A 55,075-nucleotide genomic window follows, 5' to 3' on the forward strand; every position below is an offset into this window, starting at 1 on the left:
GGCGCGCCGTACTTCCGGGGAGCGGGTGTCGAGCACGACGTCGTCAACGCCAACGACTACGAGTTCACCTTCGTCGAGGTCGAGCTCAAGCGCTGAGCGACCTGCGTCGTGACGCTCGGGTGAACGCGGCTCACCCGGACCCCTCCCGGTCCTCGGCCCGTAGCTCCGCTTCCGCGGCCCTGAGCGCCGCCTTCTGCTCGGCGGTGACGGTCGGGTAGCGCGGGTCGATCTCGCGCAGCTTGTCTCCGATGATGCCGGCGACGGCGATCCGCGCGAACCACTTGTGGTCGGAGGGGACGACGTGCCACGGCGCCCACGTCGTGCTCGTGCGGGTGATCGCGTCCTCGTAGGCGCGCATGTAGTCGTCCCAGAACGCGCGCTCACGGACGTCTGCCGCCTGGAACTTCCAGTTCTTGTCGGGCTCCTCGATGCGATCGAGGAACCGCTTCCGCTGCTCGTCCTTCGAGACGTGGAGGAAGATCTTCACGAGGTGGTGGCCGTTGTCGACGAGGTAGCGCTCGAAGTCGCTGATCTCGCGGAAACGTCGCTCCCAGATGCCCGCGTCCTTGAGCCGCGCCGGCAGCGTGCGCCCGTCGAGGATCTCCGGGTGCACCCGGACGACGAGCACCTCCTCGTAGTACGAGCGGTTGAAGATCCCGATCATTCCCCGCTCCGGAAGGGCCAGCACGTGGCGCCAGAGGTAGTCGTGGTCGAGCTCGACGCCGGCCGGGGCCTTGAAGCTCGTGACGCGCACGCCCTGCGGGTTGACGCCGGACATCACGTGCGCGATCGCGCCGTCCTTCCCCGCGGCGTCCATCGCCTGGAGGACGACGAGCAGGGAGTCCGCGTCCTGGGCGGCGAGCCGCCGCTGGTACTCGGCGAGCACCTCGGTCGTCTCGCGCAGCAGCCTCTTCGCGTCCGGCGGCTTCGCGAGGCCGAACGTGTCGCCCGTGTCGCGGTCGGCCAGACGAGCGTCGGTGCCGGGCTCGACGAGGTAGCGGCGGCTGAGGACGGCAGCGTCCTTCGTGCTCAGTCGCTTCACGAAAGGAGCCTACCGCCGTCGGCCAGTGACCGACACGCTCCCTGGCTCTGCGCCGGCGGGTACGCCGACACGTGCGGTTCGAGCTGGCCGAGCGGCGGCGGCGCATGCAGGATGCGAAGACGGGCACCGTGACATGACGACCTCCCGGGACACGTCGACGAGCGCGGGCCGGCCCTCGCCGGCCGAACGGCGAGCGCACGGGAAGGCGCTGCGCAAGGCCGTCCCGCGGTCGAGCCACGCCGACTGGGCGCCCGCTCCCGACCGCTTCGACCCGGTCGCGCTGATCGAGCGCCAGGACGAGGACCGCCTCGCCTGGCTCGTCCCGGTCCGGCACGGCCGGATGGCCGAGTCGCCGTTCGCCTTCTTCCGCGGGGCGGCGCAGTTCATGGCGGCCGACCTCGCTCCGACGCCCGTCAGCGGCCTCGCCGTCCAGCTCTGCGGCGACGCGCACCTCGCGAACTTCGGCGTCTACGGGTCGCCCGAGCGGCACCTCGTGTTCGACCTCAACGACTTCGACGAGACCCTGCCCGGGCCGTGGGAATGGGACGTCAAGCGGCTCGCCACGAGCTTCACGATCGCCTCGCAGCACCGGGGGTTCGACGACGCGACCGGTCGCCGGCTCACGGCCGCGGCCGTCGGCCACTACCGGGAGGCGATGGCCGACTTCGCCGGCAGGCGGACGCTCGACGTCTGGTACGCGAGCCTCCCGATCGAGGAGCTGCTCGATGCCGCGCGGCCGAGGATGACGAAGGAGCAGCGGCGGTCGAGCGACCGCTTCGTGCGCCGGACGAGGTCGAAGGACAGCCTGCAGGCGCTCTCGAAGCTGGCCGAGAAGGTCGACGGCCGCTACCGGATCAAGAGCGACCCACCACTCCTCATCCCGATGCGCGATCTACCCTCCGACCACCGCGCCGGAGACCTCGAGGAGCAGCTCCGACAGAGCTTCGACCGCTACCGGGCATCGCTGCCCGACGCGCGGCGCCTCCTCCTCGACCGCTTCCAGCCCGTGGACATCGCGCTCAAGGTCGTCGGCGTCGGCAGCGTCGGCACGCGCTGCGGGATCCTCCTCCTCGAGGGCCGTGACGAGGACGACCCCCTCTTCCTGCAGCTCAAGGAGGCCGGCCCGTCGGTGCTCGAGGAGTTCCTGCCCACGAGCACATACGCCGAGCCGGGACAGCGCGTCGTCGAGGGCCAGCGGCTGATGCAGGCGGCGAGCGACATCTTCCTCGGCTGGATGCACGGCGGCGGGACGGCCCGCGACTACTACGTCCGGCAACTCCACGACATGAAGGGCTCGGCGGACGTCGAGGACGCCGATCTCGACCGCCTCCTCTTCTACGCACGACTGTGCGGCTGGACGCTCGCACGCGCGCATGCCCGGACGGGGGACCCGATCGCGATCGCCGGGTACCTCGGATCGGGCCCCGTGTTCGACGAGGGGCTGGCGGCGTTCGCGGAGCGCTACGCGGAGCAGAACCGTCGCGACTACGACGCCTTCGTCGCCGCGATCGACGCGGGCCGTCTCGCCCTCGAGCACGAGCGCTAGCCGGTGCGGGGACCGTCCCGCTCGATGCATCGGCCGGGCACCCCGTTTAGGGTGGCACGGACACCGACAACGGGAGGACTCGACTCATGACGTTCTACGGCACGCTCCGCACGTGGGCGCTCCTGCTCAGGGTGATCGGCGCGCTGGCGATCATCTCGGCGATCGTCGGCACCGTGATCGCCGCCTTCGAAGTCGACGGATTCCTCAAGGGCCTCGCCGTCTTCCTGATCGGCATCCCCGTCTCCGTGTTCCTCGCGACGCTGCCGATCGCCGTCGCCCAGATGATGACCGCGCTCGCCGACATGGGGGACGCCCTGCGCGGCGAGTAGTGCGTCGGCGGCGATCGCGTGTGTCGATCCGGTGACGGCCGGGCAACGACGCTGCGTCACTGCGACGAGCGGCCACCCGCCCGTGGTCGAATGAGGAGAGCAGGCGCCCGGGGTCGGGCCCCGGGCGCCACCCCGACCACTAGAGGGACACATGGCTGACGAGACCCCCGTCCTCGACCTGCTCGCGGCGATGACCGCGGACTCGATCGAGGCGTCGAGCCTCGGCGGCGACGAGCTGATGCTCGTCCGTCTCGCCGCGCTCGTCGCCTCCGATGCCCCGCCGGCGTCGTATCTCCTCAACCTCGGCGCCGCAGCCGACACGGGCCTCGACCTCGAGGACGTGCAGGGCGTGCTCGCCGCGGTCGCACCGATCGTCGGCACGGCGCGCGTCGTCAAGGCCACGGGCGCGATCGTGGAGGCGCTCGGCTTCGCGCTCGACGTCGCAGAGCTCGCGCTCGAGGACGCGGAGTAGTCCAAACGGCCGGCCCCTGGGGCTCGCCCGTGCACGGCGAGCCTCCGGGGCCCGCCGTCGTTCCGATCCCGGGCCGCGAGCGGCCTGCGTCTACACGGTGGCCACGTCGGGCCCGTCGTCCTCCTCCGTCTCCGCGGCGAGCGGGACGTTCGGGAGCCGACTGGTCAGGAACAGCGTGAGCAGGACGATCAGACTCAGCCCGACCATCCCGATGCTCAGCGCGCCGAGCTGCGCGCTCTCGTAGGAGTCCAGGATCGCCTCCTGCTCGGCGCTGGAGAGCTCGGTGGTCGCCAACGCCTCCTCGACCTGGGCGACGGAGACGAACTCCACCCCGCCGCTGAGCTCGATCGCAGCCTGCTGCTTGACCGCCGGCCCGACTTGGTCGGCCTGTTCGATGCCCTGGAGGAAGAGCGTCGAGAGGGCGCCGATCACGATCGCGCCGACGAGCGCCGTCCCCAGCGACGAGCCGAGGTTCTGCGCCGTGTACTGCAGCCCCCCGGCTTCTCCGCTCCGCTCAGCGGGTACCGAGGACACGATCACGTTCCCGAGCTGCGAGGCGAGCGCGCCCATGCCCAGCCCGAGCAGGATGAAGGGGACGGTCGTCACCGACGCCCCGGCCCCGGTCTCGAACCCGGCCGCGAGGAGCAGCGTCGCCGCGAGCATGAGGAACAGCCCCACCTGCACCACCCGCCGCGGGCCGGCCCGAGGGAAGAACTTGGGAACGGCCGGTGCAGCGACGACGAGCGCGAGCGAGAGGGGCAGCATGCGCAGGCCCGTCTGGAACGCGTCGAGGCCGAGGACGAGCGAGAGGAACAGGGGCATCGTGAAGAAGACGCCCATCATCACGAGGTACTGCATGAGCAGCACCGAGAGCCCTCCGGTCATCTCCCGGTACTGCCAGAGCGACGGGTCGACGAGCGGTTCGCCGCCACTCGAGGCGAGGTGCCGCTGCCAGGCGAGGAAGAGCCACAAGACGAAGAGGCCGCCGAGCGCGAGCCATGCCACGAGCGAGACGCCCGCGAGCTGCGGGGTCGCGTCCTCCCCGTCCGGTACGAGAGGCTTCACCCAGCCCCAACTGCTCGACTGGAGGACGGCGTAGACGAGCATGCCGAGTCCTGCGGCGGACAGCACCGCGCCGACGACGTCGATCCTGGGACGATCGCCGGCGGGCGCGTCGTTGATCGCACGCGACCCGACGAGGATCGCGCCCGCGATCAGCACCTCGGCCGCGAACACCCAGCGCCAGCTGAAGTACGCCGTGACGAACCCGCCGATGATCGGCCCGGCGGCGACGGCGACCGCCGCGGCCGCGGCGAGCACGCCGTAGGCGACGGCGCGCCGCCGTCCGACGAAGTTCCCGGCGATGAGCGCGACGACGGTCGGCATGATCAGCGCCGCGCCGAGGCCCTCGAGCACCGACCACCCGAGGAGCAGGACGATCACGTTCGGTGAGATCGCGGTGACGGCGGACCCGCAGGCGTAGACGACGAGCCCGACGCGCAGCGCACGTCGGCGCCCCAGGAGGTCGCCGACCTTCGCACCGGTGATCATGCTGGCGGCCATCACGAGCGTGTACGCCGTGATCACGCCCTGGATCGCGGTCACCGTCGTGTCGAGGTCCTCGACGAGCGCGCCGATCGAGACGTTCATCACCGTCGAGTCGACCGTCATCAGGAACTGCGTCAGCGCGAGCAGGCCGAGCACCGCCGTCCCGGCGTCCGCTACGGACGGGGCCTTGCCACGGCCGGTGTCGGCGCGGTCTTCCACCGGCGACTGACACTACTCAAGTGCGAGTCGCACCGCGAAACGCACGGGTGGCGCGGGGCCCTCGGCAGCGCTCGCGATATGGTCAGTCTCGTCGCGGGGATTGCGCGCGACGCACGTGCCCGACGAAAGGAGACCGAATGTTCTTCGGAGCCGACTATCCGTTCCTCGACATCATCTGGACGATGCTCGTGATCTTCGCCTGGGTGATCTGGTTCTGGCTGTTGATCACGGTGTTCGCCGACCTCTTCCGCCGCAAGGACACGTCGGGGTTCTCGAAGGTCCTGTGGGTGATCTTCGTGATCGTCCTGCCGTTCCTCGGCGTCCTCGTCTACCTGCTCGTGAACCACGACGGGATGGCCGACCGCAACATCCAGTCGGTGCAGGCGCAGAAGGCCGCCACGGACGACTACATCCGCTCGGTGAGCGGCGGCGCGGCCGGCGAGATCGAGAGGGCGAAGGCGCTGCTCGACTCCGGCGCGATCACGCAGGGGGAGTTCGACCAGATCAAGGCCAAGGCGCTCGGCAGCTAGCGGCGACCGGGGCCGAAAGGGGAGTCAATGGAAGAGATCGGACCCGTCGACTACGCGATCATCGCGTTCCCGGGGAATCAGTTCCGCGGCGAGATCGCCCCGGCACTCGCCGACCTCGTCGATGCGGGCACGATTCGCATCATCGACGCGGCGTTCGTCGGCAAGGACGCGGACGGCAACATCCTCGCCTTCGAGCTGACGGAGCTCGCCCCCGACGTGCAGGGGGCGCTCGACACGCTCGGCATCGAGGTCGAGGGCCTGTTCAACGAGGACGACATCATGGCGGCGGGCGAGGAGCTCGAGCCGAACTCGTCGGCCTGCCTCCTGATCTGGGAGAACGTCTGGGCCCGGAAGGCGGCGCAGGCGATGCGGGACGCCGGCGGCGTGCTCCTCGACTTCGACCGGCTGCCCCACGACGTCGTGCAGGCCGCGCGCGAGTACGTGCTCGCGGCCGCCGAGGAAGGTGGTGCGTGATGTTCGGACGCAGAGGGCCCGGCGTCGTCGGCATGGCGGCCAGGACCGCCGTCGTCGCCGGCACGGCGACGGCCGTCTCGGGGCGGGTGGCCCGAAAACAGCAGGCGAAGTACGCCGCGCAGGACGCCCAGCACGTGCAGCAGCAGGCGGCAGCGGTCGACCAGGGCGTCGAACCGGCCGCGGCCGAGCCCGACTACGCGGCGGAGCTCGAGAAGCTCGCGCAGCTGAAGGCGCAGGGCATCCTCACCGACGAGGAGTTCGAGGCGAAGAAGAAGCAGATCCTCGGGATCTGACCGCAGGGGCGTGCCCGGCACCCTTCCGGGTGCCGGGCACCGAGGCGGCGGAACGACGAGAATGGCGTCATGACGCGCCTCGACCCCACGACACCGGCCACCGGCCCGCTGGCCGGTATCCGCGTCGTCGACCTGACGTCGGTGGTCCTCGGGCCGTACGCGACGCAGATCCTCGGCGACTACGGGGCGGACGTGGTCAAGGTCGAGTCCCACGCCGGCGACAACATGCGCTACGCCGCCCCCTGGCGGCACGCGGGCATGGGGCACATCTTCATGCAGCTGAACCGCAACAAGCGGTCGCTCGTGCTCGACCTCAAGCACCCCGACGGGCACGCCGCACTGCTCCGACTCGTCGAGCGGGCGGACGTCCTCGTCCACAACCTCCGGCCGCAGGCGATGGCGCGGCTCGGCCTCTCGTACGAGGACGTCCGGGTCATGAACCCCGCGATCGTGTACGTCGGGGCCCACGGGTTCCGGACCGACGGGCCGTACGGCGAGCGGGCGGCGTACGACGACATCATCCAGGGGATGATCGCGCTGCCGTGGATCCTCGGCGAGACGTCCGGCGACCGGCCGCGGTACGTGCCCTCGACGATGTGCGACCGCGTGACCGGACTCAACGCGGTCAATGCCGTGCTCGCCGCGCTCCTCCACCGGGAGCGCACGGGCGCGGGCCAGCAGGTCGACGTGACGATGTTCGAGGCGCTGACGGAGTTCGTCCTCAGCGACCACCTCGGCGGTGAGACGTGGCTGCCGGCGACGGCGCCGATGGGCTACCCGCGGCTGCTCGCGCCCGATCGCAACCCGATGCGCACGAAGGACGGGTACCTCGCGATCCTCGTCTACAACGACCGGCAGTGGCGGAGCTTCCTCGAGGCGGTGGGGCACGCCGACCTGCCCCGGGAGCGTCCGGTGTTCGCGACCCTCGAGAGCCGTTCGCAGCACACCGCCGAGGTGTACGCCTGGCTCGCCGGTCAGATCGCCACGCGCACGACCGGGGAGTGGCTCGAGATCCTCGACGCCGCGGACGTCCCGGCGATGCCGATCAACTCGCTCGAGTCGCTGCTGCACGACCCCCACCTGGAGGCGACCGGCTTCTTCCGCGTCGTCGAGCACCCGACGGAGGGCACGATCCGGATGATGGAGGTCCCGAGCCGCTGGTCCGGGTCGTCGCCGTCGCTCCGGCGCCATGCGCCGCTGCTCGGCGAGCACAGCGCCGAGGTGCTCGGCGAGCTCGGCTACCCCCCGGAGGAGATCGAGCGCCTCCACGCGGACGGCGTGACGGCGGGGCCGACCGCGGCCGACTGAGACGGCGGCGGCGACACGGGCGCGGACGCGCCGTGCCCCGGCTCCGTCCCGCCCGCTCGGGCCCGACGTCGCGACGGTGTGGGGGCGGCTGCCGCCGCCCCCACACGGTCGAGCACGAGGCTCGCTAGACGCCGCCTTCGTCGGCGGTGACCGACAGCGCGTAGACGACGAGCATCGCGAGCGCGAGCGTCGCGGCCGCGAACCACGGCGCGATGCCGATGATGAGGAAGCTGTTCACGATCGCGAAGACGGCCCAGACGTACCCGAAGATACGACCGAAGGCGTTGTTGCTCGCGAGCGAGACGGCCGCGGCGAAGGCGAGCGCGCAGATCGCCAGGTCGAAGACGCCCCACCACGCGAGGCTGTCCCCGAACAGCCCGCCGGTGAGATCGTTCACCTTGTTCGAGTCCGACAGGTAGCTGATCCCCGAGATCAGCCGCAGGAAGCTGACCGCGAAGAGCGTGACGGTCGCGAACATCAGCCATCCGGTACGTGACGTCGACATGGTCCTCCTCTGGTCGGGGGCGCGACCATCTGACCCTACTCCGGGTGCCGGACCGACCTGCCCACCGGAGCATCGGCGGTCGCACCGCAGGCGTGCCCGCCGGCGGCGCACACGGACGCCCGTGCAGTCGATCGACTAGGGTCGGGCTGCGATGGCCCCGGGCGCGCGACCGCAGCTTCCGCCCGAACACGGCGGTGCTCGGACGCGTTCCCACCGAGACCGGGCGGGACGAGGACGTCCAGTACCGCGACATCGCACGGGAGCCGGGGCTGGAGACGGTTCCCGGCCCGTCATCTACCGCTTCGACCAGGAGATCTTCTTCGCCAACGCCTCGCTCTTCGAGCGCGAGGCCCTCCGCCTCGTCCGCGAGGCGGAGCCACCCCCCCGTGCGGTCCTCGTCGACGCAGCGGCGATCTCGCACATCGACACGACCGGGATGGCGATGATCGAGCGGCTCCACGGGAAGCTCGGCGACCTCGGCGTGACGCTGATGCTGGCCCGTCCACGCGGACCGCTGCGCGACATCCTCCACCGGTCGGGGCTGGACGAGCTGATCGGCCCCGCGAACGTGTTCCCGACGGTGCGCGCCGGCGTCGCCTCCTTCCTCCACCGTGCTCCGTGAAGGCGAAGATGTCCCTGTCCTGCAGGCACACGAGCTCCACATGACCGCCCCGCCCACCGATCCCTCGAGCCGCGACGAACACGTCGCGAGGGCGACTCGATGAGCACGTGGGCGCTCGCGCTCGGCGCGCTCGTCGTGCTCGTCTACGCGGCCGCGTCGGCACAGCTCACGGCCTGGAACGTCTCCGCCGCGATGTTCTTCGTGACCGCGGGCTTCGTCCTCGGGACGGACGGGCTCGGCTGGATCGGGCTGAGCACGACGGGGGCGGACGTCCGGCTCCTCGCCGAGGTCACGCTCGCGCTCGTCCTGTTCTCGGATGCGTCGCGCATCGATCTGAAGGTGCTGCGCCGCGAGTACGCGGCTCCCCTGCGCCTGCTCGCGATCGGCCTCCCGCTGACGATCGGCATCGGCGTGGTGGCCGCGATCGGGCTCGTGCCGGGACTGACCAATGCCGAGGCGCTCGTGCTCGCGGTCGTGCTCGCGCCGACCGACGCCGCGCTCGGCGCCGCCGTCGTCACCGACCCTCGGCTGCCGTCGCGCGTGCGCCAGGGCCTGAACGTGGAGAGCGGGCTCAACGACGGGCTCTGCGTGCCCCTCGTCGCGATCGCGATCGCGATCGCGGCGACGGAGGAGGGAGTGATCTCGAGCGCGGGCGCCGCGACGCTGCTCGTCGAGGAGATCGGGTTCGGCGTCGTCGCCGGCTGCATCGCCGGGCTCGCCGGCGCGTACCTCGTCCGCATCGGCCGCACCTACTCCCTGATCGCACCGACCTGGCTGCAGGCGGTCTCCCTGGGCTCCGCCGCGCTCGCGTACGGGATCGCCCTCCCCCTCGAGGGCAGCGGGTTCATCGCCGCCTTCGTGGGCGGGCTCGTCTTCGGCACGGTGTGCCCACGGGAGCGCGAGGTGACGATGTTCCTCGAGGAGGCGGGCGGGCTCCTCACCGGGCTCACGCTGCTCGTCTTCGGCGCGGTGCTCCTCGGCCCCCAGCTCGCGAACGTCACCTGGGAGATCGCCCTCTATGCGGTTCTCAGCCTGACCGTGATCCGCATGCTCCCGGTCACGATCTCCCTCATCGGGTCGGGCGCGCAGCGCCAGAGCGTCGGCTTCCTCGCCTGGTTCGGGCCGCGCGGCCTCGCGTCGCTCGTCTTCGCGTTCCTCCTCGTCGAGGAGGCCGACCTCGCGGGGATCGACACGATCCTCGCGACGGCCTCCCTGACGATCCTGCTCTCGATCTTCGCCCACGGGATCTCGGCCGGGCCGCTGACCCGGCACTACGTCCGCTGGTGGCAGGCGCATCCCGACTACCTGCGCCTGCCGATGGAGGGCGCGGAGGTGCCGTCGCAGCGGTGGCGCGCCCGCAGCCTCGTCGGCGGCGACCCGGACAGCCGCTAGCGCCACGCCCCGCCGCCCACGGGCGATACGCGCCGGTCGGCGCCGCCGTCGGCGAGACCGCCCGGGCCCTCTGCCCGACGGCACCGGCCGCACGCTCACGCACGGCCACGGCTCGTCGACGGCGCCGCAGGGTCGGCGCAGGAGCGCCTCGGTCCCGGCGCCGGGCGGAGTGGCCTCCTCTGCCGCCGCTACTGCTGCGCCATGATCATCTTGAGCGTCGCCTCGTCGTCCTCGATCAGGTCGCCGCCGACGTCGATCGTCACGGAGTGGATCGTGCCCGTGAACGCGTACGGCGACTGGTAGACGTCGGGGAGCACGGGGGCGAGCGCGTCGTAGCCGCACGAGAGCCCCTCGAGCTCGTAGGCCATCGGCGTCGTGCACGTCGCGCGCGAGTCGCGCGTCTCGAACCCGAGGACGTACTCGATCACGGTCGCCACGACCACAGGCCGCGGTCGGGGTGGGCGAGCAGGTGCGCACCGACTGCACGGGCCCGCTCCCGGGACGGCGGATCGAAGAACAGGGCGGGGCTCTTGCCGTCGGTGCGCGAGAGAACGAGGCACGCCGTGTGACCCGTGACCGAGGCCGCCTCCCCGGCGAAGCCGGCGCCCGCCTCCGCCTCGTACGCGGCGAGGAAGCCGTCGGCCAGCGCCTGCATCGCGTCCGCCACCCCCGGCCAGCGGATCGCAGAGAGCACGGGGAACGAGAGGAAGAACGCGACGTCGAAGACGGGATTGCCGGCGTGCGCGACCTCGAAGTCGAGGACGACGGGGACGCCGTCGCCGACGAGGATGTTCTTCATCGCGTAGTCCCCGTGCACGAGGCAGCGCGGCGCCCGCCGCAGCTCCGCGAGGTACGGGGCGACGGCCGGGGCGAGCGCCGGCTGCCGCTCCATCACCGTCTCGTGGAACGGGCGCAGGCGGAGCTGCTCGAACGCCTCGACGTCCGGGAAGCGTCCCGGCACGGTCGCGTCGGCGGCCGTCACCGCGTGCCAGCGGCCGAGCACGCTGCCGGCCCACGCGCCCACCTCCGGGTGTGGCCGTCCCTCACCGACCTCTGCCTGCCAGTTGGCGGCGCCCTCGACGAGCTCCATCGCGAGCACGTGGTGCGCCGGATCGACGGCGAGCACCCGCGGCACGACGCCGGGGGTGAGCTCGCCGCACAGCCGCATCGCCTCCGCCTCCGTCTCCGCACGCTCGGGCTTCGCGAGCCACTCGTCCGCGACGCGGAGTCGCGGCAGCGCCTGCTTGACGACGACGCCGACCCCGGGGCCGCGCACCGCGACGACGGTCGCCGACACGCCGCCCGGGAGCTCCTCCGCCTCGACCGACGCCCCGTGCGGGACGAGCCCGTGCTCCTGCAGCCAGGCGCTCACCGACGCCGTCGTGAGCTCGAAGTCCACGCCCGGACACTAGTGGGCACCCGGACGGCCCGACGCCGTCTGCGGGGGGGACGGGGCGACCCCGCCGTGGCGGCGGAGCGCCGGCCCGGCCGGCTGCTCAGGCGGGCGGCGCTACATCGGCGGGGGCGACGACGACGCTCTCCAGGACGACGCCGCTCGCGCGCGGGTCACCGAGGTCGTCGGCGAGTGTCGCCTCCACGTCTGCGCCCTCGGCGGGCGTCCCGCGGGACGCGTCGGCGAAGTGCTCCCGGAAGTGCGCGGGCGTGAAGTGGGAGAGCGCCCCCAGCCAGACGCGGATCCGCACCACGCGGCCTCCGCCCTCCGCCTCCGCGACGGCGAGGACCTTCGCCAGCAGGTCGTCGACGAGGGCCTTCTCGTGCATCAGGCCCCTCGCAGCTCCGCGAGGACGTTCGCCGTGAGCCCGTCGAGCGCGGCGGCCACGGCCGGGCTGAGGCCGTCTCCGAGCGCGAACCGGGCGCCCTCGACGCCGTGCACGACGACGCGCCGCGGCCTGCGGTCGAGCGCGCGTGCGAGCTCGAGCGTCTCGGTGATCCCGAACGCGTGCGTGGAGGCGAGCGCGAGATCGGGGGGCAACGGTCCGCCGTCGTCGATCTCGAGGCGAAGGAGCCCGCCGGGCTCGCCGCCGGAGCGGACGGCGTCGACGACGACGAGCAGGTCGAGCTCCCCGATCCGGTCGAGCAGGCGCGTCGGCTCCTCGCGGCAGTCGATGACGCTCACGCCCGCGGCGCGGAGGCGGGCGGCGACGATCGGCCCGACCGCGTCGTCGCCGCGGTCGGGATGTCCGAGGCACGTGACCGCCGCGCTCACGCCCGCTCGATCTCGAGCTTCAGGAAGTGGGTCGCGCAGGAGATGCACGGGTCGTAGTTGCGGATCGTCTGCTCACAGCGGTGCGCGAGCTCGTCGTCGGGGAGGCCGAGCGACTGCCGCACGACGCCGACGAGGTCCTCCTCGATCGTCTTCTGGTTCTGCGCCGTCGGCGGCACGATCTTCGCGTCGAGGATCGCGCCGGCGTCGTCGATCTCGTACCGGTGCCAGCAGATTCCGCGCGGCGCCTCGGTGCAGCCGTGCCCCGTCCCCGCCCGCGGCGGCACCTCGACCGCCGGAGGGTCGGGCGGCCCGTAGCGGGCGATCAGGCGCAGCGCCTCGTCCGCCGCGTACACGGTCTCGACCGCACGGACGACGATCGAGCGGAACGGGTTGCGGCAGACCTGCTCGAGGCCGACCTCGGCGGCCACGCCCTTCGCGAGCGGCGACAGGTGCTCACCGGACAGCGCGTAGCGGGCGAGCGGGCCGACGAGGTACGGGCCGACGCCGTCGAGCGTGGAGTGGAGCGCATTCGAGCGCTCGACGTGGGTCTCGGTGAAGTGCCGCTCGTACTCCGCGACGTCGATGTCGAGCCCCGTGCTCGCGACGATGCGCCCACGCTCGATCGCGTACTCGCCCGGCTGGCGCAGCCCGACGAAGACGTAGTCCTGCTCGAAGTCGGGGAAGTCGAACCCGGCGACCCAGCGTGTCAGCTCGACCGCCGCCTCGCGCGCCCACTCGAGCTCGGGGACGAGCGCCTCCAGCTCCCCCCTGCTCGGCGCCCGGTAGAAGCCGCCCACCCGCAGGTTGACGGGGTGCACCTCACGGCCGCCGATCACGCGCATCAGCTCGTTCCCCGCCTTCTTCAGCCGCAGCGCGAGCTCGACGAGGTCGCGCCGGTCGCGCGCGAGCTCGACCGCCCCGTCGTAGCCGAGGAAGTCGGGGGCGTGGAGCATCGCCGTGTGCAGGACGTGGCTCTCGATCCACTCGCCGCAGTACACGAGCCGCCGGAGCGCGCGCACCTCGTCGGGGGGATCGACCCCGCAGACGGCCTCCATCGCGTTGCAGGCGCTCGCGATGTAGGCGATCGGGCAGATGCCGCAGATCCGTGCGGTGATGTCGGGCGCCTCGGTGTACTGCCGCCCGCGGAGGAGCGCCTCGAAGAAGCGCGGCGGCTCGAAGATCCTGAACTGCACCTCCTCCAGCTCGCCCTCGCGCAGGCGGATCAGCATCGCGCCCTCGCCCTCGACGCGGGCGAGGTAGTCGGTGCGGATCTCCCGTGTCCCGTGCTCAGGATCGCTCATGGGCGAGGCTCGCCTCCCGGAAGGGCTCGGCGTCGGCGTTGAAGGTGCGGAGCGCCCGGACGAGGGCGTCGTCGTCGACGCCGAGCCTGCGCCACTGCCCGGCGAGCGCGGCGAGGTTCGGCGACTCCATCGGCCCGAAGCACCCGTAGCAGCCCCGGTCGTACGCCGGGCAGATCGCGCCGCACCCGGCCTGCGTGACCGGCCCGAGGCACGGCGTCCCCCTCGCGACCATCACGCACGGGACGCCGCGCGCCTTGCACTCGACGCACACGCTCGTCGAGGGAAGCCGCGGACGCCGGCCGTGGAGCAGGGCCGCGATCGTCTCCACGAGCTGCTGCTTCGAGACGGGGCACCCCCGCAGCTCGAGGTCGACGTCGACGTGCTCGGCGATCGGCGTCGAGGTGTCGAGCGTCGAGACCAGCTCGGGGCTGGCGTAGACGAGGGGGATCCAGTCGCGCACGTCCGCGAAGTTGCGCAGGGCCTGGATGCCCCCGGACGTCGCACACGCCCCGATCGTGACGAGCAGGGCCGACTGCGCGCGGATCGCGGCGATGCGCTCGACGTCGTGCGCCGTCGTCACCGACCCCTCGACGAGCGACACGTCGTACGGGCCCTCGACGACGGCGCTCGTCGCCTCGGGGAAGTAGGCGATCTCGATCCCGTCCGCGATCGCGAGGAGCTCGTCCTCGCAGTCGAGCAGCGACAGCTGGCAGCCGTCGCACGACGCGAACTTCCAGACGGCGAGCTTCGGCGTCGTCTTCGTCATAGCTCGCGCACCTTCAGCAGCCGCTCGACCTCGTCGTAGCGGAACACCGGGCCGTCGCGGCAGACGAGGGCCGGGCCGAGCTGGCAGTGGCCGCAGAGCCCGATCCCGCAGCGCATGTTCCGCTCGAGCGAGACGTAGATCCGGTCGTCGGGCAGCCCGCGGTCCCGCAGCGCCCGCGCCGAGAAGGACATCATCACCTCGGGTCCCACCACGAGGGCCGTCGCGCGCTCCGGGTCGAACGGGGCCCCGGGCACGAGCTTCGTGACGACGCCGACGCGCCCGCGCCAGCCTCCACGGGCGGCGTCGACCGTCACGTCGACCTCGAGGTCGAAGCGGCTGCGCCACTGCTCGAGCTCCCGGAGGAAGAGCAGCTCCTCCGGCGTCCGGGCACCCACGAGGAGGCACACGGCGCCGAAGGCATCGCGCCGGGCGAGCGCGTGGTAGACGACCGGCCGGAGCGGGGCGAGCCCGATGCCGCCCGCGACCACGACGAGGTCGCCGCCCTCCGCCTCGGCGAGCGGCCACGGGCGGCCGAACGGCCCGCGCACCCCGATCACGTCGCCGTGCGCGCTCGCGGCGAGCGCGCCGGTCACGGCGCCGACGTCCCGGATCGTGTGCGTGAGCGGCCCCGGGCGCGACGGGTCGCCGCTCGTCGAGATCGGGACCTCCCCGACGCCGAACGCGTAGAGCATCGCGAACTGCCCGGGCGCGAGCGGGACGTGCTCGTCGAGCGGCTCGAGCTCGAGCGTCGTCGTGTCGTGCGTCTCGGCCGTGCGGGAGGCGACCCGGTACGGCACCGGGGTCATCGCGCCGCGGGCGGCGGGATCAGCTGCGGTGGCCGCTGCCATAGATGTCGAGCAGCCGGCGCCGCGTGTGCTGGAGGCGGTCGATCATGACCTGCGCGAAGCGGCCGAGGAGGAGGTAGCCGAGCTCGTGGTCCTCGACGCACTTCCGCCGCAGGCACGCGCCGTCGAAGACGATCGCTCCGCAGTCCTCCGTCGCCACGGCGTCGAAGTGCCAGCGGTACGGCTCGTGCAGCCACGACCAGCCGAGGACGTCGCCCGACTCGATCGACTCGATCGCCACGTCACCGCGACCCGGGAGGTGCGTCGACAGCATCACCCGACCACGGCGGAGCAGGTAGAACGTCGCCGCGGGGTCGCCCTCGCGGAAGATCACGTCGCCCGCCTCGTACGTGACGTTGTGCCCGCACCCTGCGATGAGGGCGAGCTGTGCCGGGGACAGCCCGGCGAACACCGGGCTCTCGGTCAGGAGCTCGTCAAGCGTGTGCATGCGTCACCTCCCCGTCCGTCGCGCGGATCGCCGCCAGCTCCTCGGTGACGTCGATGCCGACAGGGCACCACGTGATGCACCGCCCGCAGCCGACGCAGCCCGAGGTGCCGAACTGCTCGACCCACGTGCCGAACTTGTGCGTGAGCCACTGGCGGTAGCGGGCGCGTGGGCTGCGCCGCACGCCGCCGCCGTGGATGGTGGAGTAGTCGATCGAGAAGCACGAGTCCCAGCTCCGCCAGCGCTCGGCGGAGCCGTCGACGAGGTCGTTGACGTCCTCGACGGCCGTGCAGAAGCAGGTGGGGCACGCGAGGGTGCAGTTCGCGCAGGTGAGGCAGCGGGCGGCGACGTCGTCGAACCGTGGGTGCTCGAGGTTCCGCGCGAGGAGCGACGGGAGGTCGGCCGCCTCGACCGTCCGCCCCATGCTCTCCGCCGCCGCAGCCGTCACCGCCGCGGCGGCCTCGGTGTCGGGGGGCGCGGCGCGCCGGGTGGGCAGCCGTGCCGCCACCTGTGCCCCCTCCTCGCTGCCGGCCTCGACGAGGAAGCGGTGCCCCCCGTCCAGGAGCTCGGTCAGCCCGAGGTCGTACCCGCCGTGGGCGCGTGGGCCGGTCCCCATCGACGAGCAGAAGCACGTCCCTCCCGGGACGCCGCAGTTGACGACGACGGTGAACGCCCGCTCGCGTCGGGCCGCGTAGTCCCGATCGGCGTATGCGCCGTCACGGAGCACCCGGTCCTGGATCGCGATCGCGTGGAGGTCGCAGGGACGCACGCCGAGGAGCGCGAGCGGGCGTTCGGGCGCCGGCTCCTCCTCCACGACCGGGACACCCGACGCGCCGCGCCGCGCGCGCCAGAGGCGGACGCGGGCCGGGAGCAGCTCGCTCTTCCACGAGTGGGGCCCGACGGCCCATCCGAAGGCCGCCCCGTCGGCGCGCGGCTCGAGACGGTAGTGCGCGGCGTCCTGCGTCGCGGTCGACCCCCAGGGCAGCTCGGCGGCCGATCGGAGCTCGTCGAGCACGATCGCGCCGTCGCGGACCGTCGGGCCGACGACGCGGTAGCCGCGCTCGCCGAGCACCGCGACGAGCGCTTGGAGCCCGTCCGGCTCGATCACGAGCGGTGCGGCGTCGGGGTGCTGGGCCTCGGTCAACGGTGGTCGTTCCCAGCCTCGCGCAGATCCGCCGTCGCGTCATCGGGAACGCGGCGCCGGTGCACTACGGGTTTCCCGCAGGGGATCCGCGCGGCTCACCGTTGCGACGTCGCGGCCACGGCGGCAGGCTGTTCGTATGGCCGGGACCGTGCAGGCCGGACGGCGCCGCGGCCACGTGCGCGGTGTCGTCCAGGGGGTCGGGTTCCGGCCCTTCGTCCACCGTCTGGCGACCGGCGCCGGCCTGTCCGGCTTCGTGCTCAACGACGGCGACGGCGTCGTCGTCGAGGTCGAGGGCGACGAGCGGTCGCTCGACGCCTTCGCCGCGGCGCTGCGCACGCACGCACCGCCGCTCGCCCGCATCGAGGCGACGACCTGGGAGCGCCTCGCGCCCGCGGGCGGCACCGGCTTCACGATCCGCGAGAGCGACGCGTCCGGCCGGACGGCGCTCGTGCCGCCCGACATCGCGACGTGCGACGACTGCCTGCGCGAGCTGTTCGACCCGGCCGACCGCCGCTACCGCTACCCGTTCGTCAACTGCACGAACTGCGGTCCCCGCTTCACGATCGTCGTCTCGGTGCCCTACGACCGTCCGCGCACGACGATGGCACGGTTCACGCTCTGCCCCGACTGCCGTCGGGAGTACGAGGACCCGGCCGACCGCCGCTTCCACGCCGAGCCGATCGCGTGCCCCGCGTGCGGCCCACGGCTGGCGATGCCGCTCGACGAGGCCGTCGGGGCCCTCACCGACGGGCTCGTCGTCGCCGTCAAGGGCCTCGGCGGATACCACCTCGCGTGCCGGGCCGACGACGAGGACGTCGTCGCCCGCCTGCGCGCGCGCAAGCGGCGCGAGGAGAAGCCGTTCGCCGTGATGACCACCGATCCGGCGGCGCTCGCCGAGCTGACGCCGGACGAGGCCGAGCTGCTCGCCTCGCCGGTGCGACCGATCGTCCTCGTGCGTCGCCGTGCCGGCGCACCCGTCGCCGACGCGGTCGCCCCCGGATCGCCCTGGCTCGGGCTCGTGCTCCCGTACACGCCGCTCCACCACCTGCTCTGCCACGACGTCGCCGTCCCGCTCGTGATGACGAGCGGGAACCTCACGGACGAGCCGATCGCGATCGACGACGGCGACGCACGGCGGCGGCTCGCCGACGTCGCCGACGTCGTGCTCGGACACGATCGCGTGATCCATCGGCGGTGCGAGGACTCCGTCGTCCGGGCCGGGCTCCCGCTGCGCCGCTCACGGGGCGAGACGCCGGTGCGGCTGCCGCTCCCGGTCGCCGCCCCGCGCCCGCTCGTCGCCGTCGGCGCCGAGCTCAAGAGCACGTTCTGCGTCGTCCGCGGAGCGGACGCGTTCCTCTCGCCGCACCTCGGCGACCTCGTCACCGCCGCGGCCCATCGGGCGTTCCGTGACGACCTCGAGCTCTACCTGGAGATGCTCGGCGTCGAGCCGGCGGCCGTCGCCTGCGACCTCCATCCCGACTACCTGTCGACCCGCTGGGCGCACGAGCAGGGGCTCGAGCTGGTCGAGGTGCAGCACCACCACGCACACGCCGCGGCCTGCCTCGCCGAGCACGGGCTGACGACCGAGGCGCTCGCCGTCGTGCTGGACGGAACGGGACTCGGGACGGACGGGACGCTCTGGGGCGGCGAGCTGCTGCGCTGCGACCTCACGGCGTTCGAGCGGGTCGCGCACCTCGAGCAGGTGCCGCTGCCCGGCGGCGAGGCCGCGATCCGCGAGCCCTGGCGCGTCGCCGCCGTCGTCCTCGAGCGTGCCGGGCGACCGGTGCCGTGGCCCGCGTGGGACGCCGTCCGTGAGAGCCTCCGCGTCAACGCGCCGCTCTCGTCCGGCGCGGGACGCCTCTTCGACGCGGCCGCCGCCGTGCTCGGCCTCCGCGACCGCGTGAGCTACGAGGGCCAGGCGGCGATCGAGCTCGAGCACCTGGCCGGCCCGGTCGCGGCCGCCGCCTACCCGTGCCGGGTCGACGGCGGGGTGATCGCCGGCCCCGAGCTCGTGGCCGCCGCCCACGACGACCTCGCCGCGGGCCGCGACCGCGCGGAGGTCGCAGCGGCGTTCCACGAGGGCCTCTCCGAGGCCTTCACCCGGGCGTGCGTTCAGGCCGACGGCCCACGCACCGTCGTGCTCACGGGCGGCTGCCTGCAGAACGTGCGCCTGCTCGGATCGCTGACACGGCGCCTCGAGGGGGCCGGCTTCCGCGTGCTGTCGCACCGGCGCGTGCCGCCCAACGACGGCGGCGTGAGCATTGGACAGGCGGCGGTCGCCGCCGGGAGGATGTCCGCATGTGCCTAGGGATCCCCGCGTGCGTCCTGGAGGTGGTCGACCGCGCCGGCGGCCTGGCGCGGGTCGACGTCTCGGGCGTGCGGCGGGAGGTCAGCGTCGCCCTGGTCGACACGCCCGACGCGCCGATCGCAGAGGGGGACTGGGTGCTCGTCCACGTCGGGTTCGCCCTGGCGCGCATCGACGAGGCCGACGCACGCGAGACGCTCGCGCTCCTGCTCCGGGCGGCCGACCTCGACGAGGAGCTGCGGCAGCTCCGGGAGGGAACGGTCGCATGACACCCGACCGCGCCGACTGCCCCACCTGCGCCGACGAGGCGGTGACCGCCCGCGTGCTCGCACTGCGCGACGGCGAGGCGGTCGTGGACGTCGGCGGCCTCCGTGACCGTGTCGCGGTCGACCTCGTCCCCGATGCCGCTCCCGGCGACCTGCTCCTCTGCCATGCCGGGATCGCGCTCGCCCGGGTGGAGCGTCCCGCACGATGAGGTTCGTCGACGATTACCGCGACCCCGCGCTCGCCCGCGCCCTCTCGGCCGAGATCCACGGTCTCGCGGCCGGCCGCGGGACCGTGCGGATCATGGAGGTCTGCGGCGGGCCCACCCACACGATCTACCGCCACGGGCTCGAGGACCTCCTGCCCCCGGAGGTCGAGCTCGTGCACGGCCCCGGCTGCCCCGTCTGCGTGATCCCGATGGGGCGCGTCGACGACGCGATCGCGATCGCCGAGCACGAGGGTGTCACGCTCGCCACGTTCGGCGACATGATGCGCGTCCCCGGCGGGCGCGGCACGCTGCTCGAGGCGAAGGCGCGCGGAGCCGACGTGCGCATGGTGTACTCGCCGCTCGACGCGCTCGCGCTCGCCCGGCGCGAGCCCGATCGCCACGTCTGCTTCTTCGCGATCGGCTTCGAGACGACGGCGCCCGCGACGGCCGTCACCCTGCGTCGCGCCCGCGACCTCGGGGTGCCGAACTTCTCGGTCTTCTGCAACCACGTGCTGATCGAGCCGCCGCTGCGGGCGATCCTCGAGACGCCGGGACTTCGGGTGGACGCGTTCATCGGGCCCGGGCACGTGTCGAGCGTGATCGGCAGCGACCGCTACCGCTTCATCCCGCAGCAGTTCGGCCGACCGATCGTCGTCTCCGCCTTCGAGCCGGTCGACCTCCTCCAGGCGATCGCGATGCTCCTGCGTCAGCGGAGCGAGGGCCGATGCGAGGTCGAGAACCAGTACACGCGCGTGGTGCTGCCGCAGGGGAACCCGCGTGCGCTGGAGGCGATCGCGGAGACGATGGAGGAGCGCGAGGACTTCGAGTGGCGCGGCCTCGGCACGCTGCCCCGGAGCGCGCTCCGCCTGCGCACGCCCTTCGTCGCTTGGGACGCGGAGACGCTGTTCGCCCTTCCGGGGGCCCGGATCGAGGATCCGCGGGCATGCCGCTGCGGCGAGGTGCTGACGGGTCAGCTCAAGCCGTGGGAGTGCGGCGTGTTCGGCACGGCCTGCACTCCGGAGCGGCCGCTCGGCACGTGCATGGTCTCGAGCGAGGGGGCGTGCGCCGCCTACTACGCCTACGGACGCGCGCGCCACGCACGCGCGGAGCTGCCGGCCCGTGCGTAGCCGTCCGAGGCACGACGTCGGCGGTCGCCGACGCGCCGTCGTCCGAGACGAGCTCGTGACGCTGTCCCACGGTGCCGGCGGCAAGGCGACGCGCGACCTCGTCGAGGCGCTGTTCGCCGCCGAGCTCCTGAACGAGGCGCTCGAGCCGCTGGGCGACAGCGCCGTGCTCGCGCGGGCCCATGGGCGCCTCGCGCTCACGACCGACGCCTACGTCGTGCGCCCGCTGTCCTTTCCCGGCGGCGACATCGGCGAGCTCGCCGTCAACGGGACGGTGAACGACCTCGCCGTCGCCGGGGCCAGGCCCCTCTGGCTGGCGGCGGGCTTCGTGCTCGAGGAGGGGTTCCCGATCGCGGAGCTCGAGCGGCTCGTGCGGTCGATGGCGACCGCCGCCCGGGCCGCCGGCGTCGTGGTCGCCGCAGGCGACACGAAGGTCGTCGAGCACGGGAAGGCAGACGGGATGTACGTGACGACCGCGGGCGTCGGCGTGCTCGAGCACGACCTGGAGCTCGTGCCGGAGGCCGTGCGCCCGGGCGACCGCGTGCTCCTGTCCGGGACACTCGCCGACCACGGGGTCGCCGTGATGGTGGCGCGCGGGGAGCTCGCGCTCGAGGCCGATCTCGCGAGCGACACCGCCCCCCTGCACGAGCTCGTCGCCTCGCTGCTGCCGCTCGGCCCAGCGCTGCGCTGGATGCGCGATCCGACGCGCGGCGGGCTCGCAACGGCGCTGAACGAGCTCGTCGGGTCGTGCGGGCTCACGGTGCGGATCGCCGAGGCGACGCTGCCGGTGCGCCCGACGGTGGCAGCCGCGTGCGAGATCCTCGGCATCGACCCCCTGTACGTCGCGAACGAGGGCAAGCTCGTCGCGGTGGTCGCGCCGGAGGCGGAGGAGCGCGCGCTCGCGGCCCTCCGCGCCCACGCCGTCGGGGCCGACGCGGTGGCGATCGGCACCGTCGAGGACGGCGACGACCGACCGTTCGTGCTGCTCGACACCGCACTCGGCGGCGAGCGGATCGTCGACCTGATGGTCGGAGACCCGTTGCCCCGCATCTGCTGACGTGGGCACCGCCGACGGGGAGACCGGGCTCCCCCGCGCCGAGCTCGGCTTCCCCGGGCCGCTCCGCGACCGGCTCGGGGCGGCCGTCCTCGCGGGACGGAAGACGGCGACCGCCGGGCTCCTCGAGGAGCACCGGCGACACGACGAGCGGCTGCCCACGGTCGGCGAGCCCTTCCCGCCCTGCCGCAGGGGGTGACGACGGCGCGCGGTCGCCGCGAAGACGACACCGATCCGGCGCGGTCTCGTCACGCGACACGGGATACGGTCGATCCGTGCGCAGCGTGTCCACTCCGTGGGGCAAGGCGACCGCGATCGAGGAGCTCGCGGTCGCCCAACGTGCCGGTGGACGGCGGTTCTCGTCCCTCGTGCAGCTGCTCGAGACGGAGCGCGGCGAGCGCCTCGTCCGCTTCGCGTACACCACGGGAGGAACGGCACGCCGCGGCCCCGTCACGCTGCGCGCACGCGACGTCGAGCGCCTCCACGCGGCGCTCGCGCGGACGCCCGCGCTTCGCGACGTCCTCCTCGGGCCGTCAGGGCGGCCGGTCGGGGATGACGACGGCTAGACGCCGACCGCGAGGCGCTCGCGCGCCGCCGTGACGAGACCCTGCAGGATCGGCATCCCGCCCGTCGGGCCCAGCAGCGGGTCGACGGCGTGCTCGGGGTGCGGCATGAGGCCCATCACGTTGCCCGCCTCGTTGACGACGCCGGCGACCCGGCCGCGGGCACCGTTGACGTCCTCCGCATAGCGGAAGACGACCTGGTGGCGCTCCTCGACCGCCGCGTACAGATCGTCGTCGGCGAACCAGTTCCCCTCGCCGTGCTTGATCGGGATCACGAGCTCGTCGCCGGCCGCGAGCTCCTGCGTGAAGGCCGTATCGGCACGATCGACGACGACGGTGACGTCGCGGCAGACGAACTCCAGCTGGCGGTTGAGCCGGAGCACCCCGGGAAGGAGCCGCGCCTCGCAGAGGATCTGGAAGCCGTTGCAGATGCCGAGCACGGGGCCGCCGTCGGCCGCGAAGGCGCCCACCGCGTCCATCACCGGAGCGACGCGGGCGATCGCGCCGCAGCGGAGGTAGTCACCGTAGGAGAACCCCCCAGGGAGCACGACGCCGCCGACCGCGGCGGGCAGGGCCGTCTCGGCGTGCCAGACGGGCACCGCCTCGGCCCCGAGCGCCTCGAGCGCCAGCGCCGCGTCCCCGTCGTCGTTCGAGCCGGGGAACGTGACGACGGCGATGCGCGGGCGATCACTCATGCCGGTTCACCGCTGCTCTCCGCGACCTCGATCTCGACGCTCTCGATCAGCGGGTTGGCGAGCAGCTCCTCGCACATGCGCTCCACGAGCGCCCGCGCCTCGGCCTCGTCGGTCGTCGCGAGGTCGAGGTCGACGAGCCGCCCCACGCGTGCCCCCTCGACGGGGAAGCCGAGCTTCCGCAGCGAGTCCTCGACCGCCTCGCCCTGGGGGTCGAGGATCCCCGTCTTCGGGCGTATCAGCACGATCGCTCTCACAGGACGCTCTCCGGGTCGTCGGCGTAGTCCTCGAAGCGTACGTCAGTGAGCCGCTCGAACGCCTCGACGTAGCGGGCACGCGTCCCCGCGACGACGTCCGCCGGGAGCTCGGGCCCGGGTGCGCTCTTGTCCCACCCCGACCGCTCGCACCAGTCCCGGACGAACTGCTTGTCGAACGAGGGCTGCGGCCCGCCCGGGGCGTATCCGTCGGCCGGCCAGAAGCGCGACGAGTCGGGGGTCAGGGCCTCGTCGCCGAGCGTGACGACGCCGTCCTCGTCGACCCCGAACTCGAACTTCGTGTCGGCGACGACGATCCCGCGTGGCTCCGCGTGGGCCCGCGCGAACGCGTACAGGGCGAGCGCCGCGGCCCGCGCCGCCTCGTAGGCGTCGGCCCCCGACAGGTCGACGGCCTCCGCCTCGGTGATATTCAGGTCGTGGCCCGACGTCGCCTTCGTCGCGGGCGTGACGATCGGCTCCGGCAGCTGCTCCGACTCGCGGAGACCCGCGGGAAGGCGATGGCCGCAGACCGACCCGGTGGTGACGTAGTCCTTCCACCCCGAGCCGGCGAGGTAGCCGCGGACGACGATCTCGACGGGGAGCATGCGCAGCCGGCGGCAGACGATCGACCGCCCGTCGCGCTCGAGCGACAGCAGGTGGTTCGGGGTGATGTGGCGCGTGCGCGCGAACCAGAAGGCCGACAGCCCGGTGAGCACGCGCCCCTTGTCCGGGATCGGCGTGCCGAGCACGACGTCGAACGTCGAGATCCGGTCCGAGGCGACGAGCCGAAGTCGACGCGCGTCGAGCTCGTAGATCTCCCGCACCTTGCCGGAGGCGATGTGCACCGCGTCAGGCAGGGCTCTCGACCCTCCGTCGCACGTCGAGCTCGTGGAGGCGCTCGAAGACCGTGTCGACGTGCCGCGTGTACGTCTCGGCGTCGAACACCGCGTCGAGGTCGACCTGCCCGGCCACCCCGGCGTCGGCCCGGACGAGCTCCCGGAAGTCGACCCCCTCGTCCCATGCCCGGAGGGCGGACCGCTGCACCAGCCGGTAGGCGTCGTCGCGGGCGACGCCCGCTTCGACGAGCGCGAGCAGCAGCCGCTGGCTGAAGTACACGGCGTTGCTCGCCTCGACGTTCTCGCGCATCCGCTCGGCGCGCACGACGAGCCCCTCGACGAGCCAGGCGAACCGGTCGAGCATGTAGTCGACGGCGGTGAACGAGTCCGGGAGGACGACGCGCTCCGCGGACGAGTGCGAGATGTCCCGCTCGTGCCAGAGGGCGACGTTCTCGAGGCCGACGAGGGCGTTCGCCCGCACGACGCGGGCGAGCCCGCAGATCCGCTCCGCGGTGATCGGGTTCCGCTTGTGCGGCATCGCGGACGATCCCTTCTGCCCGCGCCCGAACGGCTCCTCGACCTCACGTACCTCGGTTCGCGCGAGATGCCTGATCTCGGTGGCGAAGCGGTCGAGCGACGAGGCGAGGAGAGCGAGGGCGGTCAACACCTCGGCGTGACGGTCGCGCTGCAGGATCTGGGTGGAGACGGGCGCCGGCTCGAGGCCGAGCCGCCCGCAGGCGACCCGCTCGACCGCGGGATCGACGGCGGCGTACTGGCCGACCGCGCCCGAGAGCTTCCCGACGCGCATGCCGGCGAGTGCCTGCGCGAGCCGCCGGCGGTCGCGGTCGAGCGCGAATGCCCAGACCGCGAGCTTCAGCCCGAATGTCGTCGGCTCGGCGTGCACGCCGTGCGTTCGGCCCATGCAGAGCGTCCGTCGATGCTCCTCGGCCCGCGCGACGACGGCGCCGAGCGCCCGCTCGATCCCGGCCAGCACCAGCTCTCCGGCTTCCCCGATCGCGAGCGAGAGCGCCGTGTCGACGACGTCGGACGACGTGAGCCCGTAGTGCAGCCACCGTCCTTCCGCCCCGAGCCCCTCCTGCACGGCGTCGACGAAGGCGGCGACGTCGTGGCTCGTCTCGCGCTCGATCTCGGCGACGCGCTCCGGTGTGGGCACGCGCGCGTCCGCACGGATCGCGGCGACGACCTCCGCGGGGACGACACCGACCTCGGCCCAGCCGTCGAGGGCGGCGAGCTCCACGCGCAGCCATCGCTCGAGCTTCGCCTCCTCCGACCAGATCCTGGCCATCTCCGGTCGGGTGTAGCGAGCGATCACCGCCCGGCATTGTAGTCTTACGGTCTGCAGCGGCCGGCGGTCCAGATCGGATCGTGCCGGCCGCCGGAGTCCTGCCCGATTCACGACTCGTGAGCCGCCACCGCCGTTCGACACCACCCGGGGTCTTCATCTCCTCCGCCCGGCACCGCCGGGCACGGCGTCGTCGCGCGCGCATCGGGCTCCTCGTCGCGGCCCTGCTGGGCGCGCTCACCGCCGTCGCGCTCGGCAGCCTGTGGCTCGCCGAGCGCCAGGTCCTCCCGGCCCGTACGGAGGTCGCCGGTGTCGAGGTCGGAGGGCGAACGCTCACGGAGGCCAGGCTGCTCGTCACCACGGCCGCCCAGGAGCGACTGCGTGAGCCCGTGGTTCTCTCCTCGGACGACTACTCGGTCGAGGTCACGGGCGCCCAGGTGGGCGCGTCCCCGCTCGTCGACGAGGCGATCGCGGGCGCCGACGGAGTCGGGTTCTTCGGACGGCTCGCACGCCGAGTGGGGATCGGCGAGACGCGGGCCGTGCCACTTCGCTACACGCTTCCCAGGGCCCAGGTCAGGCGACTCGCCGCCGAGCTCGACCGGCAGCTCGCCGTCGAGCCACGCGACGCCCGACTCGTCATCAGGGGCACCACGGCGACCGTCCGTCCGTCCCGAGACGGCCAATCGGTCGCGATCGCACGGCTGACGACGCGTCTCCGGACACTGCCCGCGACGCTGGACGTGCCGCTGGCCACCGTCGAGCCGGAGGTCACCACGGCGACGGCGGAGCGCGCCCGACGCCTCGCGAACGAGCTGCTCGGCCAGCCACGGCGGGTCACGCTCGGCGACGTCTCCGTCGCCCTGCCACCGGCCCTCCTCGCGCGCGCGATCCGCACCGCACCGGGAGACGGGGGGTTCGGGCTGCGCCTCGAACCGGAGGTGCTCCGCACCCGGCTCGCCCCGACGTTCCGTGCCCTCGAGCGCGATCCGACGGATGCCGCCTTCCGGGTCGAGGGCACGCGCGTCCGCGTGGCGCCGGCCCGGCCGGGACGCCGGCTCGACGTGGATCGCATCGCACAGTCGCTGCTCGCGAACCTCGATTCGACCTCGCACCGCGCGCGCTTCGTCGCGATCCCTCCGGCTCTGACGACCGCGCAGGCGGAGAAGCTGAAGATCACGGAGCTCGTCTCCGAGTTCACGACGTACTACCCGTGCTGCGCCCCGCGCGTGACGAACATCCAGCGCGCCGCGACGCTCCTCGACGGCACGGTGCTCCCGCCGGGCGGGACGTTCTCGCTCAACGACGCGCTCGGCCGGCGCACCGTCGACAAGGGGTTCGTGGCCGCACCGCAGATCCGCGCTGGCAGGCTGGAGGACGCGGTCGGTGGCGGGATCAGCCAGGTGGCGACGACGCTCTACAACGCCGCGTTCTTCGCCGGCCTGCGCCTCGACGCGCACCAGCCCCACGAGTTCTACATCTCCCGCTACCCGATGGGCCGCGAGGCGACCGTCTCGTGGCGGAGCCCGGAGCTGATCTTCACGAACGACTGGCCCGCGGGGCTCCTGATCAAGGTCTCCGCGAGCGACACCGGGATCAGGGTTCGCTTCTACTCGACGATGCTGGGGCGCCGTATCGAGACGACGACGGGCGAGCCCTACGCGGCGACGGCTCCACGGACGTTCACGTCGAAGAACCCGTCGCTGAAGCCCGGGCAGAAGGAGGTCGTCCAGGAGCCGGGCGCAGGCGGCTTCAGCGTGCGCTACACGCGCAAGGTCTGGCGCAACGCGAAGCTGAAGCGGGACGAGGTGTTCACCGTCCGCTACAAGCCGCAGAACGGCTACGTCGAGGTGGGACCGCCGAAGAAGCCCGCCAAGAAGCCGAAGCCGGGCACGAGGGCGCCGAAGAAGCCGATCGCCCCCGGGGACGAGGGCACGATGGTCACGGACGGGACAACCGTCCCCGCGTAGCCGTCACGCGAGCGCCTGCGACGGCCGGGGCGGGCGGGTGCGCCCCGCCGGGCAGGGAAGGGCGCGGTGACGAGACCCGGGTCGGCTACCGGCCGGCGGCGGCGAGAGCGATGTCCTCGCGCCGGCGTGCCCCGTCGAACCGCACGAGGTCTGCGGCAGCGTACGCCCGCGCCCGCGCCTCCGCGAGGTCCGCGCCCGAGGCGGTGACGTTGAGCACGCGACCGCCGTTCGTGACGAGCCGTCCGCCCTGGAGCGCCGTGCCGGCATGGAAGACGAGCGCTCCGGCCGCCTCCGCCTCCGCGATTCCGTCGATCGGTGTGCCGCGATCTCCGGTCGCCGGGTAGTCGCGCGCGGCGAGGACGACCGTGACCGCTGCCCCGTCCGCCTCGGGGAAGGCGGTGCCACCCGCGAGCTCGCCGGCGGCGGCCGTCGCCAGCACCTCGAGCAGGTCGTGACCGACGAGCGGGAGGATCGACTGCGTCTCCGGGTCTCCGAACCGGCAGTTGAACTCGAGCACGCGCGGCCCGTCGTCGGTCAGCATCAGCCCGGCGAACAGCGTCCCGACGAACGGCGCCCCTCTCCGCGCAAGCTCCCGGAGCACGGGCCGGTGCACCGACTCGAGGAGCTCCTCGACCGCCGCCGCGTCGAGCCCGGGGACCGGAGCGTACGAGCCCATGCCTCCGGTGTTCGGCCCCTCGTCCCCGTCGAAGGCGCGCTTGAAGTCCTGTGCCGCCGGCAGGGCGACGACGTTCACGCCGTCGCAGATCCCGAACACCGAGACCTCGGGGCCCTCGAGGAGCTCCTCGATCACGACGCTGTCCCCGTAGGATCGGACGACCTCGAGACCGGCGGCGAGCTCCTCGTCGGTGCGACAGACGACGACGCCCTTGCCCGCGGCGAGCCCGTCGGCCTTCACGACACAGGGTGCGCGCGGATCCTCGAGGCGCCGCGCGGTGGGCACGCCGGCCGCCTCCATGACGTCCTTCGCGAACGACTTCGAGCCCTCGATCCGCGCCGCCTCGGCCCCCGGCCCGAACACCGGGACGCCGCTGTGACGCAGGAGGTCTCCGAGACCGGCGACGAGCGGCGCCTCGGGGCCGACGACGACGAGGTCGACGTCGAGCGCCCCGGCGAGCCCGAGCAGGCCCTCGAAGTCGTCGCTCGAGACCGGGTGGCAGGTCGCGAGCGCGGCGATGCCGGGGCTCCCCGGGGCGGCATGGAGCTCACGGAGCGCAGGTGAGCGGGCGATGCTCCACGCGAGGGCGTGCTCGCGACCACCCGATCCGATCAGCAGGACCCGCACAGCGGCAGAGTCTAGGGGCAGCGCCTGCCCGAGCCCTCAGACGCGCTGGCCGCCGAACGTGAGCACGGCCTCGCGGCCGGCGCCCGTGCCGACGAGGTCGACGGGGACGCCGAGGGCCTCGCCGACGAACTCGATGTAGTCCCGGGCCGCCGGCGGGAGCGTGTCCCCGCCGAGCTCGCACTCCCACCCCGGCAGCGTCTCGAAGACGGGCGAGCAGTGGTGGAAGTCGGACTGGTGCGACGGGAACTCGTCGGTCTCCGTCCCGTCCGGCAACCGGTAGCGGACGCACACCGGGATCTCGGGGAACGACGAGAGGACGTCCAGCTTCGTGAGCGCCAGGGACGTGATGCCGTTGACGCGGACGGCGAAGCGGAGCGCGACGAGATCGAGCCAGCCGCACCGCCGGTCACGACCCGTGACGGTCCCGAACTCGGCGCCGAGCTCGCGGACCCGGTCCTGCGCCGGGCCCTCGATCTCGCTCGGGAACGGCCCCTCCCCGACCCGCGTCACGTAGGCCTTGGCGACGCCGAGCACCTCGTCGATCCGGTTCGGCCCGATGCCGAAGCTGACGGCGGCGCCGGCGGCGATCGGGCTCGACGACGTCACGAAGGGGTACGTGCCGTGGTCGAGGTCGAGCAGCGTCCCCTGCGCCCCCTCGAACAGCACGCGCTTCCCCTCCCGGAGCGCATGGTCGACGAGCAGCGACGTGTCCGCGATGTACGGCGCGAGCCGCTCGGCATGGCCGAGGGTCGCGGCCACGACGGCTTCGCCCGCAAGCGGCTCGATGCCGTAGACGCGGTCGAGCCAGACGTTCTTCTCGGCGACGGCGAGCTCGATCTTCTGCTCCAGGATCTTCGGGTCGAGCAGGTCCTGGACGCGAATGCCGATCCGCGTCGCCTTGTCCGCGTAGGCGGGCCCGATCCCCCTCCTCGTCGTCCCGATCTGCAGCTTGCCGAGCCGCCGCTCTCGGGCGCCGTCGAGTGCGACGTGCCAGGGCATGATCAGGTGCGCGTTGCCCGAGAGGAAGACGAGCCCGGCGGTCTCGTGCCCGCGCCGCTCGAGGTCGTCGAGCTCCGCGATCACGACGGCCGGGTCGACGACGCAGCCGGCGCCGATCGCGCTCGCCTTGCCCTGGACGATCCCCGACGGGATCTGCCGGATCTTGTACGTCTCGTCGCCGACGACGATCGTGTGACCGGCGTTGGGACCGCCCTGGTAGCGGCAGACGAGATCGGAGCCGGCGGCGAGCAGGTCGACGATCTTCCCCTTCCCCTCGTCGCCCCACTGCGCCCCGACGATCACGGTCGCGGGCACGTGCAGCAGTGTTGCAGAACGCCCGGGGGACGAGGGTGGGGAGCGACCCTCCCCACGCCGATCGCCGGGCCACGGCCCGACACGGCGGGCCCGAGGCCTAGTCGGCGTCTCCGTGCGCCCGCCGGCGTTCGCGCTCCCGGAGCTCGATCCGGCGGATCTTGCCGGTGAGGGTCTTCGGCAGGTCCTCCACGAACTCGATCTCCCGGGGGTACGCGTACGCGGACAGGTGCTCGCGGACCGAGAGCTTGAGGTCGCGCTCGAGCTCGTCTCCCGGCGCCACGCCCGGGAGCAGCTTCACGAACGCCTTGACGATGTGCCCGCGGAGGTCGTCGGGCGCGGCGACGGCCGCGGCCTCCATCACCGCCGGGTGCGAGACGAGGGCGGACTCCACCTCGAACGGGCCGATGCGGTACCCCGCGGAGATGATCACGTCGTCGTTGCGGCCCTCGTACCAGACGTAGCCGTCCTCGTCCTGGCGCGCGACGTCCTTCGTGTGGAACCAGTCGCCGCCGAACACCTCCGCGGAGTCCTCGGGCCGGTTCCAGTAGCCGAGCGGATAGTGAGGATTGGAGCGCGCGGCGAGGCAGATCTCGCCGGTCTCGCCGGTCGGCACCGGCCGTTCGTCCTCGTCGAGGAGCGCCACCTGCCAGCCCGGCATCGGCTTGCCCATCGACCCCGGACGGACCTCCATCGTCGGGAAGTTCCCGCACAGCGGGTAGCTCTCGGAGAGGCCGTAGTAGTCGAACGGGACGATCCCGAACTGCGACTCGAACCACCGGATCACCTCCGGGTTGAGCGGCTCACCGGCACAGCACGCGATGCGCAGGTCGATCCCCGGGTACCTGCCGGAGACGTCCCCGAGCGCGGCCATCGCACGGAGCGCGGTCGGCGTCGCGAACAGGTTGCGGACGCGGTGCCTGTCGAGCAGCTCGAGCGTCTGCACGGGGTCGTACCCGCCCTTCCGCGCGAACACCGCGATCGGGGCGCCGAGGCGCCACGGCCCGAGGATCCCGGGGACGATGCCGGCGATCCACGCCCACTCGCCGGTTGCGTGGAACACCTCGTCCGCCCTCACGTCGTGGGAGAGCTCGAACTCGTTGTGACCGAGCAGGTAGCGGTGCGCGTGGACGATCCCCTTCGCGTTCCCGGTCGTGCCCGAGGTGTAGTAGATCTGCGCAGGGGTCTCGCTCGACGTCGCGAGCGTCGCGCAGGTCGCCGAGGACTGCTCGACGGAGCGCCCGAACTCCCCGTCGACGACGAGGACGTGGACGAGCCCCGGCAGCTCGCCGCGCACCGCGTCGATGCGGTGCCGGTTCGCGGAGTCCGTGACGACGACCTTCGCCGCACAGTCCCGGAGGCGGTGCGCGATCGCGTCGTCGCCGTAGAGGATCGACAGCGAGAGCAGGATCGCGCCGATCTTGTACGTCGCGAGGAAGCAGGCCGCCGCCTCCGGGAGGGGCGGCAGCATCACCGCCACGCGGTCGCCCTCCTCCACCCCGTACGAGCGCAGCGCGTTCGCCGTCCTCGCCGTCAGCGCCTGCATCTCCCCGAACGTCAGTCGGCGCTCGGCCCCCTGCCAGTCCTCCCAGAGCATGGCGAGGCCCTCGGGCGCGTGCTTGTCGAGCACGTCCGTGCAGATGTTGTAGCGCTCCGGGACCTCCCAGGCGAACTCGGCGCACATCTGGTCGTACGGGGCGGGCGTGTGACGACGGAAGGCGCTCACGAGGCACGAAGCATACGGCGAGCACGACGGCCCGTACCGTGTCGGTGACCGCGGCGGCGCAGCGCTGCCGTCATCGGCCGTCGTTGGGGCCTCGATGTCGTGGGTGACTCGACGGCGCCGCGAGCGACGGCCGGACGGGCATCCCTGCCGCCTGGCCCGACCCGCGGTGTGGCGTGCCGACGCTGCCGCGAACGGTGGGGAATGGGCCGGGTGTCGCCGTACTACACGTCGAGCGCGGCGACCTCGAACCGCTCGACCGTGGGCGCCCCCGCCGCCATCTCGTCGGTGGCCTGGGCCCGAAGCGCGTTCGCGCGCTCCTCGCTCGCGGCCAGCGCCGCCTCGTCCGGCCAGAGCGTGATCGAGATCGCCTTGCCCGTCGATCGATCGACGAGCAGGATCGACCCGCGACCCGCCTCCCTGACGAACGGGGCGACGTTGGCACGGAAGTTGTCGATTCCCGCGTCGACGTTCGCGGGGGCGCCGGTCACCGTCGTGACACGTGCGTACATCGGATCCTCCTTCGTCGTGGTGAGTGCGGTCGCCGGAGCCGTTGACGGCGTCGCACACTCGGAGTGCCGGTCGTGGATTCAGCTCATGTCGGACATGTGCCCGCCCCCCGGGGTGGTGAACGCGGGGATCGCGTCGGGGGCGGCGAGCAGCAGGATGCCGAGCCCGAGCAGGATGACGGCCGTGCCGTAGGTCGCGGCACGACGGGACGGGATCAGCTTCTCGAACGCGATCAACGCGGCCACGAAGGCCATCCAGGCGATGCTCATGACGCCGAGGGCGAAGAGCGATGCCATCAGCGCCCAGCAACAGGCGATGCACCAGCCGCCGTGCCGGATTCCCATCTGCAGCCCTCCGACCGCTCCATCACGCCACGCGCCGAGCAGGAAGCCGAGCGGCGTGCGGCACTTCCCCAGGCAGACGTCCTTGAGCGGCGTCAACTCGTAGACCGCCGCGACGACGAGCGTCGCCCCCGCGACCCAGCGCCCCGCCCGGTCCCACGCGAGCACGTCACCCGAGATCCGCCCGCCGATCGTCGCGACTGCGAACGCGAGCGCGCCGATACTGGTCCACGCGACGAGGTAGCCGGCGGAGAAGAGCAGCGGGCCGACGGGCGACCGGCCCCTCGTGATGCGCGCGTAGAGCGCGACCGTCGGCGCCACGGACGGGAACATCATCGCCGCCATCATCACCACCCAGACCGCGAGGAACCAGCCGAAGGTCCCGAGACCGGTCCACGGCCCGTCGTCCATCCCCTGCATCTGGTCGATCGTCCACCACCAGCCGAGGCCGGCGAGGGCGAAGAGCAGCGCGACGAGCCCCAGGCGGGCGCGTGCGGCGGCGAAGGCAGGCGCGAGACCCCCGGCGCCCGGAGAGCGACCCCGTGCCGACGCGATCATGCGCTCAGGCGGCCCAGGAGAACTCGGCCGTCGACAGGCCCGACTTGCCCTCGTACTCGATCCCGAACGCGTCGATGCGCGACCGCTTCGCCTCCGCGGCGGTGAGCTCCGAGCCGACGGGATGGAACATTCCCGCGAGCCGCACCGGCTCGCCGGTCTCGACACCGAACGGGACGATGTCCTCGATCTCGAAGTCGATCGCGTCCCCGATGCGAACGCTGTGCCGGACGCCGTCGTCGACGATCTCGATCGGGACGCGTTCGACGCCCACCATCTCGCCCACGAGCGGCGCGAGCGCCCCCATCGGGCCACCGAGCTGCCCGCTGAAGACGGCGGTGAGCTTCTCCGCCTGCTCGTCCGTCGCCCGCTCGTCGACGAAGATCCCGAGCCGCCAGTTGCCGTCCGTCATCACCTTCGGGCTGTCGACGATGAAGGCCGCATTGAGCCCCCCGACGTCGGTCCCCTCGATCTCTCCCTCGCGGACGTGGAAGGCGAGCGTGGCGCGGCAGAAGTCGTAGGTCGCCCCGTGGTCGAAGGACAAGTTGCAGGGGCACATCAGATCGCACGAGCACGTCTCCGCGTAGCTCCCCTTGAGGCTCCAGGACACGGTGATCTCCTTTCGGCGCGTTGCGTGGCGTCGATTCTCCAACGCCGCGCAGAATGTGTCAAATGTCACACTGATTCCGGCGCCGGGGACTCGTCGCGTCCGCGCTGCCCCCGCGGGCCTCGCGGTGCGTGCGCGGTCGAGGACGGGCTTCCCGCGGACGAGCGGGGCGAACGCAGCGGTGCGACGGCCTGCGCTAGGCGCCGGCGAGGTCGGCGAACTTCGCGTAGCGCTTGAGGAAGCTCAGCTTCAACGAGTCGGTGGGCCCGTTCCGGTGCTTCGCGAGGATCACCTCCGCGATGCCCTGCTGCTCCGACTCCTCGCCGTTGTAGTACTCGTCGCGGTAGACGAAGAACACGAGGTCGGCGTCCTGCTCGATGCTGCCGCTCTCACGGAGGTCGGAGAGGATCGGGCGCTTGTCGTGACGCTGCTCGACCGCGCGGGACAGCTGGGAGAGCGCGAGGATCGGCACGTCGAGATCGCGGGCGAGCACCTTCAGCGAGCGGGAGATCTGGGAGACCTCCTGCACGCGGTTCTCGACCGTCGACCCCGAGGTCATCAGCTGCAGGTAGTCGACGATGATCAGGCCGAGGCGCGGCTCCCGGGACTTCAGCCGCCGGGCCTTGGAGCGGAGCTCCATCATCGTGATCGAGCCCGTGTCGTCGACGTAGATCGGCGCCTTCATGAGCTTGTCGCAGGCGGCCGTGAGGCGCGGCCAGTCGTCCTGGGCGAGCTTCCCGGAGCGGAGGCGGTTCGACTCGACCTTCGCCTCGCTGCACATCAGCCGCTGCGTCACCTCCGCCTTCGACATCTCGAGCGTGAAGAGCGCGACCGGAGTGTCGCTGCGCACGCCGAGGTTCGCCGCCGCGCAGAGCGCCAGCGCCGACTTCCCCATCGACGGACGGGCGGCGAGGATGATCAGGTTCCCGGGCTGGAAGCCGGAGGTCAGCCGATCGAGGTCACGGAACCCCGAGGGGATCCCCGTGAGCTCCGCCCCGGCCTCGTAGAGGTGCATGATCCGCTCGAAGCTGTCGCGCAGGAGCGAGTCGATGTGCGCGAAGTCACCGGTGACGCGCTCCTGGGCGAGGTCGAACACCAGCTGCTCCGCCCGATCGACGAGGTCGCTCGTCTCGCCCGGGCGGTCCATGCCGAGGCGGGCGATCTCGGACCCGACGCGCACGAGACCACGGAGCGTCGCCATCTCCTTGACGATCCGCGCGTAGTGCTCGACGTTCGACGTCGCCGGCACGAGTGCCGCCAGCTCCGCGATCCGGGACGGCCCGCCGACGCCCTCGAGCTCACCGCGGGTGTCGAGCTCGTCGGCGAGCGTGATCGCGTCGACCGGCTCGCCCTTCGTCCAGAGGGCGAGGGCGGCCCGGTAGATCGTCGCGTGCGAGTCGCGGTAGAAGTCCGACGCGTCGAGGATCTCCGTGACCGCCCCGACCGCCGTCGGGGACAGGAGCATCGCCCCGAGGACCGACTCCTCGGCCTCGAGGTTCTGCGGCGGCACGCGACCGGCGGTGGGCGTAGGCGAGGGAGCGATCGTCATCGCGGGGGATCAAAGCGTCTCTTCCGGACGGCGCGAAACGGGACCTGCCGGGCCACGGGTGCAGGGAGAACGGAACGCACGTTCGTATGCTATCCCCAGCGCCGGAGGGATTCTCCCCAGTCCGGAGCCCGTTCTCCCACCGGCAACGAGCGCTCGGAGCGGGAAATTCGCGCGTCCGTCCACAGGGCTGTGCGAAAGCCCGTGGACGGCCGGGCGGGGGCGCGGCGAGCCGACGCCCCCGGCCTTCGCCGTCTACGGCGTCGTCTGCTCCGCGTCGTCCGCCTCGTGGCCGTCGTCGGCCGCGGGCGGCTCCGCGTCGATCGTCGTCTCCTCGGCCTCGAGCTCGCTGTCCTCGAGCGCCACGACCTCCGCCACCGCGGCCTCGACCGCGGCCTCGGCCTCCGCTTCGGCCCGTGCCGTCTCGGCGGCCTCCGCCGCCTCGGCCGCCTCGAGCGCGGCGAGCTCCTCCTCCGGGGGCAGTTCGCCGCCTTCGGGGACGACCAGCGTCTTCACCTCGGCGACGACGTCCTCGTACACCTGGATCGGCACCGTGAAGCGTCCGATCCGCTTGATCGCATCCATCTGGATCTTGCGGCGATCGACGCGGACCTTCCGCGTGCGCCAGATCTCGTCGGCGATGTCGCTCGGCGTCACCGAGCCGAAGAGCGATCCCGTGGGACCGGCCTTGACCTCGAAGCGGAGCACGGTCTTCGTCAGGGTGTCGGCGATCGCCGTCGCCTGCTCCGCGCTCCGCGCCTCGTGGCGGGCACGCTCGGCCTCGACCCGCCGGATCTCGGCCACGCGCCCCGGCGTCGCGACCTCGGCGAGGCGCCGCGGGAGCAGGAAGTTCCGGGCGTAGCCGCGCTTGACGTCGACGACGTCGCCCTTGAGGCCGAGCTTCTCGACGTCCTGGAGAAGGATCACGTTCATGCGATCACCCGGAGACGTACGGCAGGAGCGCCATCTCCCGCGCCCGCTTGACCGCCACCGCCACCTGGCGCTGATGCCGGCGACACGCACCGGTGATGCGGCGGTTGCGGATCTTGCCCTTCTCGGAGATGTAGCGTCGCAACTGGTTGACGTTCTTGTAGTCGACTTCCGCGACCTTGTCCTTGCAGAAGTGGCAGCTCTTGCGCCGGCCTCCCGGAGCTCCCGGGCCCGTGCGCTTCCTCATCGGCTTGGGGGGCATGTCGGCTCCTAGAAGGGGATGTCGTCGTCGGATGCCGGAGACGGGAAGTCGGCGTCGGCTGCCGCTCCCCCGGCACCCGCCGGGACGTAGCTGCTGCCGCCCTCGCCGTCGCCGCGGCTGCCGAGGAACTGGACGGTCTCGGCGACCACCTCGACGGCCTCGCGCTTGGCACCGTCCTGCGTCTCCCACTCGCGCCAGTCGAGGCGCCCGTCGATGGCGACGGGGCGGCCCTTCGACAGGTACTGCGCGCAGTTCTCGCCCTGCTGGCCCCAGACGGTGATCGAGAAGTAGTTCGGCTTGTCGACCCACTGTCCGGTCTCGTCCTTGCGCCGCGAGTTGACGGCGATCCGGAGCGAGCAGACCGGGGTCCCCGACGGTGTGTGGCGCAGCTCGGGATCCCGGGTCAGGTTCCCGACGAGGACGACGCGATTGACGTTGGCGGCCATGGTTACTCCTCCTCGGACGCGGACGCAGCCTCGACGCCGACATCGTCGCCGGTCGGGCCGCCCACCGCTACGGTCTGTTCGGTCCCTGTCTGGATACGACGAGTGGACATGTGGCGCATCACGGCGTCGTCGATCTTGAGCACGCGCGCCACCTCGTCGAGCGTCTCGGGCCCGCAGTCGACGTGCAGCAGGTGATAGCTGCCCTCGCCCTTGTGGTCGATCTCGTAGGCGAGCTTGCGGCGCCCCCATGGCTCGTGGTGCACCCAGGCGCCACCACCCTTCTCCACCAGCTCGCGGATGCGAGCGACGACCTCGCCCTGCCCCTCTTCGGCGAGGTCGGGGTCCAGCAGCAGCAGGATCTCGTACTCGTTCACGGGTTCCCTCGACTCCTTCCCTCGGTCTGAATCGGCTCCGCCTGCAGGCGACACCGGGAACGAGGTGCCGCGGGACGGAGCAGGAAGCCGTGCAAGGGTAGCAGCCGACAGGGCGCGGTAGGATGCCTCTTCGTGGGTCGACTCTGGAAGTGGGTGGCAGCGATCGCGGCGGTGACGGGGATCGCGCGGCTGCTGCGTCGGCGCCGTCGCGCACCCGTCGACGGGGCCGAGGGCGCGATCGCCGACGACCCCGCAGCCGAGCTCCGGCGGAAGCTCTCGGAGACGCGCGATGCTCCGCCGAGCACCGGCGACGTCGCCACGGCGCCGGCGGCCGAGGGCGCAGACGACGCGTCGCTCGAGGAACGACGCGCCCGGATCCACGAGAAGGCCCAGCAGGCGATCGACGCGATGACCACCGAGGAGCCGTGAGCGAGCCCGCACCGGTCGACGACGACCTCTCGACCGAGCTCGCCACCGAGCTGCGTCGGCTCTCCGACCGCATCGACACGCTGCAGGCGGACGTCCGTCGGCTCTCGTCGCCATCGCTGCCGTCGGAGCCGGGCTGGGAGGACGACGGCGACGCCCCGCGTCCCGTGTCGCACGAGTGGCTCGGCGCGCTCGAGCCGGCGATCCGCAGGCGTCCGCAGATCCCGCGACTGCTCCTCGAGGGCCTCTTCCTCGCCGCCTGCGCAGCGGGCGCGGCGCTCGCCGACCTCGACGCGGTGGCGATCCTGGCCGTGATGGCGGGCGCCTGGGCGCTCGTCGCACTCATCGAATGGGCCGCCTCGCGCGCCGAGCGCAGACGTGACGAGCTGCTGATGGCGCCCCCGCCCGCTCCTCCCGTCCCCGCCGACGCCGACCCGTCCTGGTTCGTCGCGCCGGTCGAGCGGACGATGCTCGAGGGCCAGCACGACCTGGCCGCCGTGACCGCCGCGACGCGGCTTCCCCCGGTCGACCCCGACGTGACGGTCGAGCGACCGGCGCCGCGCCCGGACGGCGAGGAGAGCGGTCAGGCCGACGACTGAGCCACGCGGGAGGAGCTCCCGACCGACGACAGCGTGCTCACGGCCGTCCGCCGAACCGGCGTCAGCCCGGCCCTGCAGGACGAGCGAGCGACGCCGCCCGACCCGCAGCCTCCAGCCGGTGCCCCGTGGCGGGGAGCATCGCCGCGAGCACGAGCGCCGGTACGAGCGGGAGCCAGAACGCGAAGACACGGTACGCGACGACGCCGAGCAGCGCCTGCTCCAGCGGGACGCCGATCGCCGTCAACGCGAACGTCATCGCCGCGTCCACCCCGCCGGTGGCGACGAACGGCAGCGGGATCGCCTGGGCGGCGTAGCCGGTCGTGAAGGCGAGCACGAGCGCGGTGACCGAGACGTCGGCGCCGAAGGCGTGCAGGCCCGCCCAGACGCTCGCGATCGCGCCTCCCCAGTACGCCACCGCCCACGGCGCGAGCGTGCGCCCGTCGGGCGTGGAGACGGCCCGCCGGACCCACCAGGCGGCGGCGACGCCGACGCCGAGCGCCCGCCGCAGCCACCCGCCCCGGTCCTGCGCCCAGCCCGCGACGCGAGCGGGAGCGGTGAACCAGCGAGCCGCGAGGAGGAGCGTCGGGATGATCACGATCCAGGGCAGCGTCATCGCGAGCGGCGCCGTGTCGAGAACGAGGGCGGCCACTGCGGCGCCGAGGCCGATCAGCGCGAACACGAAGTACACGAACGTGTTGAGCCCGATCAGCCGGACGAGGGCGTCGCGACGTGCGTTGCCGACGCGCCGCAGCGCCCAGTAGGTAATCGCGAGCGCGGCGGCACCCCCTGCGGCCACGAGCTGCGTGAGCCCGAAGCTCGCGAGCACGACCCGCAGCGAGAGCCGGTAGTCGATCTCCGGCCCGCCCTCGAAGCGGACGGCGGCGCGGTAGACGCCCGTGTAGCCCGCAAAGACGACGACCTGCCCCGCAGCACAGACGGCGAGCCACTCGGGGTCCGCGCCGCGCAGCGTGGAGGACAGCTTCGAGAAGCCGGCGGCGCGGCCGATCAGGAGCACGACGCCGGCCCCGACGAGGAGCGCCAGCACCCCGCCGAGCGCGATGCGCCGCCATTCCGGCCGGGGCTCGGCCTCCGACCCGGCTTCGGTCTCGAGCTCTGAGTCGGTCACCGGGTGAGCGCCCGTGCGGCGACGCCCAGCGCGGCCCCCGCGGCGACGTCGAGGACGTAGTGGTTCCCCGTCGCGACGACGACGAGCGCGACGAGCGCGGGGTACGAGCGCCACGCGACGCGACCGGGCCGCGACCGGGCCCGGGCCGCCACGCCGGTGCCGGTGACGACGGCGAACGCGAGGTGCTGGCTGGGCATCGCCGCGACCGGGTTGTAGAAGCGCACGAGGAACGGATGCTCGATGTCGATCCCACGCGACGCAAGCGTGTCGACGAACCCGTCGAGGGTGCGCGGAGGGGCGCACGGGAACACGAGGAAGGCGGGCAGGGCACCGGTGAACGCGGCGACGGCGGCGCGGCGCTCGCGCGCGAAGCCCGCGTCCCGCCGCCGGTAGAGGAGGATCAGCCACCCGACGCTGAGCATCACGTTGGCGCCGGCATAGCCGACGTTGAGGACGTGCACGAGGGTCGGCAGGCGGAGGGCCGCGCGCTGGACCACGGGCTCGACGTCGATCCCGAGGCGGCCTTCCAGCCCGAGCACGCGCTCGGCGTTCCGGCGCGCGCGCCGCCTGCCGGACGGCGTGAGCACGGCGCGCCGCACGAGGAGGTATGCGGCGTAGGCGCCGAGCCCGAGCGCGACCTCCCGGACGCCCGACCGGGCGGCGCTCACGACCCCGGCTCCCCGGGCTGCACCCAGCGCATGCGGTACGCCGCCGCCCAGTGCTCCGGGTAGGCGCGGATGACCTCGCTCCACCGGTCGGCGAGCTCCTGCAGGACCCGTTGCTCGCCCACGGGCCCCTCACGGCGTCCGGGCGGCGCGACGGCGGGGTCGATGAGCACGCGCCACCGGCGAGGGCCCTCCGGGAGCACGAAGAAGCAGACGATCGGCGAGCCCGTGAGCCGCGAGAGCGAGACGATGCCGGCCGGGAGCACGGCCCGTCCGTCGAGGAACCGCACCTCGTAGCCGCGCGGATCGGCGCCCCAGCCGTCGTCGCCGAGGACGAGGAGCGCCTCCCCGCTCCGGAGCAGCCGTGCGGCGCGGATCGCCGGCTCGGTCCGGTAGACGACGCGGAGCCCCGCGGTCGCACGCATGTGCGCGATCGCCCATGCGAGCCAGTCGTCGGCGACGATCACCGACGTCGGCACGGGGAGGACCGCCCGCGGTACCGCCGTCGCGACTTCCCAGCCGCCGACGTGGATCCCCGCGAGGATCAGGCCTCTCCCCTCGGCGGCGGCACGCTGCGCATGCTCGACTCCTTCCACGGGCGTCGTGCGCAGCATCTCGTCGGGCCGACCGAGCGCCCACAGCAGGTCGGCGGATCGGTGCGCCTCGTTCACGATCTCCCGACGGGCGAGCATCGCCGTCACGGGATCGTCGGGAGCGCGGTCGATGGCGTGTGCGAGGTTGAGGGCGAGGGCGCGCCGCTTCTGCGGCCGCAGGGCCCATTCGGCCGTGCCGCCGATCGTGGCGAGCGCGTGCGCGACTCGCGGCGGGACCCGGCAGCCTCCCCACGCCGCAGCGTCGATCACCTTCGCGAGCACGTGGGCCGCGAGCGGCCCTCTCCCGAGCGGTGCCTCCGGCCGTGGCTCGCCGTCGGGGGCGAGCCGGAGTGCGCCGAGGCGGCGGCGGAGCGCGGTCGGGCCCGTCACGTCTGCGGCTCGAGAGAGAGGAGGTCGAGCTCGTAGCGCTCCTCGAAGGTGACGTCCCCGATCACGGAGTCGTTGTCGGTCCGGATGCGGTAGACGAGCCGGACGGGGAGCCCCGTCTCGCGCTCCACCCACCGCTCCTCCACGAGCGGGCCGCGAGAGGCGCCCGTCTCCTCCGCCTCGAGGCGCAGGCGCAGCGTCTCGACCGGGACGCCGCCCACGTCGACCGGCTCCTCCCCGACGACCGTCACGGTGCCGGTCTGCGTCGTGTCCCCGCCGTCGCACGTGTGCGGGAACGTGGCACCGACGGCATCGCTGCCCACGAGCCAGGGTGAGCCCTCACAGCGCCACGTCGTGCTGTCGTCCTGTCCGTAGAACTGGTGGTTCTCGATCCAGCCGTCGAGTCGCTGCACGACGCCCCCTTCGCCGTCCGTGCAGATCGTCCACTCGGACGACCGCGTCTCGAGCACGTCCCAGCGCAGCGCCATCCCGCAGGGGGAGGCGGTGACGGTGATCGTCGAGCGCGGCGGGTAGGCATGGGTCGTGCCGCCGAGGGCGCTGACCGACTCGGAGCCCGACGTCGAGTAGACGTAGACCCCGGGGGGAACGGGTGTCTCGCCGCTCGCGGCGCTCTCGCGGTAGCGGGCGAGGGCATCGTCGATCGAGGCCGGCGTCGCCGTGTCCCTCAGCACGACGCGCCAGACGACGACGGCGGCGGCCGCGACGAGGGCGGTCACGCCGAGCACGACGAGGATGAGACGCAGTCTCCTGCTCACGAGGCCTCCGGTGACGACTGAGCCTACCGTCGCCCCCGGCCCGGCACGAGCTCAGCGCCCGACCGCGGCGGGGAAGCGCTCGGCGACGTAGCCGATCGCCTCGTCCGTGCGCAGGCGCCTCGTCGTGTTGCCCGCCCGCACGTAGAGGTCGGCGGTCTGCCGTCCTGGCTCGGAGAGGAACACCGGCCGACTCGACGCAGCGACGTCGACGCGGCACACGTCGTGCGCGTCGACGACCTCGAACGCGACAGTGACGTCCAGCAGGGCCTCCGTGCCCAGCCGCTGCGAGAGGTAGTCGCGGAGCCACAGCTCGAGCCCGTCCCGGTTCCCCTTGGTCGTCACCGCGTAGTCGCCGTCGAGGCCGACGACGGACCCGTCGTCGGCAACGCCGACCAACAGCGTCCCGCCCTGGGCATTGAGGAACCCGGCGATCGTCTTCGCGATCACGAGCTCGAGACGATCGTCCCGCTCACCCGTGTGCCGGTTCCGCCGCGCCGAGCCCTTGAACTCGACCGTCCCCGACTCCCCGGCGGCGATCAGCTCCGCGACCCCGACGGGGCGCGATGCCGCCCGCCGCCGCGACACGACCCGCTCGGTGACGAGCAGCACGACGACGGCCCCGGCGACCGCGAGCAGGAACCGGGCGAGGACGTTGCCGCCCCCCGCGAGCTCGGCGATCGTCAGCCCGATCCCGGCGCCGACGATGCCGACGACGGCGGTTGCGGCCAGCGACAGCCTCCGTGGCCCCGGCACGAGCAGGTTCGCGAGCAGCCCCGCGGCGAATCCCGTCGCGAGCACGACGAAGAAGATCACCTGCGCATCGTAGGACGGCGTGCCGCGGGGGACGCGCCACCGGACGGCGCCGGTGAGCCCCGCCAGACCGGGACGGTCAGGCGTCGGTCGTCAGCTGCGCAGCCCCGAACGCGACGCTGAAGGCGCGGCACCAGATCACGACCGTCGCGCCGTCGGCGAGGTCGAGGCTCGCGGGGAGCGCGTACTGCTGGTCGCCCACGTTGCCCTTCAACCGGGCGAGCCGCACGCCGCCGTCGACCGACCCGCCCGCCACGCGACCGGGGACGACGTACACGTAGAGGTCGGGCCCGGGGTCGGTGCGAAAGCCGGCGAGCGTCAGCGTCCGCTCGCCCGCCCGCTCGACGACTGCGGCGGTGCCCTCCGTGGGGTGGGCCAGTCCGCCGAACGACCCCTCGAGCACCGCCGGGCCGTCGACGAGCGTCTCGCTCACGGTCGTGTCGACGGTGGACGTGTAGGCGAGGTAGCCGCCGACGGCGACGAAGGCGAGCACCGCTGCGGCCGCCGCCGGCCGCAGCGAGGGCGCACGGCGCCAGGCGAGCGTGGCGAGCACGACGACGGCGGCGAACCAGAGCGCCGTGAGCGCCATCGATGCGCGGGCGTCGTCGGTGACCACTCCACCCGCGACCCAGATCCCCGCGAGCACGGCGAGCACGGCCGGCAGGACCGCCAGCCAGCCGACCGGGCGCCGACGCTTCGACGGGCGGGCGGTGAGGACGACCCTGTGCATGCCCCAGGTGTACCCGGAGCCGTCTTGCGGAGGTGTTACGCGACCTTACGAACCGATGAAGACCGGCACGGTCAGGCGATCGCTTGCGTGGCCCGCAGCCGGCGCGCGAGCTCCTCGACCATCGCGACGGCGATCGCCGACTCGCTCCGCAGCAGCTTGAGGAAGCGTGGGCGGCCGATCACGAGGCAGGCGATCGGCCCCTTCGCGGTCACGGTCGCCGTCCTCGGCCCGCCGTCGAGCAACGCCATCTCGCCGAAGAAGCTCCCCTCCTCGAGGCTCAAGGACGGGAGGCCACGGCGCGACACCCGGACGCTCCCTTCGACGAGCACGAAGAACGAGTCGCCATCCTGGCCGGCGCGGACGATCGCGCTGCCGTCGTCGAAGCGCACGATGCGGGCGATGCCCGCCACCTTGCGCAGGTGCCGTCGGCTCAGCCCCGCGAACAGCGGGACGTCGGCGAGGACGTCCGCCCAGGCGGACGCGTTCTTCTCGGGCCGGGATCGTGTGAGCTCCCGCCCGAGCTGCGCTGCGGTTGCCGAGTGAGGCATCGACCCTCCTTCGCCGGTACGAGCCGAGACACTACTCCCTTGCGCTCCCGCCGCGCCACGTGTCGCACCGGGAGCAGGCCCGGGACGCCCGCGGAGAGAAGGCGGCGAGGGCGGCGAGCCTCCGGGGCCGCGCCCTCGACGGCCCGTGGCCCGTTTGACAGACGGCGGCGGCACCCTCACCCTCATCCCCTGTGTCCTCCCACGGCCCCGACCACACCTGGCTGTCACGGATCCCGGAGCTCCTTCCCGCCGCCGTCGTCGTCGCACGCGGCCGGGACGGGACGGTGCTGTACGCCAACCGCCGCTTCGGCTCGCTGCTGGGGGTGCCCCCGGACGACGCGCGCGGGAGGCCGCTCGGCGAGCTCCTCGGCGCATCGGATGCCCTCTCGACGCTGACGGACGCGGTCGACCGGGGGAACGGCGTCGGCGAGGTCGAGCTGCTCGGGCGCTGCCCGAACGGCGACGAGCTGTGGCTGATCGGCGCCGTCTGCCGCGAGACCGTCGGCGACGAGCCGGACGCGCTGGTGATGATGGTTCGCGACGGATCCCTCCGCCGACGGCTCGAGGCGGAGGTCGTCACGCTCGCCGAGCTCCCGGAGATGAACCCGGGGCCGGTGTGCCGGCTCGATGCCGCCGGCACCGTGGTCCTCGCGAACGCGGCCGCGCGCTCGCTGTTCGCGGGCGGTGACCTCGTCGGCGCCTCGTGGCTCGACGTCTGCCCCGGCATGACCCGGGACACGTGGGCGACCGTCCTCGCGAGCGAGCGCCCGGTCACGCACGAGGCGCAGGTCGGCGAGGTCGCCGTGCTCTTCACGCACGTGTGCCGAGAGCCTCGAGACTCCGTGTTCGCGTTCGGCGCCGACATCACCGAGCGCCGGACGGCCGAGCGCCGGCTCGCGGACCAGGCGGCACAGCTGGCCGAGGTCGCTCGATTCCCCGACATGAACCCCGGGCCCGTGATCCGCACCGACACCGCCGGCACGGTGCTCATGGACAACGTGGCCGCACGTGCCGTGCTCGGCGACGGCCTCGTCGGCCGCTCGTGGCTCGAGATCTGCCCCGAGGTCGGCGAGGAGCTGTGGCGGAGGATCCTCGGCTCGTCGGAGCCGGTGCCCCTCGAGGCGGTGGTCGACGACCGCGTCTACGTGTTCACGCACCGCTCCGACCCCGACTCGGAGCTCGTCTTCGTGTACGGCACGGACGTCACGCTCCAGCGACAGGCGGAGAGGGCGCTGCGACAGTCGGAGAAGATGGCGACGCTCGGGACTCTCGTCGCCGGCGTCGCGCACGAGCTGAACAACCCCGCGGCCGCCACGAGCAGGGCCGCAGACCAGCTACGCGACGTCTTCGCACGGTTCGAGGAGGCGCAGCTCGGGCTCCACGCGACCGAGCTCCCTGCCAACGCGCGCGAGCTGCTGCGGGCGCTCGAGGAGCAGGCGAGGCTGCACGCCGGGCGTCCGGACGCGTTCGACGCCCTCACCCGGTCCGATCTCGAGAGCGCGGTCGAGGAGTGGCTCGAGGAGCGTGCGGTGGACGACCCGTGGGAGCTCGCACCCGCCCTCGTCTCCCAGGGCCTCGACGCAGCCGAGCTGTCGTCACTCGCCGACGCCCTGCCGGACGGCGCCGTCGTCCCGGTGGTCACGTGGGCGGCGTACGCCTACCCCGTCTACTCGCTGCTCTACGAGATCGGAGAGGGCTCGACCCGGATCTCGGAGCTCGTGCGCGCGCTCAAGAACTACTCGTTCCTGGGCCAGGCCCCGGTGCAGGAGATCGACGTGCACGAGGGGCTCGACAACACGCTCGTGATCCTGCGGAGCAAGCTGAAGGACGGCATCCGGGTGCACCGCGACTACTGCGCGAACATGCCGAGGATCCGGGCGTTCGGGAGCGAGCTGAACCAGGTGTGGACGAACCTGATCGACAACGCCGTCGACGCGATGGACGGCAAGGGGTCGCTCACGATCCGGACGAGGTTCGAGGACGGCTTCGGCGTGATCGAGATCGAGGACGACGGCCCCGGCATCCCCGTGGAGCTGCAGACGCAGGTCTTCGACCCGTTCTTCACGACGAAGGACCCCGGGCGCGGAACCGGCCTCGGCCTCGCGACGACCTACTCCGTGATCGTCGACAAGCACCAGGGGACGATCACCGTCGACTCGGCCCCGGGCCGCACCGTGTTCACCGTGCGCCTCCCCGGCGAGGGCGTCCCGGAGGACGCCGACGCGACGAGCGACGAGCCCGCGGCCTGAGACGAGCGGTCAGAGCTCGCGCAGGTACGCGTGGATGAACGAGACGGCCATCGCGCCCTCGCCGACCGACGACGCGACGCGCTTGATCGACTCGTCGCGGACGTCGCCCGCGACGAACACCCCCGGGACGTTCGTCTCGAGCAGGTACGGGGCCCGCTCGAGCGGCCAGGGAGGAGCACCCCCGTTGTCGCCGGCGAGCACCTGCTGGCCGGCGAGGACGAAGCCGCGGGCGCTGCGGGCGACGAGCCGTCCCAGCCAGGCGGTGTGCGGCTCCGCGCCGATGAACACGAACATCCCATCGGCGGGAACGCGCTCCTGCTCGCCCGACGCCGTCGCGAGGGTGATGCCTTCGAGGTTCTCGTCACCGTGGGCCTCGACGATCCTCGTCTCGAGCCGCACCTCGATGTTGTCGTGGCCCTCGATCCGGTCGATCAGGTACCTGGACATCGACTTCGCGAGGGAGTCGCCGCGATGCACCAGCGTCACCCGGGCCGTCTGGGCGAGGTGGAGTGCGGCCTGGCCCGCGGAGTTCGCGCCGCCGACCACGATCACGTCGCGCCCGGCGAAGAACGCCGCCTCGCCGAGCGCCGCGCCGTAGTAGATCCCGCGCCCCGTCAGCCGCTCCACGCCCCCGGCCTCGAGCCGACGGTACGACACGCCGGTGGCGATGAGCACGGCGTGGCAGCCGATCTCGGCGCCGTCGGCGAGGCGCACGACGCGGGTGGGCCCGTGCGCCTCGATCGCCGTCACCTCCTGCGCCGTCAGGAGCTCGGCACCGAGGCGGGTCGCCTGCGCGATCGCGCGCCGCGCGAGGTCCGCGCCGCTGAGCCCCGAGGGGAAGCCGAGGTAGTTCTCGATGCGCGAGCTCTGACCGGCCTGTCCTCCGCTCGCCTCGCGCTCGACGAGGACGGTGCGGAGCCCCTCCGACGCCCCGTACACGGCGGCGGCGAGACCGGCGGGGCCGCCGCCCACGATCACGAGGTCGTAGAACGAGAGCTCCGCCTGCGTCTTGAGGCCGACCCGCTCCGCGACCTCGGCGGGAGTGGGCGCGACCAGGGTCGACCCGTCCGCGAACACGAGGACCGGGAGCGCGACCTCGCCGTCGGGAACGGCCGCCGCGAGCAGCCGCTTCCCTTCCTCGCCCTCGACGTCGAGCCAGCGGTGCGGCACCTGGTTCCGGGTCAGGAAGTCGCGGACGGCATGGCAGTCGGCGGACCAGCGGTGCCCGAGCACGCGGACGCTCTCGGCGGCGGCGGCGAGCGCCGCCGCCTCCCAGTCGCCGAGCAGGTCGTCGAGCACCGGGTAGAGGCGCTCCTGAGGCGGGTGCCAGGGCTTCATCAGGTAGTGGTCGAGGTGCAGCTCGTTGATCGCGGTGATCGCCGCCTCGGTGTCCGCGTACGCGGTGAGCAGCACGCGCTTCGCGCCCGGGACGACCTCCGCCGCCTTCCCGAGGAACTCGACGCCGCTCATCTCGGGCATGCGCTGGTCGGAGAGGACGAGCGCGACGCCCTCGCCGCGGAGCACGACCTGCCGCAGGAGCTCCAGCGCATCCGCTCCGGAGGAGGCGGTGAGGACGCGGAACTCGCGCGCGTACTGACGCCGGAGATCCCGCTCGACGGCGCGGAGCACCTCCGGGTCGTCGTCGACGGAGAGCAGGACGGGCTTCGCCATCCGATCGATGTTACGGCGTCGATGCCTCCGGCGGGGGCTCCGCCACGAGCGGCGACGGGTCGCCGCCGCCGTCGGCACCCGGAGCCGCAGGTCGTCGACGACTGCCGAGAGCCGCGCGATCGACACGGGGAAGGCGAGCGCCGGAGGTCGGCTCGAGCCGGCGCGCGACGCGACGCGACGCAGGGATCACCCCGACGACCGAGCCTCCGGATCGGTCGCACGACGAGCCCCGGTCAGGAGGCCGAGGTTCGCGACGACGAAGGGGACGAGGAAGTTGAGGCCGCACTTGAGCCAGGTCGCAGCCGTGGCGTCCCCGGCGAGGATCACGTCGGCCTGGTTGATGAGGGTGAGCACGACGCCGACGACGAGCGCGATCCGCAGAGTACTCCTGAGGTGCTCCGGGCGGGCCACGTACGCGAGCGCGTCGCAGAGCCGACGAAACCAGCTCCTCTCGCAGGGCGGGGCGGGGATCGGCGACGGCTCCGTCACCTGCTCAGTCTGACGTCCGGGGGCGCCCCGTGTCACGTCGCGCCCCGGCCGTACCGGCGGGCTAGAGCCAGTGGTGGAGCCACCACTTCTCGAACCCGACCTTGCCCCAGTGCAGGGCCCGGCCCGGCCGCCGCAGCGTGATCCGAGGCTCCGGGTCCGCGTAGAAGTCGCCGCCGGCGAACGCAGCGCGTCCGTCGCCGAGCTCGATCCAGCAGTAGCCGTGCCCCTCGAACTCGGCGTCTGGCGCCTCGCCGGCCGCGCTCCTCGCGATCCGCCGGGCAACGGTCTTCGCCTCCGCGTGCGCGAAGACGCCCGCCTTCGGGAGCGCCTTGCCGTTCGGGAGCTTGATCGTCGCGACGTCGCCGATCGCGTAGACGTCGTCGACGTCGGTCTGCAGCGTCCTCGGGTCGACGTGGACGAAGCCGGACAGGCCGAGGAGGGGCGAGGAGCGCACGACGTCCGGTGCCCGATGGGGCGGCACGACGATCAGGAGGTCGATGCGGTGGGCGCGGCCGTCGGACGCGACGATCTCGCGGGTCTCCGGACGCCGCTCCTCGAAGGTGAACAGTGGATGGAAGTGGATGCCTCGCGACGCCATCATCTCCTCGACGGACTCCCCCAGCTTCGCCGGGGCGACCGGCATCGGCGTGTGCTCGGGCGTGAAGACGTGGATCTCGACGTCACGGCGGACTCCCTTGCCGCGGATGTACGACTCGGCCAGGAACGCCGCCTCGTACGGGGCCGCCGGGCACTTGTACGGCAGCTCCGGGATCAGGATCCCGACGACCCCCTCGCGCAGCTCCGAGAGCGCGGTGTGGATCCGTGCGCAGCCCTCGGCGGTGTACAGGTTGTGAACCTCCTCGTCGAGGCCACGCACCTCCTCGGGCGCGAGCCGCGCCCCGAGCGAGACGACCAGGGAGTCGTACTCGAGCGCGCCCGCGGTCGTCTCGACGACGCGCGCGTCGAGGTCCAACGAGCGCACCTCCGCGTTCGTGAACTCGATGCCCTTGCGCTCCAGTCGGTCGAGCGGCCGGCTGAACTGACTCGGACGACGCGCGCCCACCATCTGCCACAGGAGCGACGGCTGGAAGACGTGCTCCCGTTCGCGATCGACGACCACGACCCGGTGGTCCGCGGAGAGCCGCCTCCGGAGCTCACGGGCCGTCACGAGGCCACCGGTGCCGCCCCCGAGGACGACGGTGCAGCCCGTGCGCCCGACACGTGCCCGGCCGGACGGCCGCCTGTCGTCCGGCCGCTCGTACATCCGCCCGATCGCGGTCGCGAAGGCCGACTCGTCGAACTCGTTCTCGGAGAAGACGACCGTGCCGTCGGGGCCGACGAGGACGCTCCACGGGACCCACCCGTTCGTCAGGGCGCGGAACAGCGCTCCGTCGGGGTCGGAGACGACCGGGAACTCGAGCCCGTACTCCTCCTTCCAGGCGGCGCAGGACTCGTCGGTCTCGATCGCCCCGACGTAGACGACCTCGAGGCCGTGCTCAGCGAACTGCTCGTGGATCCTGACGACGGCGGGACACTCCCGCCGACAGCCCTGTCAGGTCGACTTCCAGAAGACGAGCAGCAGCCCGCTCGTCCCGCGGACCGGGAGCCCCAGCTCGGAAATCGCCAGCTCGGTGCCCGGCGCGACTCCCCCGGACAACCCTTCGAAGACCTTCATCCCACGCTCGCATCCGTCGGCGTCCCCTGCCCGGGGACGGTGTCACCCACCGAGACGAGTGTATCCCGCCCTCCGCCGGCGCTCCCCGAGCGCCGGCGGAGCGGGACGGTGCGCCTGCCCTCGGCACCGGCTCCCGGATCGTCGGCGCCGGCGCGCGCTGCCGGGGGTGACCCGAGTGAACGGGGTCGCAACCGGATCCGGGCGGACACCCGCCGGGGTGGGCTCGACGGGCTCGTGCGGTCTCCCTCGAGCATGCGTGCACGGGCCCCGGAACGGAGCGGCGCCGGAGTCGAACCGACCTAGCCGTGGGTTACACGACCGCACAGGTTTTGAAGACCTGCTGGGCCACCGGGCCCATGCCGCTCCATGGCGGAGCGTAGCGACGTCCGGTGTGGAACGATCGACGCATGGCCCACCTCCGCCTCATCGACCCCGAGGACGCGAGCGGCCCCCTCGCGGAGGAGTACGCGGCGGCGGTCGCGCGAGCCGGCAAGGTCTACAACATCGTCCGCTCGATGAGCCTGCGGCCCGGCGTGCTGCGCCGGTCGATGGAGCTCTACAAGGCGATCATGATGGGACCGTCGGGCCTGACGCGACAGGAGCGCGAGCTCCTCGCCACCGTCGTCTCGGCCGCGAACGACTGCCACTACTGACGCCGCGCGCACGCCGACGACCTCCGTGACGAGGGCGCACCAGAAGAGCTCGCGCGACACGCCGAGCACGACTACCGGGAGGCCGACCTCGACCCGCGGACGCGCGCCCTCTGCGACTACGCGGTCAAGCTGACGCTGACGCCCGCGGCGACCGGCGGGGAGGACATCGGGGAGCTCCGGGGCCGCGGCCTCGACGACGAGACGATCCACGACGCGATCCAGGTGATCGCCTACTTCAACTACATCAACCGCATCGCAGAGGGCGTGGGCACCGATCCCGAGCCCGAGTGGGAGCCTCGCCCCGACGACCCGCCGCCGCCCTAGGGGCGACGCTCTCCTCGCCCCCGTCGCCCGCTCCCGCCGATCATGCGCGCGCGGAGCGGCGGAGCACGCGCCGGTCACCGATCCGGCGCGTGAGCCCGTCCTGGTCGAAGCGCTCGAGGAGCAGCTGCGCGTCGCGGCGGCCCGTGCCGAGCAGGTCACGGAACCGGGCGAGGGTGATCTCACCCGCCGCCGCGCACTCCACGAGCACGACGTCCCGCGCCACCTCGTAGCCGTCGGGCCCGATCGCATGGCCTCCGCCGAGGCGGACGAGCCGCCCCTGCGACTCGAGAAAGCGCGCCAGCTCGGCGTCGTCGACCTTCACCGCGGCCACGCCGGCGGCGGCGAGCGCCCGCTCGATCTCCTCCGCCTCGAGGTGCCGGTCGCCGAGCGACGCCTCGGCGCCGGGGAGGTAGAGCAGCGACCCGCGCCGTTCGAACGGCAGCAGCGGCAGGATGTCCCCGACCCACGGCTCGGCCGGCGGCGGCACGCCCGGGTCGAGGGGGTCGGCCCGCTCGATCCGCTGCCGGAGCTCGTGCTCCAGCGCCGAGAGCCACTCCTTCGAGAAGAGCCAGGGGCCGGCCCGCTCCAGTCCCTCCGGATCGCTGTCGAGCACGTGGCGGAGCGCGTCCACGTGGACCGGGGCATCGACGACACCCGCCACGTCGCCGCGCTCGAGCCGGTCGAGCCGCTCCAGGTCGCGATGACGGGGCGGGGCCGGGTCGACCACCGCGCCACCCCCCACCGTGGTCTCACCGCGCAGGACGACGCGATCGCCCCGTGCGGCGACGAGCGGCGACGAGAGCCGCAGCTGCGCGTGGCGGCTGCCGATCCGGACGACCCGCGACGGCACCCGACGCGTGCCGTGATGCACCGAGAGCCGCGTGCCGTCGGCGATCGGCTCGATCTCCTCGAGCACGACGTCGAGCCGGTAGGACACCGGGTACGCCCCGGCGGCCACGAGCGCGTCGCCGCGCCGCAGCTCGCTCGCCGCGACGCCCGGGAGGTTCACGGCGACGCGCTGGCCGGGCCCGGCCCGCGCGACGTCCGCGTCGTGGACCTGGACGCTGCGCACACGGGCCTCGCGGTGCGCCGGCTCGACCGCGAGCACGTCGCCCTCGCCGATCGACCCCGACCAGAGCGTTCCGGTCGCGACCGTGCCGACCCCCCGGAGCGAGAAGACCCGGTCCACGTAGAGCCGTGTCGGCCGCTCCTCGGGACGCCTGTCGATGGTGTCGGCGACGCGGGCGATCGCTGCCCGCAGGTCGTCGAGCCCCGCCCCCGTCTTGGCCGAGACGGCGACCGCATCGGCATCCGGGGCGAGCTCGCGCGCCTCGAGCAGGGCGAGCTCGAGCGTCTCCTCGTCGACGGTGTCGGCCTTGGTCACCGCCACCACCCCGTGGTCGACGCCGAGCAGGCGCAGGATCGCGAGGTGCTCGACCGTCTGCGGGCGCGCCCCTTCCCCGGCGTCGACGACGAGCAGGAAGAGGTCGATGCCGGTCGCGCCGGCGACCATCGTGCGGACGAACCGCTCGTGGCCCGGCACGTCGACGAGGGAGAGCCGCCGCCCGTCCGGGAGGTCGAGCGGCGCGTAGCCGAGGTCGATGGAGATGCCGCGTCGCTGCTCCTCGGGGAGACGGTCGGTGTCCTTCCCCGTCAGCGCCCGCACGAGCCACGTCTTGCCGTGGTCGATGTGCCCGGCGGTGCCGACCGTCAGCGACATCGCGCTGCGCCGACGGCGGCGGCCACCTCGGCGATCTCCGCATCGTCGAGCGCACGGACGTCGAGCAACGTGCGACCGTCGCGCACGAGGGCGATCACCGGTGGGTCGCACTCACGGAGGCGGGCGGCGAGCGCCTCCTCGACCGCGCAGGCGTAGCTCGGGACGTCGGCGAGCGGCAGCGCACCGCCCCCGACACGCGCGACCGTCTCCTCGACGTCCCCGCCCACGAGCGCGGCGAGCCGCTCCGCGCGCATCCGCACCTCGGCGAGCGGCTCGGAGAGCATGCGCAGCACGGGGATCTCGTCGCGGGCGCGCGCGGGATCGAGGTAGACGGAGAGGGTTCCCTCGAGGGCGGCGAGCGTGAGCTTGTCCGCACGCAGGGCGCGCTGCAGCGGATGCCGTCGACACCGCTCGATCAGCGCTGCGCGCCCGACGACGATCCCCGCCTGCGGCCCCCCGAGCAGCTTGTCCCCCGAGAAGCAGACGAGGTCGGCGCCGGCGGCGAGGCTGGACGCCGGCGTCGGCTCGTCGCCGAGGTCGACGAGCGCGCCCGAGCCGAGGTCGTCGACGAGCGGGAGCTCGTGCCGCGCCGCGAGGTCGGCGAGCTCCCCGAGCGGCGGCCGCTCGGTGAACCCGACGACGCGGAAGTTCGACTGGTGCACCCTCAGCAGCAGCGCGGTGTCGCGCGTCACGGCGCGCTCGTAGTCGCCCGCCCGCGTCCGGTTCGTCGCGCCGACCTCGACGAGGCGCGCGCCCGAGCGCGCGAGCACGTCCGGGATGCGGAAGCCGTCGCCGATCTCGATCAGCTCGCCGCGCGAGACGAGCACCTCGCGCCCCTCGGCGAGGGCTGCGAGGACGAGCAGCATCGCCGCCGCGTTGTTGTTCACGACGAGGGCGGCCTCTGCCCCGGTCAGCCGGCAGAGCACCTCGGCGACGTGGTCCTGTCGAGACCCGCGGGCCCCGGTGACGAGATCGAGCTCGAGCGTCGAGTACGCGGCGCCGACCTCCACGACGCGGTCGAGGGCCGCGGCGGGCAGCGGTGCGCGCCCGAGGTTCGTGTGGACGAGGACGCCCGTCGCGTTGAGCACGCGCCGGAGCCGCGGGCGCCGCACGTCGGCCAGCTCGGACAGGACGGCCTCGACGGGGTCGCCGGGATCCTCGCCGGAGCGGATCGCGGCACGAGCGCGGTCGAGCACCGTCCGCGCCGCCGCCAGCGCCAGCGGGCGCGGTTCCGACGCCAGGCGGGGGTCGGCCAACAGCCGGTCGACGGACGGGAGGTCGCGGAGCCTCATGCGGTCAGTGTAGGAACGAGCTCGCGCAGCAGGTCCGTGAGGGCTCCCGCAGCCTGCCCTCCGACCTGCAGGACGTGGTCGGCGTCGAGCGGCTCGGGGAGGATCCCCGCCGCCATGTTCGTCACGCAGGAGAGCGCGAGGCAGCGGATCCCCATGTGGCGCGCGGCGAGCACCTCCGGCACGGTCGACATGCCGACGAGATCGGCGCCGAGCGCGCGTAGCATGCGGATCTCGGCCGGCGTCTCGAACGCCGGCCCGAGCCACGCCGCGTAGACGCCCTCGCGCAGCTCGAGCCCGATCCGTGCCGCTGCGGCTCGGGCGTCGGCACGGAGCGCGGGGTCGTAGGCGTTCGTCATGTCGGGGAACCGGGGCCCCAGGGCGTCCTCGTTCGGCCCCACGAGCGGCGACGTGCCCTGGAGGTTGAGGTGGTCGGAGACCGCCACGAGCTCGCCCGGGGAGAACGACGTGTCGATCGCGCCGCAGGCGTTCGTGAGCACGAGCGTGTCGACACCGAGCCGGCCGAGGACACGGATCCCGAACACGACCCGGGGTGCCGGCAGCCCCTCGTAGAGGTGCGCACGCCCCTTCATCGCCGCGATCGGCACGCCGGCGAGCGACCCGAGCACGAGCGCTCCCGCGTGGCCGAGCGCCGTCGCGACCGGCCATCCCGGGATGTCGCCGTACGGGATCTCGACCGGCTCCTCGATCGCGTCCGCGAACGCGCCGAGCCCGCTCCCGAGCACGACCCCGACCGCCGGCGCATGGGACGAGCGGCGGCGGACCTCGGCGACCGCCCGGTCGACGTCGTCGATCACGGGTCTCCGCTCGCGATCGCCTCCCGCCACGCGTCCGACAC

The 55,075-nt window shown here is 73.0% G+C and carries 63 protein-coding genes, 1 tRNA gene and 1 pseudogene (1 of these 65 cut by a window edge); 22 read left to right on the top strand and 43 right to left on the bottom strand.

The genetic code is table 11. The annotated features are described in order from the left end of the window. A pseudogene (locus tag AC162C_RS08285) lies at positions 1-96 on the top strand (cupin); the annotation flags it as partial. Positions 97-130: 34 nt separating this feature from the next. On the opposite strand, the gene AC162C_RS08290 reads toward AC162C_RS08285, so the two are convergent. Then, positions 131-1,042: a polyphosphate kinase 2 family protein gene (locus AC162C_RS08290; RefSeq protein WP_484097138.1), complete on the bottom strand. Its 912-nt coding sequence runs from the start codon at positions 1,040-1,042 to the stop codon at positions 131-133. Positions 1,043-1,175: 133 nt separating this feature from the next. Between AC162C_RS08290 and AC162C_RS08295 the strand changes: the two genes are divergently transcribed. The 3 genes from AC162C_RS08295 to AC162C_RS08305 all read left to right on the top strand — a co-directional run bounded on the left by AC162C_RS08295 (position 1,176) and on the right by AC162C_RS08305 (position 3,389). Continuing rightward, positions 1,176-2,588, top strand: a complete 1,413-nt coding sequence (locus AC162C_RS08295; RefSeq protein ID WP_484097139.1) for a DUF2252 domain-containing protein — start codon at positions 1,176-1,178, stop codon at positions 2,586-2,588. Positions 2,589-2,674: 86 nt separating this feature from the next. Continuing rightward, positions 2,675-2,917: a hypothetical protein gene (locus tag AC162C_RS08300; RefSeq protein WP_462973553.1), complete on the top strand. Its 243-nt coding sequence runs from the start codon at positions 2,675-2,677 to the stop codon at positions 2,915-2,917. A 151-nt stretch (positions 2,918-3,068) separates the two neighbouring features. Further along, positions 3,069-3,389, top strand: coding sequence for a carboxymuconolactone decarboxylase (locus tag AC162C_RS08305; protein WP_484097140.1), 321 nt, complete (start codon positions 3,069-3,071; stop codon positions 3,387-3,389). Positions 3,390-3,479: 90 nt separating this feature from the next. Here the strand turns inward: AC162C_RS08305 and AC162C_RS08310 are convergent, their stop codons facing one another. Next, positions 3,480-5,156, bottom strand: a complete 1,677-nt coding sequence (locus tag AC162C_RS08310) for an MFS transporter (protein WP_484097141.1) — start codon at positions 5,154-5,156, stop codon at positions 3,480-3,482. A gap of 137 nt (positions 5,157-5,293) precedes the next feature. Between AC162C_RS08310 and AC162C_RS08315 the strand changes: the two genes are divergently transcribed. The 4 genes from AC162C_RS08315 (at position 5,294) to AC162C_RS08330 (ending at position 7,761) form a co-directional block, all read left to right on the top strand. Continuing rightward, the gene (locus AC162C_RS08315) at positions 5,294-5,686 is read left to right on the top strand and encodes an SHOCT domain-containing protein (RefSeq protein ID WP_484097142.1); all 393 of its coding nucleotides are present in this window, start codon (positions 5,294-5,296) and stop codon (positions 5,684-5,686) included. A 27-nt stretch (positions 5,687-5,713) separates the two neighbouring features. After that, positions 5,714-6,160, top strand: coding sequence for a DUF6325 family protein (locus AC162C_RS08320; protein ID WP_484097143.1), 447 nt, complete (start codon positions 5,714-5,716; stop codon positions 6,158-6,160). Next, positions 6,160-6,453, top strand: coding sequence for an SHOCT domain-containing protein (locus AC162C_RS08325; protein ID WP_484097144.1), 294 nt, complete (start codon positions 6,160-6,162; stop codon positions 6,451-6,453). The genes AC162C_RS08320 and AC162C_RS08325 overlap by 1 nt, the downstream gene beginning before the upstream one ends. Before the next feature lie 69 nt (positions 6,454-6,522). Continuing rightward, positions 6,523-7,761: a CaiB/BaiF CoA transferase family protein gene (locus AC162C_RS08330; protein WP_484097145.1), complete on the top strand. Its 1,239-nt coding sequence runs from the start codon at positions 6,523-6,525 to the stop codon at positions 7,759-7,761. A 124-nt stretch (positions 7,762-7,885) separates the two neighbouring features. Here the strand turns inward: AC162C_RS08330 and AC162C_RS08335 are convergent, their stop codons facing one another. After that, a complete protein-coding gene (locus AC162C_RS08335) occupies positions 7,886-8,266 on the bottom strand; it encodes a DUF7144 family membrane protein (RefSeq protein ID WP_462973560.1) in 381 nt (126 codons plus the stop codon). Positions 8,267-8,417: 151 nt separating this feature from the next. Here AC162C_RS08335 and AC162C_RS08340 point away from each other — a divergent pair, with 151 nt between their 5' ends. After that, positions 8,418-8,888 (top strand): sodium-independent anion transporter, encoded by a 471-nt coding sequence (locus AC162C_RS08340; protein ID WP_484097146.1) that lies wholly within the window; start codon positions 8,418-8,420, stop codon positions 8,886-8,888. 99 nt (positions 8,889-8,987) lie between these two features. Next, a complete protein-coding gene (locus AC162C_RS08345) occupies positions 8,988-10,280 on the top strand; it encodes a cation:proton antiporter (protein WP_484097147.1) in 1,293 nt (430 codons plus the stop codon). Between the two features lie 188 nt (positions 10,281-10,468). Here the strand turns inward: AC162C_RS08345 and AC162C_RS08350 are convergent, their stop codons facing one another. The 9 genes from AC162C_RS08350 to AC162C_RS08390 all read right to left on the bottom strand — a co-directional run bounded on the left by AC162C_RS08350 (position 10,469) and on the right by AC162C_RS08390 (position 17,008). Continuing rightward, positions 10,469-10,717 (bottom strand): hypothetical protein, encoded by a 249-nt coding sequence (locus AC162C_RS08350; RefSeq protein ID WP_484097148.1) that lies wholly within the window; start codon positions 10,715-10,717, stop codon positions 10,469-10,471. Continuing rightward, the gene (locus tag AC162C_RS08355; protein ID WP_484097149.1) at positions 10,705-11,679 is read right to left on the bottom strand and encodes a phosphotransferase family protein; all 975 of its coding nucleotides are present in this window, start codon (positions 11,677-11,679) and stop codon (positions 10,705-10,707) included. The genes AC162C_RS08350 and AC162C_RS08355 overlap by 13 nt, the downstream gene beginning before the upstream one ends. Positions 11,680-11,776: 97 nt before the next feature. Continuing rightward, positions 11,777-12,061 (bottom strand): hydrogenase/urease maturation nickel metallochaperone HypA, encoded by a 285-nt coding sequence (locus AC162C_RS08360; protein WP_484097150.1) that lies wholly within the window; start codon positions 12,059-12,061, stop codon positions 11,777-11,779. After that, the gene (locus AC162C_RS08365) at positions 12,061-12,507 is read right to left on the bottom strand and encodes a hydrogenase maturation protease (RefSeq protein WP_484097151.1); all 447 of its coding nucleotides are present in this window, start codon (positions 12,505-12,507) and stop codon (positions 12,061-12,063) included. The genes AC162C_RS08360 and AC162C_RS08365 overlap by 1 nt, the downstream gene beginning before the upstream one ends. Next, complete coding sequence (locus AC162C_RS08370; RefSeq protein WP_484097152.1) at positions 12,504-13,808, bottom strand: Ni/Fe hydrogenase subunit alpha; 1,305 nt, start codon at positions 13,806-13,808, stop codon at positions 12,504-12,506. The genes AC162C_RS08365 and AC162C_RS08370 overlap by 4 nt, the downstream gene beginning before the upstream one ends. Then, the gene (locus AC162C_RS08375) at positions 13,795-14,574 is read right to left on the bottom strand and encodes an NADH-quinone oxidoreductase subunit B family protein (RefSeq protein WP_484097153.1); all 780 of its coding nucleotides are present in this window, start codon (positions 14,572-14,574) and stop codon (positions 13,795-13,797) included. Before AC162C_RS08375 ends, AC162C_RS08370 begins: the two co-directional genes overlap by 14 nt. Then, positions 14,571-15,422 (bottom strand): FAD/NAD(P)-binding protein, encoded by an 852-nt coding sequence (locus AC162C_RS08380; RefSeq protein ID WP_484097154.1) that lies wholly within the window; start codon positions 15,420-15,422, stop codon positions 14,571-14,573. Before AC162C_RS08380 ends, AC162C_RS08375 begins: the two co-directional genes overlap by 4 nt. Continuing rightward, positions 15,400-15,867, bottom strand: coding sequence for a Crp/Fnr family transcriptional regulator (locus tag AC162C_RS08385; protein ID WP_484097155.1), 468 nt, complete (start codon positions 15,865-15,867; stop codon positions 15,400-15,402). The genes AC162C_RS08380 and AC162C_RS08385 overlap by 23 nt, the downstream gene beginning before the upstream one ends. Next, complete coding sequence (locus AC162C_RS08390) at positions 15,854-17,008, bottom strand: 4Fe-4S dicluster domain-containing protein (protein ID WP_484097156.1); 1,155 nt, start codon at positions 17,006-17,008, stop codon at positions 15,854-15,856. The genes AC162C_RS08385 and AC162C_RS08390 overlap by 14 nt, the downstream gene beginning before the upstream one ends. 136 nt (positions 17,009-17,144) lie before the next feature. Between AC162C_RS08390 and hypF the strand changes: the two genes are divergently transcribed. The 7 genes from hypF to AC162C_RS08425 all read left to right on the top strand — a co-directional run bounded on the left by hypF (position 17,145) and on the right by AC162C_RS08425 (position 22,529). Further along, a complete protein-coding gene (gene hypF / locus AC162C_RS08395) occupies positions 17,145-19,316 on the top strand; it encodes a carbamoyltransferase HypF (protein WP_484097157.1) in 2,172 nt (723 codons plus the stop codon). Then, complete coding sequence (locus tag AC162C_RS08400; RefSeq protein WP_484097158.1) at positions 19,307-19,582, top strand: HypC/HybG/HupF family hydrogenase formation chaperone; 276 nt, start codon at positions 19,307-19,309, stop codon at positions 19,580-19,582. The genes hypF and AC162C_RS08400 overlap by 10 nt, the downstream gene beginning before the upstream one ends. Beyond that, a complete protein-coding gene (locus AC162C_RS08405) occupies positions 19,579-19,788 on the top strand; it encodes a HypC/HybG/HupF family hydrogenase formation chaperone (protein ID WP_462973575.1) in 210 nt (69 codons plus the stop codon). Before AC162C_RS08400 ends, AC162C_RS08405 begins: the two co-directional genes overlap by 4 nt. Further along, on the top strand, positions 19,785-20,912 hold the full coding sequence (gene hypD / locus AC162C_RS08410) for a hydrogenase formation protein HypD (protein WP_484097159.1): 1,128 nt from the start codon (positions 19,785-19,787) through the stop codon (positions 20,910-20,912). Before AC162C_RS08405 ends, hypD begins: the two co-directional genes overlap by 4 nt. Continuing rightward, positions 20,905-21,966 carry a hydrogenase expression/formation protein HypE gene (hypE, locus tag AC162C_RS08415; protein WP_484097160.1) on the top strand — a complete coding sequence of 354 codons (1,062 nt, stop codon included), beginning with the start codon at positions 20,905-20,907 and terminating at the stop codon, positions 21,964-21,966. The genes hypD and hypE overlap by 8 nt, the downstream gene beginning before the upstream one ends. 1 nt (position 21,967) lies before the next feature. Beyond that, entirely contained in the window at positions 21,968-22,162 is a 195-nt protein-coding gene (locus AC162C_RS08420) for a hypothetical protein (RefSeq protein ID WP_484097161.1), read from the top strand. Positions 22,163-22,238: 76 nt separating this feature from the next. After that, positions 22,239-22,529, top strand: coding sequence for a hypothetical protein (locus AC162C_RS08425; RefSeq protein WP_484097162.1), 291 nt, complete (start codon positions 22,239-22,241; stop codon positions 22,527-22,529). Here AC162C_RS08425 and purQ read toward each other — a convergent pair. From purQ to purB, 4 genes are read right to left on the bottom strand one after another with little or no spacing between them, the layout of a single operon-like run. Beyond that, positions 22,526-23,221, bottom strand: coding sequence for a phosphoribosylformylglycinamidine synthase subunit PurQ (gene purQ, locus AC162C_RS08430; RefSeq protein ID WP_484097163.1), 696 nt, complete (start codon positions 23,219-23,221; stop codon positions 22,526-22,528). The two genes, AC162C_RS08425 and purQ, sit on opposite strands and share 4 nt — an antisense overlap. Further along, on the bottom strand, positions 23,218-23,475 hold the full coding sequence (gene purS, locus AC162C_RS08435; protein WP_484097164.1) for a phosphoribosylformylglycinamidine synthase subunit PurS: 258 nt from the start codon (positions 23,473-23,475) through the stop codon (positions 23,218-23,220). Before purS ends, purQ begins: the two co-directional genes overlap by 4 nt. Next, the gene (locus AC162C_RS08440) at positions 23,472-24,296 is read right to left on the bottom strand and encodes a phosphoribosylaminoimidazolesuccinocarboxamide synthase (protein WP_484097165.1); all 825 of its coding nucleotides are present in this window, start codon (positions 24,294-24,296) and stop codon (positions 23,472-23,474) included. Before AC162C_RS08440 ends, purS begins: the two co-directional genes overlap by 4 nt. 25 nt (positions 24,297-24,321) lie before the next feature. Beyond that, positions 24,322-25,641, bottom strand: a complete 1,320-nt coding sequence (gene purB, locus AC162C_RS08445; RefSeq protein ID WP_484097166.1) for an adenylosuccinate lyase — start codon at positions 25,639-25,641, stop codon at positions 24,322-24,324. Positions 25,642-25,730: 89 nt separating this feature from the next. Between purB and AC162C_RS08450 the strand changes: the two genes are divergently transcribed. Continuing rightward, complete coding sequence (locus AC162C_RS08450; protein ID WP_484097167.1) at positions 25,731-27,578, top strand: VanW family protein; 1,848 nt, start codon at positions 25,731-25,733, stop codon at positions 27,576-27,578. An 85-nt stretch (positions 27,579-27,663) separates the two neighbouring features. On the opposite strand, the gene purD is transcribed toward AC162C_RS08450, so the two are convergent. From purD to rpsF, 11 genes are all read right to left on the bottom strand, one after another. Beyond that, positions 27,664-28,881: a phosphoribosylamine--glycine ligase gene (gene purD, locus AC162C_RS08455; protein WP_484097168.1), complete on the bottom strand. Its 1,218-nt coding sequence runs from the start codon at positions 28,879-28,881 to the stop codon at positions 27,664-27,666. Positions 28,882-28,917: 36 nt separating this feature from the next. Further along, positions 28,918-30,195, bottom strand: coding sequence for an adenylosuccinate synthase (locus AC162C_RS08460; RefSeq protein WP_484097169.1), 1,278 nt, complete (start codon positions 30,193-30,195; stop codon positions 28,918-28,920). Positions 30,196-30,292: 97 nt separating this feature from the next. After that, positions 30,293-31,918, bottom strand: coding sequence for an acetate--CoA ligase (locus AC162C_RS08465; protein WP_484097170.1), 1,626 nt, complete (start codon positions 31,916-31,918; stop codon positions 30,293-30,295). Positions 31,919-32,139: 221 nt separating this feature from the next. Beyond that, complete coding sequence (locus AC162C_RS08470) at positions 32,140-32,427, bottom strand: hypothetical protein (protein WP_484097171.1); 288 nt, start codon at positions 32,425-32,427, stop codon at positions 32,140-32,142. 78 nt (positions 32,428-32,505) lie between these two features. After that, the gene (locus AC162C_RS08475; protein WP_484097172.1) at positions 32,506-33,324 is read right to left on the bottom strand and encodes a DUF2182 domain-containing protein; all 819 of its coding nucleotides are present in this window, start codon (positions 33,322-33,324) and stop codon (positions 32,506-32,508) included. Between the two features lie 4 nt (positions 33,325-33,328). Next, the gene (locus AC162C_RS08480; RefSeq protein ID WP_484097173.1) at positions 33,329-33,931 is read right to left on the bottom strand and encodes a DUF1326 domain-containing protein; all 603 of its coding nucleotides are present in this window, start codon (positions 33,929-33,931) and stop codon (positions 33,329-33,331) included. Between the two features lie 193 nt (positions 33,932-34,124). Continuing rightward, positions 34,125-35,477: a replicative DNA helicase gene (gene dnaB, locus AC162C_RS08485; protein ID WP_462974671.1), complete on the bottom strand. Its 1,353-nt coding sequence runs from the start codon at positions 35,475-35,477 to the stop codon at positions 34,125-34,127. 252 nt (positions 35,478-35,729) lie between these two features. Continuing rightward, on the bottom strand, positions 35,730-36,407 hold the full coding sequence (gene rplI / locus AC162C_RS08490; protein WP_484097174.1) for a 50S ribosomal protein L9: 678 nt from the start codon (positions 36,405-36,407) through the stop codon (positions 35,730-35,732). Between the two features lie 4 nt (positions 36,408-36,411). Beyond that, the gene (rpsR, locus tag AC162C_RS08495) at positions 36,412-36,651 is read right to left on the bottom strand and encodes a 30S ribosomal protein S18 (RefSeq protein ID WP_462974688.1); all 240 of its coding nucleotides are present in this window, start codon (positions 36,649-36,651) and stop codon (positions 36,412-36,414) included. Positions 36,652-36,674: 23 nt separating this feature from the next. After that, on the bottom strand, positions 36,675-37,112 hold the full coding sequence (locus AC162C_RS08500) for a single-stranded DNA-binding protein (protein WP_462974673.1): 438 nt from the start codon (positions 37,110-37,112) through the stop codon (positions 36,675-36,677). Between the two features lie 2 nt (positions 37,113-37,114). Next, complete coding sequence (gene rpsF, locus AC162C_RS08505; RefSeq protein WP_462974674.1) at positions 37,115-37,486, bottom strand: 30S ribosomal protein S6; 372 nt, start codon at positions 37,484-37,486, stop codon at positions 37,115-37,117. Between the two features lie 132 nt (positions 37,487-37,618). Between rpsF and AC162C_RS08510 the strand changes: the two genes are divergently transcribed. Both AC162C_RS08510 and AC162C_RS08515 read left to right on the top strand, forming a co-directional pair. Then, complete coding sequence (locus tag AC162C_RS08510) at positions 37,619-37,915, top strand: hypothetical protein (RefSeq protein WP_462974675.1); 297 nt, start codon at positions 37,619-37,621, stop codon at positions 37,913-37,915. Then, positions 37,912-38,511: a hypothetical protein gene (locus AC162C_RS08515; RefSeq protein ID WP_484097175.1), complete on the top strand. Its 600-nt coding sequence runs from the start codon at positions 37,912-37,914 to the stop codon at positions 38,509-38,511. Before AC162C_RS08510 ends, AC162C_RS08515 begins: the two co-directional genes overlap by 4 nt. A gap of 61 nt (positions 38,512-38,572) precedes the next feature. On the opposite strand, the gene AC162C_RS08520 is transcribed toward AC162C_RS08515, so the two are convergent. The 7 genes from AC162C_RS08520 to AC162C_RS08550 form a co-directional block, all read right to left on the bottom strand. Next, the gene (locus tag AC162C_RS08520; RefSeq protein WP_484097176.1) at positions 38,573-39,637 is read right to left on the bottom strand and encodes a lysylphosphatidylglycerol synthase transmembrane domain-containing protein; all 1,065 of its coding nucleotides are present in this window, start codon (positions 39,635-39,637) and stop codon (positions 38,573-38,575) included. Further along, a complete protein-coding gene (locus AC162C_RS08525; protein ID WP_484097177.1) occupies positions 39,634-40,305 on the bottom strand; it encodes a phosphatase PAP2 family protein in 672 nt (223 codons plus the stop codon). Before AC162C_RS08525 ends, AC162C_RS08520 begins: the two co-directional genes overlap by 4 nt. Beyond that, the gene (locus AC162C_RS08530; RefSeq protein ID WP_484097178.1) at positions 40,302-41,285 is read right to left on the bottom strand and encodes a lysophospholipid acyltransferase family protein; all 984 of its coding nucleotides are present in this window, start codon (positions 41,283-41,285) and stop codon (positions 40,302-40,304) included. Before AC162C_RS08530 ends, AC162C_RS08525 begins: the two co-directional genes overlap by 4 nt. Further along, positions 41,282-42,058: a hypothetical protein gene (locus AC162C_RS08535; protein WP_484097179.1), complete on the bottom strand. Its 777-nt coding sequence runs from the start codon at positions 42,056-42,058 to the stop codon at positions 41,282-41,284. The genes AC162C_RS08530 and AC162C_RS08535 overlap by 4 nt, the downstream gene beginning before the upstream one ends. A 51-nt stretch (positions 42,059-42,109) precedes the next feature. Then, positions 42,110-42,871, bottom strand: a complete 762-nt coding sequence (locus AC162C_RS08540; protein WP_462974681.1) for an RNA-binding domain-containing protein — start codon at positions 42,869-42,871, stop codon at positions 42,110-42,112. 76 nt (positions 42,872-42,947) lie between these two features. Further along, a complete protein-coding gene (locus tag AC162C_RS08545) occupies positions 42,948-43,598 on the bottom strand; it encodes a DM13 domain-containing protein (RefSeq protein ID WP_484097180.1) in 651 nt (216 codons plus the stop codon). Positions 43,599-43,669: 71 nt separating this feature from the next. After that, positions 43,670-44,146: a cyclic nucleotide-binding domain-containing protein gene (locus AC162C_RS08550; protein ID WP_484097181.1), complete on the bottom strand. Its 477-nt coding sequence runs from the start codon at positions 44,144-44,146 to the stop codon at positions 43,670-43,672. A gap of 191 nt (positions 44,147-44,337) precedes the next feature. Here AC162C_RS08550 and AC162C_RS08555 point away from each other — a divergent pair, with 191 nt between their 5' ends. Next, positions 44,338-46,395 carry a PAS domain-containing sensor histidine kinase gene (locus tag AC162C_RS08555; RefSeq protein WP_484097182.1) on the top strand — a complete coding sequence of 686 codons (2,058 nt, stop codon included), beginning with the start codon at positions 44,338-44,340 and terminating at the stop codon, positions 46,393-46,395. 9 nt (positions 46,396-46,404) lie between these two features. Here the strand turns inward: AC162C_RS08555 and AC162C_RS08560 are convergent, their stop codons facing one another. From AC162C_RS08560 to AC162C_RS08580, 5 genes are all read right to left on the bottom strand, one after another. Next, on the bottom strand, positions 46,405-48,066 hold the full coding sequence (locus AC162C_RS08560) for an FAD-dependent oxidoreductase (protein ID WP_484097183.1): 1,662 nt from the start codon (positions 48,064-48,066) through the stop codon (positions 46,405-46,407). 186 nt (positions 48,067-48,252) lie between these two features. Further along, entirely contained in the window at positions 48,253-48,555 is a 303-nt protein-coding gene (gene nrtS, locus AC162C_RS08565) for a nitrate/nitrite transporter NrtS (protein WP_484097184.1), read from the bottom strand. A gap of 61 nt (positions 48,556-48,616) precedes the next feature. After that, positions 48,617-50,071: an FAD-dependent oxidoreductase gene (locus AC162C_RS08570; RefSeq protein ID WP_484097199.1), complete on the bottom strand. Its 1,455-nt coding sequence runs from the start codon at positions 50,069-50,071 to the stop codon at positions 48,617-48,619. 36 nt (positions 50,072-50,107) lie between these two features. After that, entirely contained in the window at positions 50,108-50,230 is a 123-nt protein-coding gene (locus AC162C_RS08575; protein WP_484097185.1) for a hypothetical protein, read from the bottom strand. A 273-nt stretch (positions 50,231-50,503) separates the two neighbouring features. After that, positions 50,504-50,596, bottom strand: a tRNA-Sec gene (locus AC162C_RS08580). 41 nt (positions 50,597-50,637) lie between these two features. On the opposite strand from AC162C_RS08580, the gene AC162C_RS08585 reads away from it, so the two are divergent. Continuing rightward, entirely contained in the window at positions 50,638-50,883 is a 246-nt protein-coding gene (locus AC162C_RS08585) for a carboxymuconolactone decarboxylase family protein (RefSeq protein ID WP_484097186.1), read from the top strand. A 364-nt stretch (positions 50,884-51,247) separates the two neighbouring features. On the opposite strand, the gene selB is transcribed toward AC162C_RS08585, so the two are convergent. The 4 genes in view from selB to AC162C_RS08605 are tightly spaced (each overlapping or abutting the next) and all read right to left on the bottom strand, a layout consistent with a single transcriptional unit that may run on beyond the window. Next, a complete protein-coding gene (gene selB, locus AC162C_RS08590) occupies positions 51,248-52,927 on the bottom strand; it encodes a selenocysteine-specific translation elongation factor (RefSeq protein ID WP_484097187.1) in 1,680 nt (559 codons plus the stop codon). Beyond that, complete coding sequence (gene selA / locus AC162C_RS08595; protein ID WP_484097188.1) at positions 52,918-54,219, bottom strand: L-seryl-tRNA(Sec) selenium transferase; 1,302 nt, start codon at positions 54,217-54,219, stop codon at positions 52,918-52,920. The genes selB and selA overlap by 10 nt, the downstream gene beginning before the upstream one ends. Next, entirely contained in the window at positions 54,216-55,034 is an 819-nt protein-coding gene (locus AC162C_RS08600; protein ID WP_484097189.1) for a purine-nucleoside phosphorylase, read from the bottom strand. The genes selA and AC162C_RS08600 overlap by 4 nt, the downstream gene beginning before the upstream one ends. Further along, positions 55,031-55,075: the 3' end of an LOG family protein gene (locus tag AC162C_RS08605; RefSeq protein ID WP_484097190.1), read on the bottom strand. Its footprint extends 645 nt past the window's final position; the window shows 45 of its 690 coding nt (coding positions 646-690); its start codon lies off the right edge, out of view; it ends in the stop codon at positions 55,031-55,033. The genes AC162C_RS08600 and AC162C_RS08605 overlap by 4 nt, the downstream gene beginning before the upstream one ends.

The sequence above is a fragment of the Gaiella sp. genome (assembly GCF_057140465.1).

Excerpts from the sequence above, each read along its gene's own strand:
- AC162C_RS08360 (WP_484097150.1), bottom strand. The coding sequence starts at position 12,061 with ATGCACGAGAAGGCCCTCGTCGACGACCTGCTGGCGAAGGTCCTCGCC.
- AC162C_RS08295 (WP_484097139.1), top strand. The coding sequence starts at position 1,176 with ATGACGACCTCCCGGGACACGTCGACGAGCGCGGGCCGGCCCTCGCCG.
- AC162C_RS08545 (WP_484097180.1), bottom strand. The coding sequence starts at position 43,598 with ATGCACAGGGTCGTCCTCACCGCCCGCCCGTCGAAGCGTCGGCGCCCG.
- AC162C_RS08380 (WP_484097154.1), bottom strand. The coding sequence starts at position 15,422 with ATGGCAGCGGCCACCGCAGCTGATCCCGCCGCCCGCGGCGCGATGACC.
- AC162C_RS08550 (WP_484097181.1), bottom strand. The coding sequence starts at position 44,146 with ATGCCTCACTCGGCAACCGCAGCGCAGCTCGGGCGGGAGCTCACACGA.
- AC162C_RS08475 (WP_484097172.1), bottom strand. The coding sequence starts at position 33,324 with ATGATCGCGTCGGCACGGGGTCGCTCTCCGGGCGCCGGGGGTCTCGCG.
- AC162C_RS08330 (WP_484097145.1), top strand. The coding sequence starts at position 6,523 with ATGACGCGCCTCGACCCCACGACACCGGCCACCGGCCCGCTGGCCGGT.
- selA (WP_484097188.1), bottom strand. The coding sequence starts at position 54,219 with ATGAGGCTCCGCGACCTCCCGTCCGTCGACCGGCTGTTGGCCGACCCC.
- AC162C_RS08400 (WP_484097158.1), top strand. The coding sequence starts at position 19,307 with ATGTGCCTAGGGATCCCCGCGTGCGTCCTGGAGGTGGTCGACCGCGCC.
- AC162C_RS08320 (WP_484097143.1), top strand. The coding sequence starts at position 5,714 with ATGGAAGAGATCGGACCCGTCGACTACGCGATCATCGCGTTCCCGGGG.
- dnaB (WP_462974671.1), bottom strand. The coding sequence starts at position 35,477 with ATGACGATCGCTCCCTCGCCTACGCCCACCGCCGGTCGCGTGCCGCCG.
- AC162C_RS08560 (WP_484097183.1), bottom strand. The coding sequence starts at position 48,066 with ATGGCGAAGCCCGTCCTGCTCTCCGTCGACGACGACCCGGAGGTGCTC.
- AC162C_RS08405 (WP_462973575.1), top strand. The coding sequence starts at position 19,579 with ATGACACCCGACCGCGCCGACTGCCCCACCTGCGCCGACGAGGCGGTG.
- rplI (WP_484097174.1), bottom strand. The coding sequence starts at position 36,407 with ATGAACGTGATCCTTCTCCAGGACGTCGAGAAGCTCGGCCTCAAGGGC.
- AC162C_RS08345 (WP_484097147.1), top strand. The coding sequence starts at position 8,988 with ATGAGCACGTGGGCGCTCGCGCTCGGCGCGCTCGTCGTGCTCGTCTAC.
- hypF (WP_484097157.1), top strand. The coding sequence starts at position 17,145 with ATGGCCGGGACCGTGCAGGCCGGACGGCGCCGCGGCCACGTGCGCGGT.
- AC162C_RS08300 (WP_462973553.1), top strand. The coding sequence starts at position 2,675 with ATGACGTTCTACGGCACGCTCCGCACGTGGGCGCTCCTGCTCAGGGTG.
- AC162C_RS08585 (WP_484097186.1), top strand. The coding sequence starts at position 50,638 with ATGGCCCACCTCCGCCTCATCGACCCCGAGGACGCGAGCGGCCCCCTC.
- AC162C_RS08340 (WP_484097146.1), top strand. The coding sequence starts at position 8,418 with ATGGCCCCGGGCGCGCGACCGCAGCTTCCGCCCGAACACGGCGGTGCT.
- selB (WP_484097187.1), bottom strand. The coding sequence starts at position 52,927 with ATGTCGCTGACGGTCGGCACCGCCGGGCACATCGACCACGGCAAGACG.
- AC162C_RS08575 (WP_484097185.1), bottom strand. The coding sequence starts at position 50,230 with ATGAAGGTCTTCGAAGGGTTGTCCGGGGGAGTCGCGCCGGGCACCGAG.
- hypD (WP_484097159.1), top strand. The coding sequence starts at position 19,785 with ATGAGGTTCGTCGACGATTACCGCGACCCCGCGCTCGCCCGCGCCCTC.
- rpsR (WP_462974688.1), bottom strand. The coding sequence starts at position 36,651 with ATGAGGAAGCGCACGGGCCCGGGAGCTCCGGGAGGCCGGCGCAAGAGC.
- AC162C_RS08335 (WP_462973560.1), bottom strand. The coding sequence starts at position 8,266 with ATGTCGACGTCACGTACCGGATGGCTGATGTTCGCGACCGTCACGCTC.
- AC162C_RS08470 (WP_484097171.1), bottom strand. The coding sequence starts at position 32,427 with ATGTACGCACGTGTCACGACGGTGACCGGCGCCCCCGCGAACGTCGAC.
- purQ (WP_484097163.1), bottom strand. The coding sequence starts at position 23,221 with ATGAGTGATCGCCCGCGCATCGCCGTCGTCACGTTCCCCGGCTCGAAC.
- AC162C_RS08385 (WP_484097155.1), bottom strand. The coding sequence starts at position 15,867 with ATGCACACGCTTGACGAGCTCCTGACCGAGAGCCCGGTGTTCGCCGGG.
- AC162C_RS08305 (WP_484097140.1), top strand. The coding sequence starts at position 3,069 with ATGGCTGACGAGACCCCCGTCCTCGACCTGCTCGCGGCGATGACCGCG.
- AC162C_RS08325 (WP_484097144.1), top strand. The coding sequence starts at position 6,160 with ATGTTCGGACGCAGAGGGCCCGGCGTCGTCGGCATGGCGGCCAGGACC.
- AC162C_RS08500 (WP_462974673.1), bottom strand. The coding sequence starts at position 37,112 with ATGGCCGCCAACGTCAATCGCGTCGTCCTCGTCGGGAACCTGACCCGG.
- AC162C_RS08315 (WP_484097142.1), top strand. The coding sequence starts at position 5,294 with ATGTTCTTCGGAGCCGACTATCCGTTCCTCGACATCATCTGGACGATG.
- AC162C_RS08375 (WP_484097153.1), bottom strand. The coding sequence starts at position 14,574 with ATGACGAAGACGACGCCGAAGCTCGCCGTCTGGAAGTTCGCGTCGTGC.
- AC162C_RS08370 (WP_484097152.1), bottom strand. The coding sequence starts at position 13,808 with ATGAGCGATCCTGAGCACGGGACACGGGAGATCCGCACCGACTACCTC.